Origin of the sequence: Phaeobacter cretensis, from assembly GCF_047372505.1 — a bacterium.
Taxonomy (GTDB): Bacteria; Pseudomonadota; Alphaproteobacteria; order Rhodobacterales; family Rhodobacteraceae; genus Phaeobacter; species Phaeobacter cretensis.
In genome coordinates this window covers 2,958,690-3,016,360 of record NZ_JBKBEU010000001.1, presented here as the reverse complement: position 1 = coordinate 3,016,360, position 57,671 = coordinate 2,958,690, and the positions used below count along the sequence as shown (strand labels likewise).

At 56.2% G+C, this 57,671-nt stretch carries 48 protein-coding genes, 2 tRNA genes and 1 riboswitch (2 of these 51 cut by a window edge); of the genes, 34 read left to right on the top strand and 16 right to left on the bottom strand.

Annotated elements, in window-relative coordinates:
• From cobW to cobJ, 6 genes are all read left to right on the top strand, one after another.
• A protein-coding gene (gene cobW, locus ACEWZM_RS14285) for a cobalamin biosynthesis protein CobW (RefSeq protein WP_414007072.1) crosses the window boundary here: on the top strand, positions 1-466 show its 3' end. The gene continues 569 nt to the left of window position 1, outside the view; only the last 466 of its 1,035 coding nucleotides appear in the window; its start codon lies off the left edge, out of view; the stop codon is at positions 464-466.
• Between the two features lie 120 nt (positions 467-586).
• Complete coding sequence (cobN, locus tag ACEWZM_RS14280) at positions 587-3,832, top strand: cobaltochelatase subunit CobN (RefSeq protein ID WP_414007071.1); 3,246 nt, start codon at positions 587-589, stop codon at positions 3,830-3,832.
• The gene (gene cobG, locus ACEWZM_RS14275) at positions 3,829-5,034 is read left to right on the top strand and encodes a precorrin-3B synthase (RefSeq protein ID WP_414007070.1); all 1,206 of its coding nucleotides are present in this window, start codon (positions 3,829-3,831) and stop codon (positions 5,032-5,034) included. The genes cobN and cobG overlap by 4 nt, the downstream gene beginning before the upstream one ends.
• 1 nt (position 5,035) lies before the next feature.
• On the top strand, positions 5,036-5,665 hold the full coding sequence (locus ACEWZM_RS14270) for a precorrin-8X methylmutase (protein ID WP_414007069.1): 630 nt from the start codon (positions 5,036-5,038) through the stop codon (positions 5,663-5,665).
• 2 nt (positions 5,666-5,667) lie between these two features.
• Positions 5,668-6,396 (top strand): precorrin-2 C(20)-methyltransferase, encoded by a 729-nt coding sequence (locus ACEWZM_RS14265; RefSeq protein WP_414007068.1) that lies wholly within the window; start codon positions 5,668-5,670, stop codon positions 6,394-6,396.
• A complete protein-coding gene (cobJ, locus tag ACEWZM_RS14260) occupies positions 6,393-7,157 on the top strand; it encodes a precorrin-3B C(17)-methyltransferase (protein WP_414007067.1) in 765 nt (254 codons plus the stop codon). Before ACEWZM_RS14265 ends, cobJ begins: the two co-directional genes overlap by 4 nt.
• Here the strand turns inward: cobJ and ACEWZM_RS14255 are convergent.
• Entirely contained in the window at positions 7,154-7,906 is a 753-nt protein-coding gene (locus tag ACEWZM_RS14255; RefSeq protein ID WP_414007066.1) for a cobalt-precorrin-6A reductase, read from the bottom strand. The two genes, cobJ and ACEWZM_RS14255, sit on opposite strands and share 4 nt — an antisense overlap.
• On the opposite strand from ACEWZM_RS14255, the gene cbiE reads away from it, so the two are divergent.
• The 7 genes from cbiE (at position 7,905) to cobF (ending at position 14,326) form a co-directional block, all read left to right on the top strand.
• On the top strand, positions 7,905-9,104 hold the full coding sequence (gene cbiE / locus ACEWZM_RS14250) for a precorrin-6y C5,15-methyltransferase (decarboxylating) subunit CbiE (RefSeq protein WP_414007065.1): 1,200 nt from the start codon (positions 7,905-7,907) through the stop codon (positions 9,102-9,104). The two genes, ACEWZM_RS14255 and cbiE, sit on opposite strands and share 2 nt — an antisense overlap.
• On the top strand, positions 9,101-9,478 hold the full coding sequence (locus ACEWZM_RS14245; RefSeq protein WP_414007064.1) for a cobalamin biosynthesis protein: 378 nt from the start codon (positions 9,101-9,103) through the stop codon (positions 9,476-9,478). The genes cbiE and ACEWZM_RS14245 overlap by 4 nt, the downstream gene beginning before the upstream one ends.
• On the top strand, positions 9,475-10,269 hold the full coding sequence (cobM, locus tag ACEWZM_RS14240; protein WP_414007063.1) for a precorrin-4 C(11)-methyltransferase: 795 nt from the start codon (positions 9,475-9,477) through the stop codon (positions 10,267-10,269). Before ACEWZM_RS14245 ends, cobM begins: the two co-directional genes overlap by 4 nt.
• A gap of 27 nt (positions 10,270-10,296) precedes the next feature.
• The gene (locus ACEWZM_RS14235) at positions 10,297-11,616 is read left to right on the top strand and encodes a cobyrinate a,c-diamide synthase (RefSeq protein ID WP_414007062.1); all 1,320 of its coding nucleotides are present in this window, start codon (positions 10,297-10,299) and stop codon (positions 11,614-11,616) included.
• Positions 11,613-12,377, top strand: a complete 765-nt coding sequence (cobA, locus tag ACEWZM_RS14230; protein ID WP_414007061.1) for a uroporphyrinogen-III C-methyltransferase — start codon at positions 11,613-11,615, stop codon at positions 12,375-12,377. Before ACEWZM_RS14235 ends, cobA begins: the two co-directional genes overlap by 4 nt.
• A 187-nt stretch (positions 12,378-12,564) precedes the next feature.
• Positions 12,565-12,781, top strand: a riboswitch (cobalamin riboswitch).
• 28 nt (positions 12,782-12,809) lie between these two features.
• A complete protein-coding gene (locus tag ACEWZM_RS14225; protein ID WP_414007060.1) occupies positions 12,810-13,487 on the top strand; it encodes an energy-coupling factor ABC transporter permease in 678 nt (225 codons plus the stop codon).
• A gap of 68 nt (positions 13,488-13,555) precedes the next feature.
• Positions 13,556-14,326: a precorrin-6A synthase (deacetylating) gene (gene cobF, locus ACEWZM_RS14220; RefSeq protein WP_414007059.1), complete on the top strand. Its 771-nt coding sequence runs from the start codon at positions 13,556-13,558 to the stop codon at positions 14,324-14,326.
• Positions 14,327-14,358: 32 nt separating this feature from the next.
• Here the strand turns inward: cobF and ACEWZM_RS14215 are convergent, their stop codons facing one another.
• Positions 14,359-15,246, bottom strand: coding sequence for a LysR family transcriptional regulator (locus ACEWZM_RS14215; RefSeq protein WP_414007058.1), 888 nt, complete (start codon positions 15,244-15,246; stop codon positions 14,359-14,361).
• Positions 15,247-15,359: 113 nt separating this feature from the next.
• Between ACEWZM_RS14215 and ACEWZM_RS14210 the strand changes: the two genes are divergently transcribed.
• The 5 genes from ACEWZM_RS14210 to ACEWZM_RS14190 all read left to right on the top strand — a co-directional run bounded on the left by ACEWZM_RS14210 (position 15,360) and on the right by ACEWZM_RS14190 (position 20,710).
• Entirely contained in the window at positions 15,360-16,517 is a 1,158-nt protein-coding gene (locus ACEWZM_RS14210) for an ABC transporter ATP-binding protein (RefSeq protein WP_414007057.1), read from the top strand.
• 1 nt (position 16,518) lies between these two features.
• Entirely contained in the window at positions 16,519-17,499 is a 981-nt protein-coding gene (locus ACEWZM_RS14205; protein ID WP_414007056.1) for a carbohydrate ABC transporter permease, read from the top strand.
• Positions 17,499-18,461, top strand: a complete 963-nt coding sequence (locus ACEWZM_RS14200; RefSeq protein ID WP_414007055.1) for a carbohydrate ABC transporter permease — start codon at positions 17,499-17,501, stop codon at positions 18,459-18,461. Before ACEWZM_RS14205 ends, ACEWZM_RS14200 begins: the two co-directional genes overlap by 1 nt.
• A 110-nt stretch (positions 18,462-18,571) precedes the next feature.
• Entirely contained in the window at positions 18,572-19,819 is a 1,248-nt protein-coding gene (locus ACEWZM_RS14195; RefSeq protein WP_414007054.1) for an ABC transporter substrate-binding protein, read from the top strand.
• Between the two features lie 60 nt (positions 19,820-19,879).
• A complete protein-coding gene (locus ACEWZM_RS14190; protein WP_414007053.1) occupies positions 19,880-20,710 on the top strand; it encodes a phosphodiesterase in 831 nt (276 codons plus the stop codon).
• 310 nt (positions 20,711-21,020) lie between these two features.
• Here ACEWZM_RS14190 and ACEWZM_RS14185 read toward each other — a convergent pair whose 3' ends face one another.
• The 4 genes from ACEWZM_RS14185 to ACEWZM_RS14170 form a co-directional block, all read right to left on the bottom strand.
• A complete protein-coding gene (locus ACEWZM_RS14185) occupies positions 21,021-21,527 on the bottom strand; it encodes a hypothetical protein (RefSeq protein WP_414007052.1) in 507 nt (168 codons plus the stop codon).
• A gap of 80 nt (positions 21,528-21,607) precedes the next feature.
• Positions 21,608-22,237 carry a sugar phosphate isomerase/epimerase family protein gene (locus tag ACEWZM_RS14180; protein ID WP_414007051.1) on the bottom strand — a complete coding sequence of 210 codons (630 nt, stop codon included), beginning with the start codon at positions 22,235-22,237 and terminating at the stop codon, positions 21,608-21,610.
• Between the two features lie 398 nt (positions 22,238-22,635).
• A complete protein-coding gene (locus ACEWZM_RS14175; protein WP_414007050.1) occupies positions 22,636-22,854 on the bottom strand; it encodes a hypothetical protein in 219 nt (72 codons plus the stop codon).
• Between the two features lie 220 nt (positions 22,855-23,074).
• Positions 23,075-23,824, bottom strand: coding sequence for a helix-turn-helix domain-containing protein (locus ACEWZM_RS14170; RefSeq protein ID WP_414007049.1), 750 nt, complete (start codon positions 23,822-23,824; stop codon positions 23,075-23,077).
• Positions 23,825-23,931: 107 nt separating this feature from the next.
• Here ACEWZM_RS14170 and ACEWZM_RS14165 point away from each other — a divergent pair, with 107 nt between their 5' ends.
• The 8 genes from ACEWZM_RS14165 (at position 23,932) to ACEWZM_RS14130 (ending at position 36,413) form a co-directional block, all read left to right on the top strand.
• Positions 23,932-24,354 (top strand): hypothetical protein, encoded by a 423-nt coding sequence (locus ACEWZM_RS14165; protein ID WP_414007048.1) that lies wholly within the window; start codon positions 23,932-23,934, stop codon positions 24,352-24,354.
• A 361-nt stretch (positions 24,355-24,715) separates the two neighbouring features.
• Positions 24,716-26,359: a GMC family oxidoreductase gene (locus tag ACEWZM_RS14160; RefSeq protein ID WP_414007047.1), complete on the top strand. Its 1,644-nt coding sequence runs from the start codon at positions 24,716-24,718 to the stop codon at positions 26,357-26,359.
• A gap of 31 nt (positions 26,360-26,390) precedes the next feature.
• Positions 26,391-28,160 carry a bifunctional helix-turn-helix transcriptional regulator/alpha/beta hydrolase gene (locus ACEWZM_RS14155; RefSeq protein ID WP_414007046.1) on the top strand — a complete coding sequence of 590 codons (1,770 nt, stop codon included), beginning with the start codon at positions 26,391-26,393 and terminating at the stop codon, positions 28,158-28,160.
• A gap of 86 nt (positions 28,161-28,246) precedes the next feature.
• On the top strand, positions 28,247-29,638 hold the full coding sequence (locus tag ACEWZM_RS14150) for a vWA domain-containing protein (protein WP_414007045.1): 1,392 nt from the start codon (positions 28,247-28,249) through the stop codon (positions 29,636-29,638).
• Positions 29,638-30,042, top strand: a complete 405-nt coding sequence (locus tag ACEWZM_RS14145) for an SH3 domain-containing protein (protein WP_414007044.1) — start codon at positions 29,638-29,640, stop codon at positions 30,040-30,042. Before ACEWZM_RS14150 ends, ACEWZM_RS14145 begins: the two co-directional genes overlap by 1 nt.
• A gap of 33 nt (positions 30,043-30,075) precedes the next feature.
• Positions 30,076-31,668 (top strand): hypothetical protein, encoded by a 1,593-nt coding sequence (locus ACEWZM_RS14140; RefSeq protein WP_414007043.1) that lies wholly within the window; start codon positions 30,076-30,078, stop codon positions 31,666-31,668.
• Positions 31,655-35,233, top strand: coding sequence for a hypothetical protein (locus ACEWZM_RS14135; RefSeq protein ID WP_414007042.1), 3,579 nt, complete (start codon positions 31,655-31,657; stop codon positions 35,231-35,233). The genes ACEWZM_RS14140 and ACEWZM_RS14135 overlap by 14 nt, the downstream gene beginning before the upstream one ends.
• Before the next feature lie 1,106 nt (positions 35,234-36,339).
• Positions 36,340-36,413: transfer RNA gene (locus ACEWZM_RS14130), tRNA-Cys, on the top strand.
• Positions 36,414-36,481: 68 nt separating this feature from the next.
• Here ACEWZM_RS14130 and ACEWZM_RS14125 read toward each other — a convergent pair.
• The 8 genes from ACEWZM_RS14125 to ACEWZM_RS14090 all read right to left on the bottom strand — a co-directional run bounded on the left by ACEWZM_RS14125 (position 36,482) and on the right by ACEWZM_RS14090 (position 45,731).
• Positions 36,482-37,348 (bottom strand): site-specific integrase, encoded by an 867-nt coding sequence (locus ACEWZM_RS14125; protein ID WP_414007041.1) that lies wholly within the window; start codon positions 37,346-37,348, stop codon positions 36,482-36,484.
• Positions 37,349-37,509: 161 nt separating this feature from the next.
• On the bottom strand, positions 37,510-37,743 hold the full coding sequence (locus ACEWZM_RS14120; RefSeq protein ID WP_414007040.1) for a hypothetical protein: 234 nt from the start codon (positions 37,741-37,743) through the stop codon (positions 37,510-37,512).
• Between the two features lie 145 nt (positions 37,744-37,888).
• Positions 37,889-39,181 carry a type II toxin-antitoxin system HipA family toxin gene (locus ACEWZM_RS14115; protein WP_414007039.1) on the bottom strand — a complete coding sequence of 431 codons (1,293 nt, stop codon included), beginning with the start codon at positions 39,179-39,181 and terminating at the stop codon, positions 37,889-37,891.
• Entirely contained in the window at positions 39,181-39,426 is a 246-nt protein-coding gene (locus ACEWZM_RS14110) for a helix-turn-helix domain-containing protein (RefSeq protein WP_036560649.1), read from the bottom strand. Before ACEWZM_RS14110 ends, ACEWZM_RS14115 begins: the two co-directional genes overlap by 1 nt.
• Before the next feature lie 97 nt (positions 39,427-39,523).
• Complete coding sequence (locus ACEWZM_RS14105) at positions 39,524-39,733, bottom strand: hypothetical protein (RefSeq protein WP_414007038.1); 210 nt, start codon at positions 39,731-39,733, stop codon at positions 39,524-39,526.
• A gap of 875 nt (positions 39,734-40,608) precedes the next feature.
• Positions 40,609-41,937 (bottom strand): HlyD family type I secretion periplasmic adaptor subunit, encoded by a 1,329-nt coding sequence (locus ACEWZM_RS14100; protein ID WP_414007037.1) that lies wholly within the window; start codon positions 41,935-41,937, stop codon positions 40,609-40,611.
• A 3-nt stretch (positions 41,938-41,940) separates the two neighbouring features.
• Positions 41,941-44,031 carry an ABC transporter transmembrane domain-containing protein gene (locus ACEWZM_RS14095; protein ID WP_414007036.1) on the bottom strand — a complete coding sequence of 697 codons (2,091 nt, stop codon included), beginning with the start codon at positions 44,029-44,031 and terminating at the stop codon, positions 41,941-41,943.
• Positions 44,028-45,731: an ABC transporter transmembrane domain-containing protein gene (locus ACEWZM_RS14090; protein WP_414007035.1), complete on the bottom strand. Its 1,704-nt coding sequence runs from the start codon at positions 45,729-45,731 to the stop codon at positions 44,028-44,030. Before ACEWZM_RS14090 ends, ACEWZM_RS14095 begins: the two co-directional genes overlap by 4 nt.
• A 273-nt stretch (positions 45,732-46,004) precedes the next feature.
• Between ACEWZM_RS14090 and ACEWZM_RS14085 the strand changes: the two genes are divergently transcribed.
• Entirely contained in the window at positions 46,005-49,772 is a 3,768-nt protein-coding gene (locus ACEWZM_RS14085; protein WP_414007034.1) for a PA14 domain-containing protein, read from the top strand.
• Between the two features lie 480 nt (positions 49,773-50,252).
• Here the strand turns inward: ACEWZM_RS14085 and ACEWZM_RS14080 are convergent.
• Positions 50,253-50,342, bottom strand: a tRNA-Ser gene (locus ACEWZM_RS14080).
• 316 nt (positions 50,343-50,658) lie between these two features.
• Here ACEWZM_RS14080 and ACEWZM_RS14075 point away from each other — a divergent pair.
• The 7 genes from ACEWZM_RS14075 to ACEWZM_RS14045 are packed head-to-tail and all read left to right on the top strand — an operon-like array spanning position 50,659 to position 57,247.
• Positions 50,659-51,579 (top strand): SPOR domain-containing protein, encoded by a 921-nt coding sequence (locus tag ACEWZM_RS14075; RefSeq protein ID WP_414007033.1) that lies wholly within the window; start codon positions 50,659-50,661, stop codon positions 51,577-51,579.
• A gap of 55 nt (positions 51,580-51,634) precedes the next feature.
• Positions 51,635-52,825 carry a D-alanyl-D-alanine carboxypeptidase family protein gene (locus ACEWZM_RS14070; RefSeq protein WP_414007032.1) on the top strand — a complete coding sequence of 397 codons (1,191 nt, stop codon included), beginning with the start codon at positions 51,635-51,637 and terminating at the stop codon, positions 52,823-52,825.
• Positions 52,822-53,511, top strand: a complete 690-nt coding sequence (gene tmk, locus ACEWZM_RS14065; protein WP_414007031.1) for a dTMP kinase — start codon at positions 52,822-52,824, stop codon at positions 53,509-53,511. The genes ACEWZM_RS14070 and tmk overlap by 4 nt, the downstream gene beginning before the upstream one ends.
• A complete protein-coding gene (locus ACEWZM_RS14060; RefSeq protein ID WP_414007030.1) occupies positions 53,508-54,629 on the top strand; it encodes a DNA polymerase III subunit delta' in 1,122 nt (373 codons plus the stop codon). The genes tmk and ACEWZM_RS14060 overlap by 4 nt, the downstream gene beginning before the upstream one ends.
• 44 nt (positions 54,630-54,673) lie before the next feature.
• Entirely contained in the window at positions 54,674-55,495 is an 822-nt protein-coding gene (locus ACEWZM_RS14055) for a TatD family hydrolase (protein WP_414007029.1), read from the top strand.
• Complete coding sequence (locus ACEWZM_RS14050; RefSeq protein WP_414007028.1) at positions 55,495-56,292, top strand: MBL fold metallo-hydrolase; 798 nt, start codon at positions 55,495-55,497, stop codon at positions 56,290-56,292. The genes ACEWZM_RS14055 and ACEWZM_RS14050 overlap by 1 nt, the downstream gene beginning before the upstream one ends.
• 22 nt (positions 56,293-56,314) lie before the next feature.
• Entirely contained in the window at positions 56,315-57,247 is a 933-nt protein-coding gene (locus ACEWZM_RS14045) for an AEC family transporter (protein ID WP_414007027.1), read from the top strand.
• Between the two features lie 62 nt (positions 57,248-57,309).
• Here ACEWZM_RS14045 and ACEWZM_RS14040 read toward each other — a convergent pair whose 3' ends face one another.
• A protein-coding gene (locus ACEWZM_RS14040; protein WP_414007026.1) for a tripartite tricarboxylate transporter permease crosses the window boundary here: on the bottom strand, positions 57,310-57,671 show its 3' portion. It continues 1,156 nt past the right edge of the window; only the last 362 of its 1,518 coding nucleotides appear in the window; its start codon lies off the right edge, out of view; its stop codon occupies positions 57,310-57,312.

The window sequence follows — 57,671 nt, the reverse complement described above, 5'->3', positions numbered from 1 at the left end:
TGAGGCTGGCATCGAGAAAGCCCGCACCGTGATCGAGGCCGAGACACCGCGCAAACTGCCGATCCTGCCGATGAGCGAAGGCGTGATTGATCCGCGTGTGATTCTGGGTCTGGCGGCCGCTGCAGAAGATGATCTGGATGCCCGCCCCAGCCATCACGATGGCCATCATGATCACGAGCATGACGATTTCGAAAGCATTGTAGTCGAAATGGGCGAAGTCTCTGACCCGCAAGCGTTGCAAGATGCTATTGTGAAACTCGCCCGTGACCGCAATATCCTGCGCGTCAAAGGCTATGTTGCCGTCGAAGGAAAACCAATGCGGATGCTGGTACAGGCCGTGGGCGAGCGCCTGCGCGCGCAATATGACAAACCCTGGGGTGATGCGCCGCGTCGCACCCAGCTGGTGGTCATTGCCGAACATGACGACATCAACGCCGAGGCCATCCGCGCCGAGCTGGGCGCGTAAGCAATGTGCCAAGGCGAAACCTCAAGTGTTTCGCCCGGCAGAAATGCCGGGCAGCGCCCCTCCCCCATCTGGGTAGGACGGGCGCTGCCTTTCGCTCTTCTTGTCAAAAGGGCCTGATCTATGCATGTCGTCTTCCGCGAAAGCCACGGACTTGATGAGAGTGATACCCCACAGGATCTCGGGCAGACGCCCGGCGATCTGGTGGTGTTGTCGTTCTCTGACAGTGACCTTGGGGCCTTTGCGGCGGGCTGGCATCGTGGCAAGGATCGGCTTCCAAGCCTGCGCCTCGCAAATCTGATCGCGCTAAAACACCCGCTCTCAGTCGATGTTTATGCCGAGCAAACACTGGAGGGCGCCAAGGGCGTCCTTGTTCGTCTCATTGGTGGCGAAAGCTATTGGTCCTATGGGCTTGCGACGCTGCAGGATCTGGCACGGCGCAAGGGAATTGCACTGGCAGTCCTGCCCGCAGATGGGCGCGAAGACGCACGTCTCGACGAACTATCGACCCTACCTGTATCCACCCTGCGCCGTCTCCAGCACCTCTGTGACACTGGTGGCGCGGTAGCTGCACAGGCTGCACTGGCCCAGTTATCCCTCGCCGCAGGCCTCTATGCCGGGCCGGTGGTCGGCCTGAAATCCGTGCCACAATATGGATATTACGACCCGGCTGCAGGTGTGCTTTCCGATTTGCCTGCGCGAGACAAACCGCTGGTTCTGGTCAGCTTTTACCGCTCTTACCTGACCGCGGCCGATACCGCGCCCGTAGATGCGCTGATCGCTGAGTTGCGCACGCGGGGCTATGCCGCGCACGGAGTCTTTGCCTCAAGTCTGAAAGCACCGGAAGCCGCGAAATGGCTACGCAGCTCTCTACCCGCCCTGGCCCCCTCTGCCATCATCAACGCAACAGCGTTTTCCGCACAAGGTATGGACGGCAGCGCCTCACCACTGTCGACAACAGGCTGCCCAGTGTTTCAGGTCGCATTGTCGACAGCACGCCGCAAGGACTGGGCGGAAGCTGATCGCGGATTGTCGCCCGCTGATCTTGCGATGCATGTCGTCCTTCCCGAGGTGGACGGGCGCATCTTTGCTGGGTTGATCAGTTTCAAGGCCCCCGGCAAGAAGGACCCCGACCTTCAGTATTCCCGATTCGCCCATCGTGCCGATATTGGCCGCGTCCAAGCTGCCGTAGACCGTGTCGAGGGCTGGCTGCGCCTGTCACGGTTGCCCAATGCCGACAAGAACCTGGCGCTGGTACTGTCCACTTATCCCGGACGCGATCATAATCTGGCCCATGCCGTAGGGCTCGATGCACTGGCGTCCTGCGATGAGATCTTACGCGAGCTGTGGGATCAGGGCTATGTGGTAGAGCCGCTCGAAAGCACCGGTTTAAGGCTGATGGATGAAACGCTGAGTTTCCCTTTGGAAGACTACAAGGCCGCGCTTGCCACCTTGCCGCAGGACCTGCAGAACACCCTGGCAGAAGCTTGGGGCCGCCCGGAAGATGATGTCGATTGTCGCGATGGGGCCTTTCACTTCAAAGCGTTACGGGCATGCAAAGCACTGATTGCGCTGCAACCGGAACGTGGTGAAGTCAAAACCCGTGTTGATGACTATCACGATCTGGACCGAACTCCGCGTCACGCCTATGTCGCCTTCTACCTATGGCTGCGCCCTCAGTCAGACGCCATTGTCCATATCGGTGCCCACGGTACGCTGGAATGGCTTCCCGGCAAATCCGTAGCGCTCTCTGCTGCGTGCTGGCCAGAGGTGCTCACCGGACCGCAGCCCGTGGCCTATCCCTTTATTGTAAACGACCCCGGTGAGGCCGCGCAGGCCAAACGACGCATTGGAGCCGTCACGCTGGGCCATCTGCCGCCACCCATGGCACAGACCAACCTTCCCGAGGGCATGGCCCGGCTGGAAAGCCTGCTCGATGAATACTCCACTGCCGATGGTCTGGACCCTGCGCGCCGCGACCGGCTGGTTGACAGCATCCGGCAAGAGGCCCAGGGCACCGGCGTCGAATCCGATCTGGGTCTTACGCCTGACAGCTGTGCTGCCGAGGCGATCACACGCATCGACGCCTTTGTCTGCGACATCAAGGAAAGCCAGTACGGCGAAGGGCTTCATATCTTTGGCACCGGCCAATGCGGCACAGAGGAACGCGCAGGGTTGATTGCGGCCCTGAACGGCCAGATGGTCTCTCCCGGCCCATCAGGATCGCCGTTTCGTGGTCGCGCCGATGTGATGCCCACGGGACGCAACCTCTTTACTACGGACCCCCGCGCGGTGCCTTCGCGCGCGGCGCAGGCACAAGGTGTCAAACTGGCGGAAGAGCTGTTGCGCCGCCACCTTCAGGACCACGGCGACTGGCCACGCGGATTGGTAATTGATCTTTGGGGGTCCGCCACGATGCGCACGGCCGGCGAGGAATTTGCCATGGCCCTGCATCTTGCGGGCCTTGCTCCCAAATGGGACGAAGGCTCCGAGCGTGTTTCCGGCTTTGAGGTGTTGCCTCTTTCGATGCTGAACCGCCCCCGTATCGACGTAACGCTCCGTGTCTCGGGCCTGTTCAGAGACGTCTTTCCAGGTCTGGCACAGATGTTCGAGGCTGCAGCAGGGGCTCTTGCATTGCGGGAAGAAAGCCAGACCGACAACCCATACCTGGCACGAACCCCGCGCGTCTTTGGACCTAAGCCCGGCCAATACGGCCTGTCGATGACCCCCCATCTGGATGACTACACCGAAGAGGCGCGGTTGGCTGCAGGCGAGGCCTGGCTCAGCGCCTCCTCCCATGCCATTGATGCAAAAGGAGAGATCCATGAGGCGCGTGACGCGCTTGAGGGCCGCCTGCAGACCGCGGATAGTTTTGTGCACCTGCAGGACCTGCCCGAAACCGATCTGTTGATCGCGTCAGATTATGCGGCCCATGAGGCCGGTTTTGCCGCCGCGATGGCGCGCATTGGCCAAGAGGCACCAGCGCTCTATCACATGGATGCGACGCGGCCGGACACACCAAAGGCGCGGTCGCTGGGTGAAGAGATCGCCCGCGTGACCCGCGCCCGTGCGGCAAACCCCGATTGGGCCACCTCGATGATGAACCACGGGTTTCGTGGTGCCGCCGAGGTCGCAGCGACGCTGGATCATATGGCAGCGTTTGCGCATCTGGCACAAGTGGTGCCGCCGCATCTGTTTGATCTCTATTTCGAGGCCACGCTGGGACGCGATGATCTGGTGGACTTTATGCAGCGCGAAAACCCGGAAGCCCTGCGGGCGATGCGTGATCGCTTTCACGCGCTACTGGATGCGGGCCTATGGAGCACGCGCCGCAATTCCATCATGGCAGAGCTGGAGGGCGCAGTGTGATCGCCCCGGCCGACAGGACCGACCCAAAAGTCTTTGGCTGGTGCCCCGGCGCACTACGTCCAATGATGTCCGGCGACGGGCTGGTGGTGCGCATCCGTGCACCGTTGGGGCGTTTGACGCAGGATCAGGCCCGCGGTCTGGCGCAACTATCACAGCGCTGCGGGTCCGGGGTGATCGACATTTCGGCCCGCGCCAATCTGCAGCTGCGCGGCATCCGCGAAGACGCCTATGAAGCACTGATCGCAGGCCTGCGTGATCTGGAGTTGGTCGATACTGACCCGACCGCTGAGGCCCGTCGCAATATCACGCTGACACCGTTCTGGCAGTCGGGTGATGACAGCCACCGGATCGCCAAAGATCTGACAACCGCCCTGACCAAAGCCACTGATCTGGCTCTGCCCGGCAAATTCGGCGTTGCCATTGATTGCGGTCCTGCCCCCGTTCTATGCCAAACAGCCGCCGATATTCGCATTGAACGCACAGCAGATGGGCTCCTGCTGCGCGCAGATGGTGCAACGCGCGGCATGCTAGTCAGCGCCGACAACGCCGCAACAGAGACACTGGCGCTTGCACGCTGGTTTCTTGACCAAGACGGCGCACCTGCGGGACGCGGCAGAATGCGTCAGCTGATTGAGCGTCGCGGCCCGCCCTCGGCACATGTCGCGTCCGGCGGCACCGCTGCGCAATACGCCCAACGCCCGACGCCTGGCCCAGTATCCAGCCTCATTCCAAGCCTCGAAGGTGGCGCACTGCTGATAGCGCTGGAATTTGGGCAGATGCCCGCAAGTAGTCTGGCCGAGCTGGCCGATCACGGCGCGCTGCGTCTGACACCCTGGCGGATGCTTCTTGTGGAAGGGGTAACATCAGTTCCAGCCTTGCCCGGCCTGATCCCGGATGCAACAGATTCCCGCCTGCGGGTCAGTGCCTGCACCGGAGCACCCGGTTGCCAGCAGGCGCGCGCGATCACGCGCGATCTGGCGCGCGATCTGGCGGCCGCCGTTCCTGTCGGCAAGCACTTGCATGTTTCCGGCTGCACAAAGGGCTGTGCGCACCCACATCCCGCCGATCTGGTGCTTACAGCAACAGACCACGACCGATTTGACCTTATCCATGATGGCACCGCCGCCGATCACCCGCTAAACACCTCCCTGAGTGCCCGCACCCTGCGGGCCACTCCCGACCTAATGACAGAGGGCAGCTGACATGCTCCACACCTATGAAACCAACGGCGCTGCCATCTACGCCGAGAGCTTTGCCACAATCCGCAGCGAAGCCGACCTTGGCCGCTTCAACAAAGATGAAGAGAGTGTTGTGGTCCGCATGATCCACGCCGCCGGAATGGTCGGCTTGGAAGAGCACGTGCGTTTTTCCGACGGAATGGCAGAGGCCGCTCGCGCCGCATTGGCGGACGGTGCGCCGATCCTGTGTGATGCGTATATGGTCAGCGAAGGCATCACCCGCCCCCGCCTGCCTGCCAACAACGAGGTGATCTGCACGCTGCGCGATCCCAAGGTGCCGGAGATGGCCAAGGAGATGTCCAATACTCGCTCCGCCGCGGCGCTTGAGCTTTGGCGTCCCAAGCTGGACGGTGCTGTTGTGGCCATCGGCAACGCCCCCACCGCGCTGTTTCATCTGCTCAATATACTGAAGGACCCCGCCTGCCCACGCCCTGCTGCCATCATCGGCTGCCCTGTGGGGTTTGTTGGCGCGATGGAATCCAAAGATGCGCTGATGCAGGATCTGCCAGTGCCCTCCATGATCGTAAAGGGCCGCCTGGGTGGCTCTGCGATCACCGTGGCGGCCGTCAATGCGCTGGCGAGCTGGAAAGAATAGCCATGACACTTGCAACAGGCAAAGTCATCTGTGCCGGGCTTGGCCCCGGCGATCCGGATCTGATGAGTATACGATCACACCGGAAGATTTCGGGCGCACGCCATATTGCTTACTTCCGCAAAGCAGGCCGCAAAGGGCAGGCCCGCGCCATCGTCGACGGTATGTTGGCCGAAGGCGTCACCGAACACGCGATGGAATACCCGGTTACCACCGAGATCCATTTCTCTGATCCTGAATACAACCGGGTCCTGTCCGAGTTCTACGACAGATGGGCCGATACCCTGGCCGAAATCGCAAAAACCGAGGAGGTTGTGGTGTTGTGTGAGGGCGACCCGTTTCTATACGGCTCCTACATGCATCTTTATACCCGGCTGCAGGGGCGTGCCGAGCAGGAGATCATCCCCGGCATCACCGGCATGTCTGGCTGTTGGACGGCCTCTGGCCAGCCAATCACCTGGGGAGACGATGTCCTGACTGTGGCGATGGCCACCCTCAATGAGGACGAGCTGGCAGAACGCGCCAAGACCACCGATGCGCTGGTGGTGATGAAAATCGGCCGCAACCTGCCCAAGTTGCGCCGCGCGCTAGACCGTGCGGGTCGCGCGGACGACGCCTTTCTGGTCGAACGCGGCACCATGCCCGGACAGACTGTGCAGAAGTTGTCCGAGGTGACCGGCGAGGTCCCCTATTTCTCCATTGTCTTGGTTCATGGACAGGGGCGCCGACCATGAGCAGCACAGAAAACGGCTGCGTGGTGATTGCGGGGCTTGGCCCCGGAAATGAGACGCTGGTGACCCAAGAAGTCCGCGACGCCATCGATGAAGCCACCGATATTGTTGGCTATATCCCCTATGTAAAGCGCATCGAATCCCGCGATGGGCTGACCCTGCATGCGACAGACAACCGGGTCGAGGTCGACCGTGCCACCCACGCGCTGGAGATGGCCGCCGCGGGCAAGCGCGTTGTTGTCGTTTCCTCTGGCGATCCGGGTGTGTTCGCCATGGCATCTGCAGTGTTTGAGGCACTGGAAACCAACGCCGTCACCAATCCCGACTGGCTCGAGCTGGAGATCCGCGTTTTGCCCGGCATCACGGCAATGCTTGCGGCTGCCGCTGCCATTGGTGCCCCATTGGGGCATGATTTTGCCGCCATCAACCTGAGCGACAATCTCAAACCCTGGAGCCTGATTGAAAAGCGACTGCAGCTGGTTGGCGAGGCCGGGTTAGCGATGGCCTTTTACAACCCGCGCTCAAAATCACGCCCACATCAGTTTGCCCGCGCGCTGGAGATCCTACGAGATGCCTGCGGGGCTGATACGCTGATTACATTTGCACGCGATGTGACCAAGCCCGGTCAGGAGCTGCTGACAGTCGCGTTGAAAGACGCAACGCCGGAGATGGCCGATATGCGCACCGTGGTCATTGTCGGCAATCGCGACACACGGCGCATAGGATCCTACGTTTACACTCCCCGCTACGCGGCTGAGAGCTAGTCACTTCGATGAGACAGCCAGGCCATAACCTCTTCCACGCTGCCCAGGACGGGCCGTTGTCCTGCTTTGGCGGACAGCTCCGGCCGTCCGATCATGATAACCGGCAGGTTGAGGTTGCGCGCCGCGGTGAGTTTGGCATGAGCTCCGGTGCCGCCTGCATTCTTGGCCACCACATGGGTGATGGCATGGCGCTGCATCAGCGATGTGTCGCCCGCCACGTCAAACGGACCACGGGCGATCTCAACCATGGTCTGTGGCAATGGCAACGGCGCATCGGGTTGATCGACCAGTCGCAACAGGTAGTGATGTTGAGGTTTCACGGCGAACTGGCTGAGGTTCTGCTTGCCGATGGCCAGAAACACTCGCGCAGGGCTATCGGGCAAAGCATCTACCGCAGCATCGATGCTGGTGGCGTGCAGCCATTCATCGCCTGCGCCGGCCTGCCAAGGGGGACGTTCATAACCGCAAAGCGCCACGCCGGCCGTGGTGCAGGCCTGAACGGCATTCGTGCTCATCTGCGCGGCAAACGGATGCGTGGCATCGACAACATGTGTGATGCCTTCGTCCCCCAAATAGGCTGCCAGCCCTTCGGCACCACCAAAACCGCCAACACGGGTGGGCAGCGGCTGGCTGACAGGTTTCGCCGTGCGGCCCGCATAGGAAAACACTGCGTCCGCATCCGCCTCGGCAAGCGTTCTGGCCAATGCCGAAGCCTCGGTGGTGCCGCCCAGCAGGAGGATGCGTGTCATGTCTGATGGCCTTTCAAAGCACTGGCTGACGATCATAGGTCTGGGCGAAAATGGACTGGAAGGTCTGACAGATGCAAGCCGGAAGGCGCTGGCGGAGGCTGAGATTGTTTTCGGCGGCCCCAGACATCTGGATCTGGTGGCGGCTGGTGCCAAGGGCCAGCCCTGGCCTGTGCCCTTTTCGGTTGAGCCGGTCCTGAAAATGCGTGGACGGCGCGTGGCTGTTCTGGCCTCAGGCGATCCGTTCTGGCATGGCGCTGGCGGGTCTCTGGCGCAACATCTGGAGGCCGGCGAGTGGATATCACATCCGGTGCCATCTACATTCGCTCTCGCTGCGAACCATCTGGCCTGGAAGCTGGAAGAGGTGCTTTGCCTCGGGCTGCATGCCGCGCCTTATGCCCGCCTACGGCCCCTGCTTGGGCGCAACACCCGCGTCATCTGCACGATGCGCGACGGCCACGCCCCTGCTGAGCTGGCTGAATGGCTGACCGCTGAAGGCTTTGGTGGCTCGCAGATCACGGTGATGGAATGCCTTGGCGGCCCACGGCAGCGAGGGCGCGTTACCACTGCTGAGGGATTTGAGCTGCAGGCGATTCAAGCGCCAGTCGCGGTCGCGGTAGACACTGCAGGCAGCAAGGGGCTGCCGCAGTCAACCGGTTTGGCGGATGATCTGTTTACCAGCGACGGGCAGATCACCAAGCGGCCGATCCGGGCGCTCACTCTCTCTGCTTTGGCACCACGCATCGGCGAGTTGTTGTGGGATATAGGCGGTGGCTCAGGATCTGTTTCGGTAGAATGGTGCCTTGCTGCATCCGGCGCACGGGCGATCACTTTTGAGTCTCGCGAAAGCCGTCTGGAAAACATCCGCAGCAATGCGGCAGCCTTTGGCATAGACCACCGGATGACAGCGGTGCTCGGCAAGGCCCCCGCTGTGCTGGAAGGCCAGCACCTGCCAGATTGCGTATTCATCGGCGGCGGAGGTTCGCAGACGCTTTTGGACCATCTCTGGCAAATCCTGCCCGCAGGCACGCGGCTTGTGGCCAATGGTGTGACGCTGGAAACTGAAACACTGCTGATGCAGGCCCATGGGATATACGGCGGGCATCTATTGAAAGCTGAGATTGCCGAAGCCGGCCCCTTGGGCAGTATGCGAGGTTGGGAGCGGGCGCGGCCTGTCATACAGTGGGTCGTGGTGCGATGAAGGTTGCAGGCATTGGGTTTCGCGACGCCGCTACAGCTGCGGACTTACAGGCGGCGCTGGCTTTGACTGGCGAACAGGTGGACGCTCTGGCCTCCGTTATTGGAAAGGCCGAGACCGCTGTCATGTTGGAGTTCGCACGCAAAGCCGGCCTGCCGGTGATTGCCCTGCAGGAACACGATATTGCCGGGGAGCAGACGTTGACCTGCTCACCGAGGATCAAAGCGCGCTTTGGCACCGGATCGCTCGCGGAAGCCGCGGCGCTGGTGGGGGCGCGCCAAGGGCAGGCAGGTGCGCGGGCGCGCCTTCTCGCCCCCAGAGTTGTTACCGCGGATGGGCTTGCCACCGCGGCTATTGCAGAAAGACTTGAGCTATGACCGTTCACTTTATTGGCGCCGGACCGGGCGCTGCCGATCTTCTGACCCTGCGTGGGCGCGATATCCTCGCAGCCTGCCCGGTGTGCCTTTATGCCGGATCCCTGGTGCCGGAGGAAATCCTGAGCCACTGCCCAGAAGATGCCAATGTGGTGAACACGGCCGCAATGGATCTGGAGGCTATCGTGGCAGAGATCAAAGCAGCGCATGAGGCAGGGCATGACGTGGCGCGACTGCATTCGGGCGATCTGTCTGTGTGGTCAGCCATGGGCGAGCAGATCCGTCGGCTTAAGGCAGAGGGTATTCCCGTGAGCGTGACACCCGGCGTGCCGTCTTTTGCCGCTGCCGCCGCCGCGTTGGGGACCGAGCTGACGCTTCCGGGGCTGGGCCAATCCGTGGTGCTGACCCGCACGCCAGGGCGCGCATCCTCGATGCCTGCGGGCGAGTCACTGGAGAATTTCGCCAAGACAGGGACAACATTGGCAATTCACCTGTCGATCGGCAATCTGGATCACGTGGTTGAAAGCCTTACGCCACATTACGGTGGGGACTGTCCGGTTGCGGTGGTGTACCGTGCCAGTTGGCCGGATCAGCAAATCATCCGCGCAACGCTGGACACGCTGAAGGTTTCGATGGATGAGAAAATATCGCGCACCGCGCTTATTCTGGTGGGGCCAGTGCTTAACGGCGAAGGCTTTGAAGAGAGCTGTCTTTACTCGACCGCGTATGACCGCCGCTACCGGCCGCAAAGCGCCGACAGCCCGTGGTCAAGCTGGAGTCACGGTGATGACTGATCGGATGACGGAGGGGAAACCGAACCCATGACGATAATGAACCCGCCCGGGCTGATGATCTCGGCCCCGTCCTCGGGCACCGGCAAGACAACCGTTATGCTGGGCCTTCTGCGGGCCTTGGCCGAAGATGGCCTGGTCGTCCAACCCTATAAGAGCGGCCCGGATTACATCGATCCAGCCTTTCACCTGGCGGCGGCGAAACGCCCCAGTTTCAATCTTGATACCTGGGCGATGGATGGCGGGCTGTTAGATGCGGTCACGGGGCAGGCTACGGGCGCGGAAATCTGCATCGGTGAAGGCTCCATGGGGCTGTACGATGGTGTGGCTACACGTGGCCAATCCGGTTTTGGTTCCTCTGGCGAGACCGCCAAACGCATGGGCTGGCCGGTAATCTTGGTCGTCGATGTAGGTGGTCAGGCGCAGTCGGCAGCAGCAACGGCACTGGGGTTCAAAAACTACGACCCGGACCTGCCCTTTGCCGGGGTCATCCTGAACCGGGTTGCCAGTCCACGCCATGAACGGCTGACCCGCCTTGGAATGGAAAAGGCTGGCATCAAAGTGCTGGGCTCGCTTCCGCGACGTGGCGATTTGACCCTGCCGGAGCGGCATCTTGGCCTGATCCAGGCGGTGGAACATCCCGATCTGGAAGCCGCAATTGCAGGCTATGCAACGTTTCTACGCGACAATGTTGATCTTGCAGCGATCAAAGCGGCGGCGCTGGCCGGTGCTGCCCCTGCGAAAGCCCAACTGCCCCTGCCCCCGGCACAACGGATAGCCTTGGCGCGGGATGCGGCATTTTCCTTTACCTATCCGCATCTGCTGGAAGGCTGGCGTGCGGCAGGCGCAGAAATCCTGCCGTTTTCCCCGCTTGCGGATGAAGCCCCGGCTCTTGACGCAGATCTGGTCTGGCTACCCGGCGGCTATCCCGAATTGCATGGCGGTACGCTGGCGGCGGCTGAAACGTTCCGAAGCGGTCTGCGTAAACATGCTGAAACCAAGCCCGTTCATGGCGAATGCGGCGGGTATATGGCTCTGGGTGAGGCGTTGATCGACAAGGCAGGCAATCGGCACCAGATGGCAGGGTTGTTGGGGCTTGTGACCTCGTATGAGAAACGTAAATTCCACCTTGGTTACCGGCGTGCAATCCTTCAGGCGGGAATGCCGGGGTTTGAGGCAGGACAGGCCTTGCGCGGACATGAGTTCCATTACTCCACCATTCTGGACGAACCTGACGCGCCGTTGGCGCAGGTCATGGACGCAGATGGCGGCCCTGTTCCGGAAACAGGTTCGATCAAAGGTCATGTCACTGGCACCTTCTTTCATCTGATCACCGGAGAGCCGGCATGACGGGCTTTGTCAGCTTTGTCTCCTCCGGCCCTGGTGATCCGGAATTGCTGACCGTGAAGGCGGTAAAACGGCTGGAAGCTGCGGATGCAGTCCTGTTTGACGATCTTTCTTCGGGTCCAATCCTGACCCATGCGCGCACCGATGCGGATCTGGTCGGTGTCGGGAAACGAGCTGGACGCCCCTCTCCGAAACAGGATCACGTCAGCCAGTTGCTGGTCGATTATGCTCAAAGCGGCCAGCATGTGGTGCGGCTTAAGTCCGGGGATTCCGGTGTTTTTGGTCGACTGGAAGAAGAAATCACCGCATTGCGGCAAGCCGGGATAGGGTTTGAGATCATACCCGGTGTCACTGCTGCTTCGGCGGCGGCGGCAGCGGCAAATATCCCACTGACGCGGCGTCTGACAGCACGGCGATTGCAATTCATAACCGGCCACGACGTAACCGGCGGATTGCCGGATCAGTTAAACCTTGCCGCACTTGCTGATCCGGATGCGACCACTGTGGTCTATATGGGCAAGCGGACGTTTGCAGCACTGGCAGAAAGGCTGCTGGAGGCCGGGTTACCGCCGCAAACGCATGCGCTGATCGCGCTGGGGGTATCGACGCCGGAACAATCGCTGCACTGTCACACCGTGGGCGAGTTACCAGAGGTGCTGCGCGCGATGGAGACCACCGCCCCTGTGCTGATCCTATATGGCCCGTTGGCGGATCATCCGGCGGATCCGGCCCATGCAAGTGTGAGCGCGCAGAACGTCGAATAAGAGACCGGCCCTTCCACAAAATTTGCGCCAAATTCAGACCTCGAGGCTTAATGCGCCCCGTTCGTCTGCCCGTCTTCACGGGTGGGCTCAATCTGTTGGTGCTGCGCAGACAATAGCTGACCCGAAGACGCGTCGTAATCTCCTCCTACGGGGCCGGATTCAAACTTGACCAAGGCAGACCGCAGCGGGCACTAAGGCGGCATATGGTGTTCCAACGGCGCTAAGCGTCAGGACTGAAACGGGAATGAGGAACGGCGGACCCAATAGCGGCGCCGAAGCCTCAACCGCCCCCGCGACTGTGAGCGGCGAGCAGCTTTCCATCATCCACTGGCCAACAGGCTGGGAAGGAGGAAAGCGAGCAGCGACCCGCGAGTCAGGAGACCGGCCATGCAACCAAAACATCCCGTCGGGTGAGACGGAGAGGAGATAGTTATGCATATTGAACCAGGCATCGTTGATGCCACCAAAATTGGCTTGTCCTACGCAACCGCAGCCGGTGCCGCGACCTATGCCGCCAAGGAAACCTTTTTGGATCTGAAAAAGACCAATATCGTATCCTACACGCTTCGTGCCATGATCGCGACCGTCGGCGTTTTCCTGTTCTTCGAGGTCCTGCCGCATTTCGCGGTTGGCGTCTCTGAAGTACATTTCATTCTGGGCTCAACGCTATTCCTGATCCTTGGTGCGGCGCCGGCTGCCTTTGGTCTGGCGGCAGGTCTGCTGATCCAGGGCGTGTTTTTTGCCCCCTTTGATCTGCCAATGTACTTTATCAATCTGACAACGCTTCTGGTGCCACTGTTTGCACTGCAGGCGCTGGCCAGCCGCATTATCGCGCCGGGCACAGCCTACATTGATCTCAAATACAGCCAGGCACTGGCGCTGAGCAGCGCCTATCAGGGCGGCGTTGTTGCCTGGGTGGCATTCTGGGCGTTTTACGGTCAGGGCTTTGGTGCAGAGACCGTTTCCTCGGTTCTGACGTTTGGCGCCGCCTATATGCTGGTTGTCCTGATCGAGCCAATCGCAGATCTGGCGGTGCTGGCCGCAGCCAAGGCAATGCGCGGCCTGAATGGCAGCGCTGCGGTCACACCGCGTCTTTACAACGAAGCCTGATCACTGGCACATGAGTAGACCGACACGGCTCCGGCTTCGGGGCCGTGTTTCTGTTTGAGAGACCTCGCATGATTGAATTGACCCTGATCGGTATCGGTACCGGCAACCCGCAACATCTGACCCTGCAGGCGGTAGGCGCGCTGAACGCGCAGGATCTGATCCTGATCCCAAACAAGGGTGCGGGCAAAGATGATCTGGCTGGGCTACGTCAATCGATCTGTACCGGGGCAATTCGTAGCGACGACCAAGGCGGCTCTGCCCCCAGCATCGTCGAATTTGACCTACCGGTGCGGGATGAGGCAACGCAGGATTATCGCCAGCGGGTCGATGACTGGCATGACGCAATTGCCGAGATCTGGTGGCAAAACATAACCACCCATCTACCGGACGGTGGCAAAGTAGGGTTTCTGGTCTGGGGCGACCCCTCGCTCTATGACAGTACCATGCGGATTGCTGACCGGCTGAAAGCGCGCGCAGATATCTCACTGCAGGTCATTCCGGGTATCACATCGATCCAGGCTTTGACGGCTGCTCATGCAATTCCCATCAACACCATCAATGGTCCCTTTACCATCACCACCGGACGGCAGTTGCGCGACGGAGGCTGGCCCGATGGCGCAGAGACTGCAGTGATCATGTTGGACGGGGCCTGCTCGTTCCAATCGATCGATCCCGAGGGCGTGCAAATCTGGTGGACCGCCTATGCCGGGATGGAAAACGAGATCTCGATCTCCGGTGCCTTGGCAGATGTGACGGATCAGATCATAGACACCCGGGCAAAGGCCCGTGCCGACCACGGCTGGATCATGGATATCTATCTGCTGCGCCGCCAAGGATAACTGTTATTCAGCAGGCTTGGGAGGGCTTGATATTACGAAATAGGCTCTGCGTAAGCTGAAGACGACGTCATATCGATGAAGGCCTTCACCAGGCGCAGCCTTGCCCGATCCTTTGGAGCCACCACCGCTGTTTCGTACGTTTTTGAGAGTTCCGCGATTGGCACTTCGACCAGACCTTTTGAAATCAATCCGCTGTTGCTGAGAAAGATGGCAGTTCCAGCACCCTGAAATACGGCTTCGCACATGAGTGGAAAAGTGGTCATCTTTATGGTGCGCTGCAGTTGGATGCCGTGTTTGGCCTGCGCTTCGCGAACCACCCGTTCGGTCAAGGAACCCGTTTCCGGCAAAATGACCGTCTCATGCTTTAGATCTTCAAAACTCAAAAGATCCCGGTTTGAAAGCGGAGACGTCGGCAGAAGATAGGCAACATAACGGGTTTTCTGCACCGGTATGCGGTCCCAATCACCAATGTTTGGCGGGTCCGTGATCAACCCAACATCTGCACGCCGTTCGCGCAAAAGCCGTGTCGCGATGGTCCAGCTATAAAGTCCAAAATCGACCTCGACATCTGGGTAGACTTTGCGAAACTGGCTGATGGCCCGCAGCGCCGGAAGCGGGGCATTGGCGATGATCTTGATATGCCCTCGCGCCATGGCCTCAAAGCCTTCCAGGCGCTCTTTGATCGACGAATCCAACGTAACCAGACGATCTGCCAGATCATACAACTCCTGTCCGGTTCGGGTCAGTGCGACGCCTTCGCGGCTGCGTAACAACAGTTGCGATCCGACCTGTTTTTCCAGCTTAGCCACATGCTGCGTTACTGCCGATTGCGTAACACCCAGACGGTCGGCCGCCGCTGAAAAGCTGCCCTCACGTACAACATAGGCAAAGGCTACAAACTGGTGATGATTGGCGCGCATGGGTTCTCTCTGTGATGTTGGCCTAGGCATAAGGGCCATTAGTTTCACTAATATGACGTCACAAAAGTGAGAGCTATATTTTCTAGAACCTCCGTGTCAGATGGAGGAATCAGATGGCTGGGCTATGCATCGAAAACATCCGAAAACGCTTTGGGGAAACCGAAGTTCTCAAGGATGTGTCTCTGGACATCGCTGATGGCGAATTCGTGTCACTTGTCGGGCCATCTGGCTGTGGCAAATCTACCTTGCTGCGGATCATCGCAGGCCTGGAAGAACAGACGTCAGGCGACATCCGCATTGATGGGAATTCTGTCGCAGGCCGGCGTGCAGCGGATCGCAATCTGTCGATGGTCTTTCAGTCATATGCGCTTTACCCGCACCTAAGCGTGGGTGAAAACATTGCAGTGCCCCTGAAGATGCGCCGCATGAGCACATTGCAGCGATTGCCGGTGATTGGCGGCCTCATGCCCGGCAAAACCGGTAGAGCCGCGGAAATTGGCGAAGAGGTCGCCCATGCTGCGCAGATGCTGGAAATCGCCCATCTATTGGATCGCAAACCCGGACAGCTTTCAGGCGGGCAGCGGCAGCGCGTGGCATTGGGGCGGGCTTTGGTCCGTGATCCAGCTGCATTCCTATTGGATGAACCTCTGTCAAATCTGGATGCAAAACTGCGGGTTCAGACCCGTGCTGAAATTGCCCAATTGCACCGCCGTCTTGAGGCGACCTTTGTTTATGTGACCCATGATCAGGTCGAAGCGATGACAATGTCGGATCGCATCGCCGTCATGATGGGAGGACGCATTCTTCAGTGTGCGGCACCCGAAACTGTCTATGACGATCCTGATCGTATCGAAGTGGCAGAGTTTATTGGCTCGCCGAAAATCAATCTCTTGCCAGTGGAACTCAGCGAGACCGGTCTGGTTCACCTATTTGGCCGCCCCCTCAAACTCATGGCGAATCGCCGCGCCAAAGGCGTCGCCTCGCTTGGGCTGCGCCCGGAAACACTGTTCCTGACCGGTGACAACGCGCCTGTTCGTGGCCGGGTGGTGCATAGCGAAAACCTGGGGTCTGAGATGTTCATCCAGATCGAGGTGACGGGGTTGGAGCCACGCATCACCTTCCGTGCGACATCCGACAAGCGCGCCTCCTTGACCCTTGGAACATCGGTTGGCTTGGATTTCGATGTCGACAAGGCGCTGATATTTGATGCGGAGGGGGCACGTATTCGCGATGTCAGCCCGGCACTGGCCTCAAAAACTGAGGTGGCGTGAGATGTCTGTGACCGACATCACACCGCCCGAGGTCGCCGTTTCGAAAGCAACCTCCCACAACACGAAAGAACGTCACGCGGCCTGGATCCTGACCGGCCCTGCCGTGATCCTGATGGTGATTATCTTACTGACCCCGATTGGTATCGCGGGGTTGCTCTCCTTTACCAACTACTCCCTTGGAAACAGCGGGTTTGATTGGGTTGGCACCCAGAACTACGAAAGACTGTTCACCCGTTCGACCTATGAGAAAATGTTTATCGCGACGTTGACCTATGTGGTGACAGTTGTGCCAATTTCCGTCGGGCTGGGACTTGGGGCCGCGCTGCTGATCAACTCGCTGGGTCGGTTCCGAGAGATCTACAAGACAGTGTATTTTCTGCCGGTCATGGCGACCCTACTGGCGATGGCCATTGCCTGGGAGTTCATGCTGCATCCCTCCATCGGCATGATCAATCACACGCTTGAGATGGGCTGTGGTACGTTTCTTGAGCGGATCTGGCCCTTTATGGCCCATGGCTGCGCCGAGCACTTTCCGGTCTGGCTGGGTGAGAAACGCTATGCGATCTGGGTCATCAGTTTCATCGGGATCTGGCAGGGCTTTGGGTTCAACATGGTGTTGTATCTGGCTGGTTTGACCGGCGTCCACCGCGAGCTGTATCACGCGGCTGAAATGGACGGAGCACGATCCGCCTGGGAGCGGTTTCGGCTGGTGACCTGGCCTGCCTTGGGGCCAACCACGGTCTTTGTTGTTACCATCTCCTGCATCCGGGCCTTTCAGGTTTTTGATACGATCGAAGCCTTTTGGCCCCAGGGTGGCGGCCCCAACAAATCTACCTATGTGATGATGTTCGCCATTTTTGAGAAAGGCGTGCAGCAGAATCTGATCGGCATCGGATCAGCCATAACGATGGTCTTTCTCGCATTTGTCATGTTCCTCACCCTGATCCAGCGCTGGCTGGTGGAACGAAAGGTTCACTACTGATGACCCGCGACTGGTGGAAGCATCTCATTCTGATCCTCGGTGTGATTGTCGTTATCGCTCCATTTTACATGATGGTCAGCTATTCCTTTAAATCGCCCGGAGAAATCGACCGGGGCGAAGGTGGCTTTTTCGGACGTCAGGAGATGATGGTTGATGAGCGCTGTGTCGTAAGGCGCGATCCAAGCCGCGACGATATCGTGACAGCGGCACATCGGTTTCCGGGACAAAGCGACCGAGACATTCGTGACGCATTGGTGGCCGAAGCCGAGGCCGACTGTTCCATGCGACCGGTTGTTTTCAACTATAGCATGGCCTTCACCGAAGCCCCCTTGCTGCGCTACCTGCTCAATGGTCTCATTGTGACCGCGTCGATCTTTCTGATCCAGGTTGTTGTGGCCCTGCCTGCGGCCTACGCTTTGGCCAAGCTGAAATTCTGGGGTCGTGATGCCGTGTTTGGGCTGGTGTTGTTCTGCCTATTGATCCCTGTTCACGCGATCGCCCTGCCCCTTTATATCCTTCTGGCCAAGCTCGGGTTGACCAACACCTATGCCGCACTTGTCGTGCCCTGGACGATTTCGGTCTTTGGCATCTTCCTGATGCGCCAGTTCTTTATGACGGTGCCTGATGACTTGATCGATGCGGCACGCATGGATGGAATGGGAGAGTTTGCCATCGTCTGGCGCGTGATGCTGCCCACAGCCATCCCCGCGCTGCTGGCCTTTGCCATCTTCTCAATCGTGGCCCACTGGAACGACTACTTCTGGCCGCGCATCGTTGTCACCGGCAATCGCGACTTGTTCACACCGCCATTGGGGCTACGCGAGTTTAAAGGCGGCGGTGATGGGTCGTTCTTTGGCCCGATGATGGCAACGGCAACCGTGATTGTCACACCGCTGATCGTGGCCTTCATGCTGGCGCAAAGGCGCTTCATCGAAGGCATCACACTGAGCGGCATGAAATGATTTTGGGGGCACCTCAACAAGATGCCCCCATCCGAAATCCCGCAAGGGAAAACCCCGGAGCCTCCGTCTGCAAACAACGGCTCCAAGACCCGGCAAGAGAGGACTATTCCATGAAACTGACTGCCACCGCAATGGCCTTGGCCCTAGGCGCCAGCGCCGTTTTCGCTGAAGACACTGTAACCATCGAATTTGCCTATCCCTACAGCCACCTGTTTGATGTTACCTATGAAGCCATGATGCCGGCCTTCAAGGAAGCACACCCAAATATCGACGTGAAGTTTCGCGCCACCTATGAATCCTATGAAGATGGCACCAACACCATCCTGCGCGAAGCGGTGGCGGGCAACCTGCCTGATGTGACCATGCAAGGCCTGAACCGCCAGCAGATCCTGGTCGACAAAGGTATCGCCAGGTCGCTGGAGCCTTTCATTGCCAAAGAAGCCGATTTCGCAAAAGACGGCTATCACGACGCGATGCTGTCTCTGTCGACGTTTGATGGTGGCGTACATGGCCTGCCATTCTCTGTCTCTTTGCCGGTTGGCTACTATAATATGGACGTGCTCAACGCCGGCGGCATTGAAGTCCTGCCGACAACTTGGGACGAGGTGATCGCCGCCTGTGAAACCATGAAAGCCAATGGCGTTGACAACCCGATCTTCTGGGGCTGGAACATAACCGGCAACTGGTTCATGCAGGCCCTGCTATGGTCCCAGGACAAGGCCATTGTGGACAATGGTCATGTGACCCTTGATAGCCCCGAAGCACTTGCTGCAATGGAGCAGATGCAGGAGATTTTCACCAAGTGTGAGATGCAGAACCTCGAATGGAAAGCCGCGCTGTCTTCCTTCTCGGCTGGTGAAATCGGCATGATGTTCTGGTCCACCTCAGCGCTGGGTGCTGTGGAACGGTCGCAGGGTGACTTTGAATTGGTCACAGGTCCTTTCCCCGGTATGGGCGAAACACCTAAGGGTCTGCCCGCAGGTGGCAATGCCGCACTGCTGACTTCGACCTCGGATGATCCCAAAGTGCAAGAGGCAGCCTGGACCTGGCTCAAGTTTATCACCTCGGGTGAGGGCGCTGCGGAAGTGGCAAAAACCACCGGATACATGCCACCGAACAAAGCGGCGAATGAGGTGATCCTTGCGGATTTCTATCAGCAGAACCCGAACAAACAGACCGCTGTGGATCAGCTGCCTTTGCTGCGCGATTGGCTGGCCTACCCTGGTGACAACGGCCTGGCAATCACGCAAGTGATCTACGATGGGATTGAGCGGATTGTTACGGGCGATGCCACTGACATGAAAGAGCTTCAGCAAGAGATGGTCGAAGAAGTCGCCGACCTGCTGCCGAACGGCTAAATCAAATTTTCGGCCGCGTGAATTTATTCGCGCGGCCGTCTACATTTTGGACAGATACTCATGAAAATCATCCACATTTCTGACATCCACCTGACAGTTCCTGGCGAAGAGATGGGCGGTTTGGATCCCCATGCGCGGTTTGCGCAGGCACTGGCAGACATCTCCGCACATCACCCGGATGCGGCACGAATCATCATTACCGGTGACTTGGCGCACTGGGGTGAACGAGCGGCCTATACCGAACTCCAGAAAGCGCTTTCGGATGTGCAGATTCCGGTGCGATTGATGATCGGAAATCACGACAACCGGAGCAATTTCCTCTCCATTTTCAACGATCACCCCACTGATGATGCCGGGTTTATCAACTACGCAGAACCGCTTGATGGTGTGCGTTTCATATACCTTGATAGTGTGGCAGAGCGCACCCACGCCGGCCATTTCTGTGAGACCCGTCGCGCCTGGCTGCAGAGCGAGCTTGCAAGCTGTGATCGCGCCCGGATCTTTCTTCACCACAACCCGATGCTGTTGGGCCTGCCTGCTGCAGATAAGATTGCATTGGTTGAGGCAGATCGCGGCCCATTTGCCGAGCTGATCCAGCATCACTCAGCCAAAATCGACTACATCCACTTTGGCCATGTGCATGCTTCGATCCATGGGTCTTTTGCGGGGGTGCAATTTGCCTGCGTGCCCTCAACCGGCAACCAGTCCATTCCGGATCTTGATGAAACGACGCTGCTGAAAGGTGCTCCGATGGAGCCTTCATATTCGGTGTTGTTGATCACAGGATCTGACACCATCATTCACCAAATCCCCTTTGCGTGGAGGGGGCACGTGTCGACCTCGGGCACTGGCTGGGAAGACTGGGAAAAGCCCTGCGACGCGGCAGAGTAATCGGTATTTCTACCAGCACTGTTCACTAAGTGCGTAGGTTCGCCGTCACCATTGAAGCTATGACACTGCGCCTAAAGTTTGCCCTCTCAGCATGCCTCAACGAGGCATGCTGACGCCTGTACCCCCATCAAAACAGGCAGCAGCATAGAACTCATGTCCACCCTCGCCAAGACATCCCCTGTGAGCAGCGATCCATCGTGGGCGAACCGTGCCCTTGGAGGCAAAACCCTTCAAAATGTATGCTGGGCGCAAATTTGCATGCTGGCTTGGGGCTGGTTACCAAGTCGCTTAGGGATTTTAGTGCGGAGGGTTATTTGCGCGGCATACCTTTGGGACGCATAAACCTTTTTTGCGCTGCAATTCGAAAAGGGGCATTCGGTGCGCCGTAGCCTTCATATCTATTCTTGCGTTGCGAAACTTCAAAGAACATCTCGCCTGCAAACGGCTTTGAATAGAAATGAAAGAACTCCCCGGAGGAGGAGGCGTCGTAGAGGATATTGTCGTGCTGCAAAACCGCCATCTGTCCAGTAGACAAATCGAAGCGCGATGCGAGATCTGCGCGGTAGTTTTCTGGAATTGAGAGTGGGTTGTAACTGTTCCGCTCTAACGCCTGAGCCGTTTCAATAGTGTCGTTGCAGGCAAAAGCAATATGTTGGACGGGGGCTCCAAAACTGTCGGCGAGAAAGGACCCTGCAAAGGTGCGATGTGTCTCTACACCATTGCGTGTGATCCGAAGCGCGTCCGAACCCGATCGCGGAGCCCGACTGCGCACCAAGGCTTCTGGGTCAGTGACACCAACCATCAGTGCTTTCTTCATGTCAAAAAGAGTCGTTTAAAAAAGGGATCAGCTGAGCATTTCGTCGTAGGACATGGTCTGCGAAATATGATCGACTTTGGTCAAACCGACGGTGTTATCTTCGACGGGATGCGGGTGAAACTCGACCGACCAAACCTCGGAGAGAGCTTCAGTGCTGTCGAAAAAATGGAGAACGCTGCCATGCAGGCCTCTGCGCCACGCGATACAAACTCCATGAAGGCGACGCCGTTTGGCTTCACACGCACAGGCAAAGCGGCATGGTCTGGCAGGCACTGCGGCTCTGCGTGTTTTACGTCGTCCACTAAGCCGAACAATGCGCGATAGCCGTTCCTTGCGACGACAGGTGCGCTGCCCGACGTGAACTGATCAGTGAAAATATCGAGACTGAGCGGGCCACGATAACCGGTCGCTAAAACCGCACGGGTGAAGGTGGCAATGTCAAAGTCGCCTTCTCCGGTCATGTTTCGAAAGTGCCGCAACCAATATAGCAAATCCATGTCGATCTTGGGAGCATCTGCCAGTTGCACGCAGAATATCTTCTCACCGGGAACGCAACGGATGGTGTCGTGGTCGATACCCCGCCCCATGGTATGGAAGCTGTCAAGGACGAGACCGATGTTGCGGTGATCCGCCCGGCGCACCACTTCCCACGCATCGCGGTGATCATCGACATGTCGCCCCCAGGCCAATGCCTCATAGCCAACACGCACATCCTGCGCTTTACATGAATGTCGACCTTACTGATCGTTGCATCCGTTGTGGCGTCGCCACACCATGGCATCGCTGCCGTTTGGGACAGACGCACCTGGGTTCGAAGCGTAGTCCCGTAGAACAATGTATTCAGCGACCGGATCTGTATCCAAGAGTTCCAGTGTCGCCAAATGGCGCGACAGGTGAACATATCTTAACTCCGCACGTGCCGCATCTGCGTCTTTAATGAGAGGTCTGAGCTGATCCGCTCCAAGCCGTTCGATCTGAAGCCTTCGTCGAGGCTGCGCTCTGCATTTATAAGCACATCGACCTTCTTAATCGCATCGGCGCGCATCCCATCGACGATTGACGAAACGCGCTGTTCCTGACTTTCAGAAAGACGGAGTTCGTCGGCGAGCTAAAGGACATGAGACGGGCCGGGAAAACCATTTAGTTCAGCAGGTAGTGCGAGGCTCCAGCCTGCCCCGTTGCGCAATGCATCGATGTCTTGTTCAGACAGACGGGCGATCTCACGCGCTTCAAAGCCCTTATTTGATTGTAGGGTATCTTCGGTATTCGCAACAGATGAGACAGAAACGGAAGCAGTCAGGAACGCGAGAATTCGTATTATTTGCAATTCCTCTCTTTCCTTCCCGTATGGCTCAATCCTGCCCAAAGTTATACGATCGCTATCATGTGGCAACGCCTAGCCTGCGAGTTGTCCGTCGGTCGCGAAGCCCTTTACCGCGAGTTGGCGCGGCGCCGCTGCTTCGAGCCGATCTCGCCGATGCTGCGCATTGGCTCAATGACTGCATTGGTCACGACACGGCGCCTCAGATTGCATCGGTCGGTTTCAGTCAATCTTGAAACATTGTCTTTAGAGCATTCTCAGTCTCGACATCAGATGGGAAGAACAGCTCGATCTTAAGTTCTTCCAATGCAGTGTCTTCGGGTGTTCCAAATTGGGCGATAGTGCCGAACATCGCAAGCCGTTGATCTCCGAACCGAAATACTGTTGGTACGGTGGGACCCACGTTAGCGCCAATACGCGCATGTTCAGCCAAATCACGCGCCGCAGCTTCCAGTTCCGGCACACCACCCTGTGTGGCGCTTTCTGTTCTGAGCCGCAGCATAGTATTATGAGCAACTTCAGGCCAGTTTTCGACCATTTCCCAAAGCAACGGATTGCTCAACACCTCGAGCATACTGTCGCCTTCGGACAGCCCCAAAGTCCCAAATATCTTTTGCGCCGACGTATTCATGCGCGTCAAACGCCAAAGCCGGTCAATGGCAATACCCGGATAAGGCGCGTGACGATCTAGCGTACGATCAATAGCACGTCGGATCGGAGCCATTTCCGCTTCGTCCCAACATCGGGCTTCGTACCGAGACGCAAACCCCATCGCGGCAAACATCTGGTTCCGCGCAGAGAGCGGAATGGCCAATGCATCTCCCAACTGGGTTATCATCTCACGGCTTGGGCGCGCACGCCCAGTTTCAAGAAAGGAAATGTGGCGCGCGCTAACGTTTGCTTCTAGAGCGAGGTCCAGTTGACTGAAGCGCCGCGTCTGGCGCCAGTGTCTTAGATGATTTGAAAATTCTGACATAGCCCAAGCCTAGGTGCGCAAATGACAAAGGTCACTTACCTGCGAGGTAATTGTTAAGCGTCGTGTCTTCATGTGAACAAAAGTCCTGTCATCATAGGAGACCTGACATGACAAAAGAGCAAAAGACATTGCGTATCAATGGGATCATCATCGTTGTCTTGGGAATTGCATTAGCCACCGCAACATGGACGCCACTCTATCCATTAGCAAAGCTGTTCTTGAACCTCGCTCATTGGCCTTTTTCCAGTGCTCCGGAAGTTGCAGACCCAACCGTTCGACTGTTGTTTGCCATTGGAGGCGGGCTAACAGCCGGGATGGGAGCAATGATGTGGACGATTGGTACCGAAGTCATGCCTGTCGCACCGCAAGCGGGGCGAAAAGTCATTTTGTATAGTGCACTGACCTGGTTCGCTGTCGATTCCAGCTTTTCCTTCGTTGCGGGATCACCATTAAACGCTGCACTGAACTTGATTTTTCTGGCACTGATGCTCGGCTCACTCATGTCCAAAGAGCGACACGTTGCTGTCTAGCAATGGATTGATTGACCTCAGAACAGCCACTTACCACTGCCAATCCGGACGGTTGCCTCTTCCACGCAGTAACCATTCAGGAGGATCTTCAGCCGCGGGTGATGCTACTCCAATCACCCCCGCGGTAATGCGTAGCTAGCGACATTTGCAAACGCGGCTTTCGTTGCTACTAATTGCAAGCAATCGATGAAAGACCGATTGCCATTGGCTAAGTTTGTTGAGGTCTGCCCCAAAGCCCCTACCCCCATCCATGACACATGCTCAAACAACCAGCGTGGACAAAATCTAAGTCGGCCCGAGCCAGCCTGCTCGCTATTTTGAGACCCTTCCCATTTGGCTAGCTGCTTGCCATGGTAGAACCATGGGAGCGGCTTCATCAGACATCCGCCAAGTCGATAGATGGTTTGACTATCTTGTCCTTGGCGCGGGATCAGCAGGTTGCGCGGTTGCTGGGCGGCTCGCCAGAGCGGGCCACAAGGTCGCGCTCGTTGAGGCCGGGAGTGCGTTTGCACGGCCATGGTCTCGCATGCCTTTGGGGAATGCGCTTCAGGTGCCCAAACAGCCTGGGTTGAACAATTGGAAATATGAGACTGCGCCCGAACCTGGCCTCAACTACAGGAGAGGATACCAACCGCGGGGTCGTGTCTTGGGCGGCAGCAGCGCCATCAACGGGATGATCTATTTGCGGGGGCGCCCGGATGACTATGACAGGTGGCTGTCAATGGGCAATCGAGGTTGGGGATGGAACGATGTCCGCCCTGTTTTTGAGAGCTTTGAACGCCCGGACGGAGACATCAATTCGGTAGATGCAGATGATAACTTTGGCGTTGCGGTTTCGATATGCCGTTCGCACTCGGGTGCTGATGAAATCTTCTTTTCGGGGGCTAAAGAAAGAGGCCTTCGCCGATTGAACCAAAGAGAAATTCCGAATTGCGAGGCCGTATTCCCATTTCGGTTTTCGCAGTACGGGAGTGGTCAATTTGCGGGTCGCAGATGTTCATCTGCCGATGCTTTCTTGCATTCCCTTCCTCGCGAGCAGCGCCCACATGTTTTTTGCAATACGCTTGTGGACTACCTCGCTATCGCGCAGGGCAAGGCGACACATGTCATGTGTCGCCGTGGACGGAACACACTACGTTTGGGCGCGAGACAAGAGATCATACTTTGCGCCGGTGCGTTTGGATCGCCCGCAATCCTGCAAAGGTCAGGTGTGGGGCCAGCCAAGCTCTTGAAAAAATGCGGCGTCGAGATCGTGCGTGATATGTCTGAAGTCGGGCAAAACCTGCAAGATCATCTACAATGCGGCCTGCACTACTCGTGCCGCGACAACCGGTTTATGGGGTTAACACCAGGCGGAGTGCTTGACCTAGCAAAGGCGATTTGGACCTGGCGGAAAATGGGTCGAGGTTGGGGGAGCAGCACATTCACCCAAAGCGGAGGCTATCTGAAATCCGATGAGAACCGCGCTCTGCCCGATCTGCAATGCCATTTCTTTAGCGGCATCGTTCGTGACCACGGAAACAGGCTACATGCCGCGCGTGGGTACAGTGCACATGTTTATGTTGTAGACCCCGATAGCCGTGGCTCAGTTGAGATCGCATCTTCGAACGTGCGGACCCCACCGCGCATTACCCCAAATTATCTTTCACACCTGAATGATCTGCGACGGACACGGGTGGGATTGAAACGCCTACAACACATTCTGGATGCACCCGCATTTAGAGCGCTGGATCCCGCCGCGATCGCCGATATTCGCGGATTTAATGACCCTGAGATTGATACTTTCATTCGTAGCAATGCCGATACAGCCTATCATCCTGTGGGAACCTGCCGGATGGGTTGCGATACAAATTCGGTGGTTGATAACAATCTGAGACTGCGCGGCATTGAAGGTGTGCGCATTGCTGATGCATCAATCATGCCGCGAATTGTCAGTAGCAATACAAATGCCGCGTCAATCATGATCGGCATCCAAGCTGCAGAATTCATATTGAAAAGGGGTTGATCTATGGTCACACTCATAGATCGATAGAGGTATGGTTGACTCATTGAACACCCGCCCAGACACCGTGATTGATCAACAATCGCGGCAGCCAAATGAGGCTGAACTTGTTCATATGTTGTACGATGCCGTAATCGATAACTCACTATGGCCGGAAATGATCTCGGAATTGATGGAGCATATCGAGCTTTCGCATCCCAACGACCTGTCAAAATCTCCCGATCGGTTTCATGGTTTAATTACCCATTTCGAACGCGCTATGCGATTGAGCGAAAACATCGTTGCCCTACAGGAAGAGAACGCCACACTGGGTGGTGTTTTGGACAGCTTGTCGGTTGGGCTGATGGTGTTTGATCACGGTGGGAACAAGATATTTTCGAACAGGGCGGCGCGTGACTATGGCGTCGACTACAACAGCATCGGAGAGCTCGAACATGAAGTCGAGCATTTGCACGTCTCATCCGAAACCCAGCTGCCGATCCTAGGCCATGCGGACTCGCGCGGAACAAGTATTGCTCTGGTGGATGCCTCCAAGATCAAGAGCGGAATACTGCCGCCAAATGCCGCGAAAATCGTCGTTGGGCTGCCTGCTTTGACAACCCAGTCTTTCGAGGATTTCCGTCTCAGATACTTCCTGTCAAAAGCTGAAGGCCGCTTGGTCAAGGCGCTGCACGCCAGCAACAATCTGCGGAAAGCTGCAACCGAATGCAGGATCACATACGAAAGCGCACGTACTTACCTAAAGCGCGTCTACCTAAAAACAGGTGTGAGCGAACAGTCCAGTTTGCTGCTTTTAGTCGATCGCAATCCGCTTTCGCTTTTGGATCGGGAACCTCAGAATACAGATCCGAGTCTGCCCGTCCGTCGCAATCTATTGCTGCGAGATGGCCGTAATCTTGAGTACTTTGAGATCGGTCCACCCGATGGGCATATTCTGCTCCATTTTGATGCGCTTACAGGGGTAGCGATTGACGCTATCGGCGCGCCGGAGCGCTACATTCCGCATCTCGAAGCGCTTGGTCTCAGGATCATTGTTCCATGCCGTCCCGGAACATTTGGCTCTCATTTCAAAACGATGGCGGGCCTGTCGGATTTTACCAATGATCTGAACCAGCTACTGGACCACTTGGATGCAAAAACGGTAACGGTGTTTTCGCAAGCATTTGGCTCATGTTCGGCGTTGGCTTTTGCTGCCACGACATCTCATAGAGTCGATAAATTGGTTTTGTGCGCCCCCAGCTATCCTCGGCATGAACCTATGGACTGGCGCAGTATGGATGTCTTTTACATTATCAGTGGGGTGATTGGTCGGCGGGCGCCCGCACTACTCAAGGCAATAGTGCCGTACTTGATGCGTTCGGTTATGCAGAACACAAAAAAATACTTGGAACGACATATCACCCGCTCAAAATGTCCTGCAGATATCGCTGTCTTGTCCAGTCCGGTTTTGCAGAAACGCATCCCAGAGATGTTGGCTCTGCGTACACTTCAGGGGTCCGACGGGCTGGTACAGGAGAATTATCTAAATACCCATGGATGGGATTTCGAATTGGGTTCGCTCACCATGCCCGTTCATATTCTACAGGGCGAGTTGGACAATGTTTCAGATCCGGAGGGCAGCCGTAAACTTCAGGCGGCACTGCCAAATGCGATGTACCATTCATTTCCGTCGCTGGGACAGTACCTACTTTTTACTGAGTGGCCATGGATCCTGGAGGCATGCAAATGTGACGGCAGCACGGCTGCAGTGATCGAGCGCGCCCGGGAAAGTATGTCAGATTCTAAGCAGATAACGGCTGCGTGACTGATACCGATAGGGTCCCCAATTGGGGATAGCGACGCGCTGACGACAAATCCTAGTGTGACTTGGAATCACATTAGGAGTTTTCCATGAAGTTTATTGTGCCAGTTTTGATCGCTGCTTCGACGAGCTTTTTTGCGACGGCCTCGGTCTCAGCGACATCTGACATTCTTTTCATTTTGGACGGGTCTGGCTCCATGTGGGGGCAAGTCGAAGGTGAAGCCAAGATAACAACCGCCCAGACCACGATGAGACAATTGATGGATGATGTCCCCGCTGAGGCACGTCTGGGGTTGATGACCTATGGCACGACATCAAAGGAAAGCTGCGAAGACGTCAAAGTGCTCAATTTCTTAGGCGCAGATCGTGAAGAGCTGAAGGCAAGCATCGGAGGGCTCAAACCTCTGGGGAAAACACCGATTGAGAGGTCCTTGCAAAAGGCGCTTGCCGTTTTGGTGGCCACCGAACCCACCGATGTTCCAAAGTCGATGGTTCTTGTGTCTGATGGGATCGAGACCTGTGATGGCGATCCTTGCCTCACGGCCCGAATTTCACAGACCATGGGCATTGATCTGAAAATTCATGTTGTGGGCTTCGATGTCGACGCCGAAGCGCGTGAACAACTTGAGTGCATCGCCAACGCAGGCAAAGGTCAGTATTTTGATGCGAGTAATACCCAAGGGCTTAAGTCAGCGCTGCAAGAGGCGGTTGTCCTTGCCCAAACCACCGCTGAACCCGAGCCTGAAGTGGCACCGGAGCCTACTGGCCCAGTCATTACTGAGTTTTTTCGGGATGATTTCGACGGCGACGATCTCGGTGATCAATGGATTCTCACAAACCCGGATCCTGAAAGTTACATTGTCGAGGATGGCGCGCTGCTGATGCTGTCGACCTCTGTCAGCCCGTTCTACGACGAAACCGGCAGCAACTTGATCACCTATACCGGCGAGATGCCTGACGGAGATTGGGACGCGACCATTACCTTTACTGGTGAAATGTCAGCCACAGGCAACGTCCTGAATTTTGGCGTTCGGAAAGATACAAAAAACGCCATGGCGTCCGCCTTTCACGCTGCTAACTACACATCGTGCTTTGCGACCTATGCCTATATGGAAAAGATGTCCAAAGGCAAAATTGAGCTCGAGCGAGCTGCACACCGAAACAGCAGCAATGCCCATTGTTGGCGCAGCCCATTTGGTAACGAAACGCGCGATACAATCGTTGCAGGACATGAGGACATGCCGTCCAAACTCACCTTGTCAAAGCGTGGACGCAGCTATTTCACCACCTTTGAGATGGAGGGGCTGTCGCTTGAGGACGGATCACCTTACGTGGTTGAGACAGATCAGTTTACTGCCCTGCGTATGTCTGGCGATCTGAGCTTTTCCATCGGTCGTTTCCACCCTCGAAAACATTCCAAACCCGGTGGTGAAGCACTGTTCCTTATCGACTCCGTTGTCATAAACGCGGTCGAAGAGTGATGCTCAGAGTCCTGCTGTTGGCCGCAACTTGGCTTGCGGCCACACAGTCCAGCGGACAAGAGATCGATCCCAAAGAAATTCCGCCTGAGTTGGCGCAGCCGATCTTTGAAAAATCTGATGCCGATCTCGACACCTGCGGTTTGGGCGCGGTCTCTGGTCTCGATCCCGATGGCGATGGCTTTCTTTCTGTTCGAACCGGACCGGGCACCGAATATGCCCGTCTGGCAAAGCTGGCGAACGGCGACCGCGTATGGATTTTTGACACCGTCGGAGAGTGGCACGGCGTTATCTACGGCGCTGAGGCCGTCGATTGTTCGCCGATCACTGAAACCCGCGTCTTGAACCGCGACGGTGCCAATCACGGCTGGATACATAGCAATTGGCTTACCCCGCTGGCCGGTTAGTGGCGGACCGCGCCTTAACTTTGGAAAATTGTCATGATGCGATATATTTCGGCTTCGCTTGTTGGGCTTGCCCACTTTGGAGCGCCCGTATTTGCGGACACACCTAGCAAGGCTATCCCAACACCGCTGGAGCGGGCGTTACTTCAAAGCACCACAACTGCAGCCGCTTTGAAACGCGCGACGGATGCCACAGGTAAGCCAGAAGAGATCGCGCGCAGTAAAGAGATTATCGACACGCTTCTGACGCGCACCAAAACCCAAAACGCACCAGTAACAGACGATTTCTCAACACCTTTGTATGACATTCGTCGAGCCTATAACCTGCGCCTAACAGATGACAGGATGGAGGAACTTCTTGTCACCCGCAGCAAAGAAGAACGGTTCGCCGCCTATCAAAACGCTACTGGGGCCCAGATAAGTGCAGAAGATCTTCAGCGCCTTGACGATGATATCTTCTGGTCAACCTTTGATCTGGACAAAGGCGCGCCGCATCAGGAGTTTGAAAACGAAGACGGAAGCGGCATTCGGATCGACATCGACCCCGAAACGCGTGACACAACGATCAGTGTCTACAATCCAGATAGTGTTGATGGTCTGCCCTTTAATCTAGCCCTGCCAACACGCTGGGTTGTTGCAAAGGAGACCGCCGAACCGACCTCAAATTCGGACGGCAACGCAGCTTCAGGCAGCTCTGACGAATACAGCGAGGATGCCACACCGCAGACAGCGATTGACGATCTGGATGATGATATTTTCACCGACGATCTCCCGTCACCCCAGCCCGTTGCCGATACTGATTTCGAACCCGAGATCCTAACCCCGGACTTTTGGGATGATCATCCTTCAATGTTGAACGGGCTGTGGTCCATGGACGGCTTCAAATACTTTGGTGCAACAACGTGGTTCATCACATCGGACAACGATACCACAATCCTGCCTTCATCGCGTGATGCCAAGGAAGTGGCAGACGAACTCCAACACGCCTTGGACGCCTCGACCGAAACGACGGAGCTGCATATTTGGCGCAACATCGAAACCGGAGAGGTTGTGCGGCAAACCAAGTACAAGCGGCTCGATATCGAAAAGTGGACTTACTCGCGCGAAATGGTCGAAACCCCAACTCCAGATACGGATGGTATTGCGAGAGCGCTAGAGAAAAGTGAACACCGTGTGCAAGACGGCGTTGAAGATGCGGCGCAAGCGCCAGGCGGCTTCAATTCCGTGTCGCAGGTGGGTGTCGGGGTTCAGGTACGGCTTCTGGGTGCCTGCGGTGGCGTTATGGATGAGGCTTATTTTGATGGCCTCAATTTGGCCGTTCGCGACAGTATAGACAAATGGTGCGACTTTAATCCGACTTTGCCGGATGCGATCAAATCGCAGCTGCTGGGACGAGGCACACAGCCGTGGGGAGCGGTGTTTCGCGTCACACCGGATCCCAGATCCGACAATCTGGTCATGCGCGGGACGAGTTGGGGCGGGCAGGTTCACTACAGGCCCGAGAGCTACGAAGTAATCCGGCAAAGCGGGCCGCATTTTTATTCTAATCCCTTTGGAGCGCGACCTAGCGACGAGGACGCTTTGCTAAGCGGCACTGCTATGGGGGCCGAAGACAATGAAAACCTTTAAACTGATCACCGCGACCCTCCTTGCGGCGTGTCTCGGCGTTACGGCCGCTGCGCAATCCATTGAAGATCACCTGGCCACCCAACCGGATACTTTTTCACGAGATCAAATTATTGGGCGCTGGAAACAGGTCGCGCATAGAACAGGTGACGCCAATTTTGAGGTCGGAGATGGTTCGTATATCTTCTTTGTGGCTCCGGCCGATGCGCGCTCTGACGAAATCGAACTGCATACGAAAGCGCGTAAGTGGATAACAGATGCCACACGAGCACCCAGCGGCGGACGTTTCTCAGCGACGTTTGAATACTATCCAAAAGCCAACGAGATTTCTTCTGCCATCCCCAAAGAGATCCACGCAGATCTGGAAGGTGTGCTGAAGTGGACTGCAAAGCTGGATGTGCATCACAACAATCATTCTCCAGCACTCAAACTTACGTTCCTGCCAGGTGAGGTGCGGTGGGAATACGATCCGGACTCCGGAGAGGTTACATCGCACGAAGTTGTTGGCGAAGGCGAACCGCGCGAGTTGATTTATGCTCTGGATCCTATTCTGGGCGTTGGCCGGGCACCGACCCAGCGTCTGGAGGTTGTTAGTTTTTCCGGTCCAGAAGCCAAACGCCGTGAGGGTGAGAGCGTCACGCCACAGGTTTTGACTACGATGCCCGGTCAAAAAATGTACCCGCAAGCCTATCTGGATGAAACGATCGCCGAGGACCGTGGCCGACGTATCGAGCTAACCATTACAGGTGACGAAAGTGGTGAAACAGCATCTGTCATGCTGGAATCCAGAGGCGTCGTTCATGAAAGGGAAATGCGGTATGGCATTGGCCTGTCACGTGCCGCGCATCCCTTAGGACACCCTATGACGTTGGCTCCGAACTGTGGGGCAAACGATCCTTATCTCTATCCTCCGGTCCTGTCCTGGCAGTGGGTGAACGAATACTTCGCAACCGAAGAGCTGGCAGCGACCCGTGAGAAAGGCAGTTGCGTCGACTTCGATGGCACATCAGGCGAAACAGTCACCTTCTCCATCGGTGACGATGTCGTCTATCGCGTCCAGTGGTACGCAAACTTCGAAGACATCATGCTTGCCCAGTATAACACGATGTCCGACCGCTTTGAGGCGACGATCAAAAACGCATCCGGACCCAATGCCGGGCATGCCTTGGCGATGTTGGGACGTTTCGATGAATTGATGTTGTCGGACGCACTGACCGCACGTCAGAAAATCGCGGTAGCCGCCGTCTACTTCGCAGGCCCCGGAGCCGAAACGTTTCCAACCGGTCTAGTGCGCACAAGCCGGGAACAGGCCGCTCAAAATATACAATGGCGCAGAGAAAACTGGAGTTCAGCTTCAACAAACCTGGCGATTTACTACGGGTTTTCAAGAACCTATCGCCCCTCCGAGCTTGCGGATTTTGGGCGATCGGCGCGTGACTTAGTCAAGACGATCTTCGCCGGTGAAGACATGGACGATCCGAGAGTGTTTTGGGAACGCATGGTGCTAGACGAAGCGTTGATGGTGGCCTCAGCGCGTCAGCTTGAAGCGGTGTTCGACACCTTCACGCGTGACGGATTCCGCCTGATGGTGAATAGCTTCTCGGCAATCAATCTCGGCGGAAAAGTCTTCTCGATTTTTCACGGCGTCGACGCGTTTGGCAATAAAATGTCGGATGAAGCCTATTGGCTGAACATCGTCGACGTCGCGGCAGAGTTTACGATGCTAGGCGCAACAGTATACGAGATTTCGGCCCCATTGCGCTTTCATACGTCAGGCACAAACGGCAAGGTGGCGCGGTTCACCGATGGGTTGGGCGGCTCCCGCGGGCAAAGCTTCAAAGCGCGTATGCAAGGCAATCGTACCGCCAACATCAGACACTATACCGCCCGTGACCCGTCGGGGTTAAGCCAAGTGATCGACGTGTTTGAAACTATTTCCGACAGTTTTCCAAGCAGCATTCGTCAGGCGCAACGCCGACAGATCGTGGTCAATGCCGAACCGCCGACACGCCTTCTGCCGCTGCCTGAATCACCGAACATCTCGGTGCGTGTCACGCCCCGATCAACTCCGCGACGTGCCACTAAAATCGCGGCGCCGGCGGATCCAATCACAGCCTTCGGAGACACCGCTCGCGTGGCCTACGAAGCGCCGCCGGTCTTCCGCGCAGCATCGCCCGACGCTCCCGATGCCGTCGCCGGAAACTTCATCGTATATCGCCAGACCGGTCGCACGATCACCGAAGCGCAGGGCAACGCCCATTTGACGATGGCCATAGAGAGCCTGTCTGAAGGCCAGCCTTCAGTCTCATCTGGTATTTTGTCCTTTGGCCGGACCGAGCCTGTTCCAAATGCCGTGTTCGCGCATCGGATGGAGTTGCAAGGCATCGAAGTCGCCAGTTTTGTACCTGACAATCTGAACATGGTTACGACCAAAGCCGCTGTTGATGGTGGCTGGACCGTAGAGGTTCAGCTGCAATCTAACGGAGGGACGCAACGCCGGGTATACGTGACCAACGTCGAGCATGACCGTTGGGGCATAGGGGCAGACGTCGATTTCTTCGATCCCTCTCGCGGTCAGGTGGTCCGCATGGATGTGGATGAGTTTGCCGATTTGGTGGTTGTCGATACCGACAATCCGGTCACAACCTATCGTGCACGCGATCCCTCGAAGGACCCGCGCCGCAGGACGCCGGTTGAATTTGAAACGGTGGAGGTTGCTGCTCCAATTACGCCCACCGATGTGTCACTGCCCACATCCGCGACGCCTCAAGCCAACACCTATTTTCGCTTTCAAACAGATGCCGGCGAACAGGTCATCGCCTTGGGTGAGAAAATGGGAAATGGTGCCATAAACGGGGTCTATCGAGCGGTTGGACGCGATGGACAAGTCGTACGCATCAGTCTCGACAAAGCTGGCAACGTCAATCAGGTTCTAAATGATTGGTGGGCCCGTTCATTCTTAGGTGATGATGCAATTGATCCGGACGTTATTGCACCAATACATGTCCATGAGAGACGCTTGATTGCAGAGGGTCTTGATCAGATACAGGTGCTCGAACTTGTCGATGAGTTTTCCGGCACGCTTGCCGACACGCTGGTCAAGCAGCAAGGCGGGCAAATGACAGAAGGCCAAGCCGCCGCTTACGTCGCTGCCGCACGACAAATCAACGATAAAGGCGGTATTTGGGTGGACGGCCATCTCAACAACTTCACTTTCATCCAGACCGGTGAAGATAGTTGGAAAGTACAGATTTTCGATCCAGGAGGCGTTTATCCGATCAAAGGAGAAACGGCCTCCGCCAGAGCGGTGCTCGCTCGCCAAATCCAAACCGAAGCCTGGTCACCAGACGACATCTATCAAAGGCGTTTTCAGGGACAGCGTGTCAAAATCGAAAAAGGCTTCAAGGCGGATTTCATAAACAAATATGCCGAAGATATTGCCGCGCAGGAGATGAACGTTCCAGGCGCTGAATTTGCGGAATTCGATATGACCCGAGAACTGCCTGCAAATTTCTTTGTTCCATTTCAACAGGAAAGGGTCAGACGGCTGATAACTGCAACGCGGTGAAGGTCGCGCTTGCGGCAACTCAGCATTCTCCAGCCGTCTATCCCGACCGTGAGATTTGCCGTGTCTTGGCTCACGTTCCCCAAGTACTTGTTTTTACGAAACGTGAAGAATCCCAAACTACCGATACCCACCGGTGTTTCCGTGATCTGTGCACTCGTCACTTCGGATCTGCTGCAGCCCGCATAAAAGGCGGACCTCTAAGCTCAGGGCTCATTGATCACCATTGCAACGAGGCCGTCGGGCACGGAAAACCTTCGGCAGCCGTTGTATAGGTTACGACATGCCACCAGCCCTTTAGCCGTTCGGATCCGGTTTCGCCGTTTGTAACACCGCTCGTCGAACCGGACCCCTGTTCTGCGTTGCTTTTGGACAGAGATGCAGGAGCATATCTCTTTGTCTTTCAATGACCTTCTAAACCAATCAACATGATAGCCCCGGTCTTCAAGTCGCCAGACGGAATAGGGCTGGCTGCTGAGCAGCCCCCTTGCGTCGATGTAGCAGCCGATGCTCGCGATGGTCACGAACAAGTCCAGCATGCGGCCTAATCTGTCAAAGATGACCTATTTGTCTCCCATTCTTGTGCCCAATCATGCGCCCTCGTCCTGCTTTTTGGGCGCCCTGCGGTAGGCTTTGACGACAAATGATGCCGATAAAAGCACGCTCGGCGTCAACGCGTGATTTACCATGAGACTTAGGGAAATAGAACTGAGGGAAATAGAACTGAAGACGCACCATCTGTAGATGGCTTTACCCGAATAGATCAGACATATCACCGCGCGCGTTCACATACTGCGTCAAGGCGGTCAACGGGCATCAACGGGCCCTCTGGCTGGCAAGAACAATGCGATCTATGGTATCTTAGGACACCCCATAAATTCTGTATTGATCAACTCCGCTATAGTCTGCCTGACCGAATGTAAGCGCGTGTTTAGCGCTTGATCTCTCAGGAACTTTGTCAAGCGCGCTGATCAGCGGTAGCCCGTGCAACAAGGGTGCCAGGTCCGCACGAACGAAACAACCAGATAGTAGCCGTTTAGACTTGTGCTTAGAGGTGAATCACGATAGCTGCTTCGGCACATCACAAAGACCTTAGAATTAAGGGAAAAGGCGAGTTGGCGGAGTGGTGACGCAGCGGATTGCAAATCCGTGTACACCGGTTCGATTCCGGTACTCGCCTCCAATAAAATCAATGACTTGCGTCATCCCTTCTATCCTTCACTGCCATTTTTGAAACAATCGTTGAAACTTTCACGTTTCGGTCTTGCTTCGTTCCATTTGATTTCTTGCCTCTTGAGCGCGCTTCGCGAGCTCTCTTTGCCGGATCGGCCCACCGTACTTTTTGAGCATCTCAACGCCTGAATGGCCGGTAACAGCCTTGACCATCTCGTCATCACATCCAGCCAGATAAAGCTCGATCGTCGCGTTTTTCCTGAGTCCGTGCGTTTTGTAGTAACTCGCCTTTTCGTGCTTCATCTTCTTTTTGATGGAGCGCATTTCCTCAGCGACGATGCGATAGCTGACCGACCTGCCCTTGGCGTCAGTCACGACCGTGCCGTCCGTTCGCTCGAGCCCGTCCAGGTGGGCCTTTAGGCGATCAGTGAGCGGGATCCACAGCGGCTTGTCGGTTTTGCCCTGAGTGAAATCGAATCCTTCGCCGGAAAAGTGTGCCCACTTCATCTTTACGACGTCGCCAATTCGCTGGCCTGTGCCAACGCAAAGCTCGTAGACCAGTCGCGCACGCTCAGAAGACAGCGCTTCGAACTCTGCGCGAACATCGTCTGGCCAAGGCTCCCACCCGTCGCTCTGCTGCTTGAAGAGCGGAATGCCCTTCGCCGGATTCCCATGCTCTTTCTTGATAAAGCCAATCAGACGGGCGTGGTTCATCAAGACGACCATGACCTGGACGAGATAGTTGGCTTGCCGCCAGTGATCCGCATTGGCGCGGTGCAATTCGTAAATGTGATGGGTTTCGATCCTGGCCGGGTCTTTCTCCGTCCAGATTTCACGAATGTGGCTGATGTACCGCCGATAGTCGGATCTCGTCGGGGGCTTTGGCTTTTTGTAGGCGTCGCTCTCGTAGTAGCTCAGGATTAACGCCTCAAAGTTACGCTCCACCGGCGCAGGCGCTGGCTTTCCCTTCAGCAGGCGATTGTAGTGATCCCAAAATTCGGGCGTGCCCGCTTCCTCTTACATCATGACCGAGATGCCACGCGAACGCCGAATGAACCGAAGATATCCCCTGTCATTGTAGACGTATTTTGGCAGGCCCTTGCGGGTCATTCGCCCATTCTCAAGTCACTATTCAAGAAATCATCAGCTGCCTCGGCCGCCACCATGTTGGCATCAACGATGACGCTGCCATCAGGTTTGATCCCGAACTTCGCGCGTTGCCAACCTGATGGCAGCGCCTCGGGGATAGGCGCCGACGTCAGACAGGAATTTTCTTGTTGAAGCGGTGTTTGCAACGCGTCTGGCACAGCTGCCCGCTTATGTTCAACAATCAGAAACACGGCGTTGTGGATCTGAGTTTGGCCGTCAATCTCTAGGGTTGCTCGTCAAAGCTGGCCTGGAACGCTGCAACTACTTTACTGGGCCTGCAGATTGCTCGCAGTAGATATGATCTACCGACCATAAACCGGAAATATGATCTGCGGATCATACGGCATGAAAGGCTATCGCCCGACGTCGCACGCCAGCGGCAATGGCTTCCGCCAATGGCTGTGGAAACCCATCCGGCAGTTCTTCTAGTGTCTTGTCCAAGGCGGGTTCAAGCTCAGACGCAATGCCCGACAAGACCTCTTCCGCCAGCGCCACACCAAAACCTGCCGCCTTCGCAGCCAGCAGGAAATGGCGCGGCACCACCTCGTTGATCCGGTAATGACCGTCGACCGCCATTGCGAGGCGCATCCGGTTTTGACGTATTTGACCGTCATCCACGGCTTTCTGTGCGCTCAGCACGTCATAAAGCGGGGTCATGCGGAAACCGCCAGGGCGCAATGCAATGCTGAAATTCTTCGCATGCCCGTCCGTCGCCCCTAAAAGCCAGAACAGCACCTGCGCGCGGAAGAACACCCGCTGATCCGCCTCGGGATCGTCACTGCCCGTCAGCAGCCCGATCCCTCCGGTTATCCCAGGCCCACCATCCATTTGATATTTCTGGCTGGGAGGGACCGAGAGCGCCTGACAAAAATCTTCCTGTGGGAGGCGGATCAACCGGCCATCTTTGGTCCAGCGCCGATCGAACCGGGTCACAACAAGGCTGCGCACATCTTCGAAATTGACAATCTCGACCTCCGCGACATCCATGCCCATGACACGGCAAAAACTCATGCAGAAAAACTCGTTCTCGACGCTGTCGGACAAATCGATCCCGGCAGGCAGAACGCCAAGCTGGGTCTTGAGGATATGGGTTGTGGGGGTGAGTCCCGATGGGCGGATCCACACGCCCTCGTGGCGTAGCAGCGCCGTTTTCTCCTGCGCCCCAGCGATCGAAATGCGGAAGTCGTCTTCCTCATCCAAGCCAAGGGGTGCGCTTGCGAGGTTGCGTAACATATCCGCAATCTGTGCCTCAGATACGGGCTCTCCCTCGAGTGCGCCAACCTCGGGGATATCACCCGAAACGAACTGCAAGGCCCCCACGCAATCGCGTCCAATCTTCTCCAGCATGTGCCACGCGTCCGTGCCGCCTGCACGCACCCGAGCGGCAACGCGCTCGCGTATCGCCTGATTGTCCGGTAGCAGGTTTTCTAGGTAGGCAATAACAGGGCCACCCTGGTGTGCCTCTTCACGCAAAGGCAGTGACTGCGAGATGGGCATGGCGTGTTCCCAGGACAGCCAGTCGTGATCGTAGGTAAAGCTGATCGCGCCTGAACCAGCGAGACGCAAAGCCCCCACCAGCCTTCTATTCAGAAGCACCTGCATCGTGCCACTACGCCCGTGTTTGGCCATCAGAAGATATCCTCTATCTCAAGCGAGCCACCACGCTCCACCAATCGGAACTCAAGCCCAAGTGCCGCCATGACGGCGAGTACCGTGGCGAGCTTGGTTCCTGCGTCGCCATTCTCCAGTGACGAAATCGTCGCGACGCGCAAATTCGTGCGCGCACTGATATCGCTTTGGGTCCAGCCGCGCGCTTTGCGCGTCCGGCGAAGTGCCTCCCCGATCTGCTCGGCCGTTCGTGCTGTGAGGTCCATGATGTGGCTCCTTTTACGACACAGCGTAAATCAAACCGAATTACGCTGCAACGTAAATATCTAATTTTTACGCTACCGCGTAATATTTCAACCGCAATCACGCCTGCGGCCCAGTAGCTCGAACTTGCTCAGACGTGACCAGCTTTGACGCGATCAAGTCCTCGATCTGCCGGTTTGTAATGTGGCGGCACAGGGGAAGGCGTTCGTGGATCCACTCGGTGAGGCTGGCACGACCTTTGGCTTCGGCCTCTCGTGCCTTCTCGCGGTCCGCTTGTATCTGGGCAAGCCCTTTCTCCCATCGGCGCATCTTGAGCCAGTTGTCCGAGAAACAGACCTTGCTCCGCGTGTACGATCAGCGTCGATAGAGAAGTGAACGCGGATCGTGCTTTACCCTCTCGGTTTCACTAGCAGACGACAATAGTGCAGCAATTTCATTGGAGGCTTTTGACTTCCACGGTGAGAGTATCCTACTTGCTCCGCGGCCACCGTTCTTGAAGGAGGTTGGTCGGCTTATTTGGCCGACACCGGAGTAGACGTTTCGGTCGTAGGCAGCACTAGTGAAGTGCAGGCTATCTATAGTGTCCGGTACCAAATTGAAGATCCGTTCAGTGTTTACTTTAGGCAGCCTGGTGATGATTTACAAAGCACCTGTTTCATGCACTGCACTGAGAAGGGTGAAATATCGTTGGCTACACCCGTTTTGCTAGAAGTGCGCCCGGGCCGGGGTGACGCACTCAACTCCGCTATTGCAGCTCAAAGCCTCCCCTTCTCTCTTTGTAGGAGTCTCTCTTTGTAGGAGTTTTTTCTGAATGGGATTGCTGGACTGCTTGGCCAAACCGTTTCAATGCGGAAAGGCCTGAATCAGCACTCAGACTCGAAAGACGCCCTAATAGCACCGAAGCTTCCCCTGAATTGCAACAAAACTGACTGTTGCCAATGCGTCTCCCGCACCGGGATCGCCCTTTGGCAGTGCGAAATCCTGCCTAAGGCGTCTGCGTTGGCTATGACGCGACCGAAAAATCTTGGCACTTTGATGTACGGGCGCCCCACCAAGTCAGAAGGAAACAGCTATACTTGTACAGTTTGCCACTACCATACAACAGAAACGGACAGACTCCGGGTTTCAAAGTCAGATGACCCAATCTCAAAAAACTTCCGAACTGCAGCGAAGAAAACCCGGCATCAACGCTCATTAAAAGCGCTGTTCATGGTCTGATGCAAGGGCTTCAGCATGTAAGCAAGGAGCGGCTTTTCGCCAGTCGTCATTTCCGCAATTACCGTCATACCCGCTTGCAGAGGACGCTTAAACACACCGCTGCCAACTGATCGGTCATCCATTTTGATCGACGCGCGAAAATAGGTCTCGCCCGTTTGCTCATCAATTAGTGGAACCGGCGATAATGCTGCGATCCGGCCGTGCACTTTGCCAAAACGCCGCACATCATAGGTATCGACAGTTAAATTTACCGGCTGTTGTAGCCCTACATGGCCGATTTCTTTGTTGGGAATGCGCGCCTCGACCATCAGATCCAATCGCGTTGGCAGCAATTCAAAGATCGTTTCACCTGGGGCAATCACTTCGCCTTCGTTAGGGAAGGCTACGGATTGTACGATCCCTTTGCCTGGCGCGACGATCTGAAGATCATCTATTTTGAGCTCAACAGTGCGCAGTAAAACCCGCAGCTCGTTGCGCATGTCGACGAGCTCTTCCACTTCGTTGAGCATGTCTTCGCGCAAGGTTAGGGTTTGCTCCGCCATTTCTGCCCGCGTCAGCGTCAGGGTGCTGCGCGTCTGCGCGAGGCGCACCTCTCCGTCGGAAGCCGTTGTTCGCAGTGCATCCAGTTGGTCTTCCTCCCGTGCGAGGTCGCGCAATGTCGTCAGCCCCTGCGCGTGCAGGTGGCGAGCACGTGTCACCTCGTCAATCTTACGCTCGACGCGTTCCAGCGTGAACTTGTGCGAGGCTTGCAATATATCCAGTGTCTGTTGCTGTTGCTCGATCGAAACGCTCTTAACACGCTGGCTCTCAGCATAAATCTCCAAGGTTGCGGCTGCGCGATGCTGGTTCTGGTTGCGCAAAGCCATCAGTGCACCATCTGTTATTTTTGCACCACGTTCCAATGTTCGAGAAACGGTCGTGGCGCGCGACAGTTTTCGATCTAGCGTTGCGATTTGCTCGCGTAACCTCCGCTGTTCTTTGCTCAAATCTGGGTGATGCAGTTCGATCAAGACATCGCCAACTTCTACGCGATCGCCGTCCTGCACATACACATGGTCCACAATGCCGCCTTCCATCACCTCAATCTGGGTATAGTCGCCTATGGGCATAATTATCCCTGGCGCGCGGGTGATCTGAGGAACATCTGTTTGCCCGGCCAAGACGACCAACGCCACCACCATGCCGGAAAAGATCATTGCAATCAGCGCTGCCAATCGTGTCTGACGGCCTTTTTCTTTCCGCTTGGCTTTTGCGCTTGGCCCAAGCCTCGTGTCGTTATCTGAAGGTGGTCGCATTGTTCAGATTCCCATTGCTTTCATTACCGCCTGCACTTTTTTGATAGCCGCAGGCCCGGTATCATTTACGATCACACGATCCCCGTTCAGGTAAATCAAACGATCAGCCAATTGCATGAACGAACGGTCTGCCGTGGCGATCAGTACAGTTTTGTCACCGCGTTGATTTTCCAGCCAGTTTTTGAACCTGACACGGCGTGGACGCGACAATCCGTTGGTCGGTTCAGAGAACAGGTAAATTGATGATTGACGCGCCATGCTCCGCGCTAGCGTAAGTGATTTAATCAACTCACTCGGCAGGGTAGACATAAGCGGGCTATTCAGGCGCGTCTTGCAACCTTCCGGCAGAGCTTCAATTTCTCGGCGGATCCCAATCCTCTCCAAGGCGGTATAGATTTCGTTTTCATCAAGCGCGGGTGCCGCCAATCGAAAGTTTTGGACAACGGTTCCGTGGAAGAGTTGCGGAGCGTAGGTGGAATAAGTGACAGATTTTCGCAACTCATCCCGTGCGATCTGGCGTATGTCGATGCCATCGTGCTCGATGACACCGGCGACGGGAGATGCAAGCCCACTGATCAAGTCCAGCACTGCGGTTCGGCTGGCAATATCACGTCCCATGATTACAACCACCTCCCCCGGTTTGCAGTCGAAACCAGCTGCGGTAAGCAATGCGGGATTTAGTGGATCAGGACGATAGCTCACCCCCTGGAACGAGATCGCACCACCTAGGGTTTTCTGGTGAGATTGGCTCAGGCCCAATTCCATTTCTTCGGCGAGCGATAGAACCTGATCGGCTTGTTTCTGGCTCTTGCGAAACCCGGCAATCTGCCCGAGTGAAGATTGAAATGCTTGTATGGGGGCTAAGACCTTGGAAACGAGAGCGATAGAGGCGATCAGCGCACCAAAGCTCATGCTGCCCTCAACCGCGCCATGTGCACTGAGAATGATCGCCCCGACTGAACCAAGTGCGACTATGCTCTGCGATAAGGTCTGTACCAGATTGCGCAGCTGACGTGCACGGGCGGTCGCAGCCTCCGACGCCTCCGCTAGTGGCATGCAACGGCGCAGCCATTGCTGCTGCATCCCGAGATTGGCCAATGTTTTCTGATGTTCCACGGCATCCTGCATAACCATCGAGCTCGCGTTGCTGGCCTCGGCCGCGACCCGGTCGAGGCGCTGCTGGAAAGGCATAGCGAGGATCCCAATGCCCATTAGCAATACGGCAAGCCCAAGTGTCAAAAGCCCAACCGAGGGCGCCAGATACGTCAACACCGTAAAGAACATAAGCGCAAATGGCAGGTCGATCATTGTGGTCATGACCTGACCAGTAAATAGCTCTCGCAGGGACTCGAATTGCCGGAACCGGGCGATCTGCTGGCTAACATTCGATTTCTGTAGTTGGGAAAGTGGCAGGCGCATCAGCTTTCCAAACAACGCCACCGCCAGGGCACGTTCCCCCTGTTGACCGACATAGGCCAAGGTCCTGGTTCGGACACTGCGGAAAAGAAAATCCGACGTTGCAAGAATAACAACCCCGGCAACAAGCGCTATCAAGAGGTCTACCGAACCGGACGGGATCACCCGATCATAGATGGCCATAATCAATAGCGGCGCCAGCAAGCCTAAGACGTTGGTCAGAAACCCTGCCAGCAGCAGTCCCGGTATCATCCGGCGCAACGCAACAAAGGAGGCTCCAACGGTGCGATTTTCGTGCCGGGTGGGTTGGTAGCGAAACTTTTCTATCCGGATCACCGTACACGGATCTCGCTGCGGCTCCAGCCGGTCTGGGGTCCCCCCTTCCAGACCCGAGACCAGCAACGAAGACCCTTTGCGGTCGAGAGCGACATAGCAACTCCTTCGTTCAGGAATAACCAATGCAGGGCACTCGGCTTCGGTTATCTCGCTCTCAAGGCAGGTCGTCTGGACATAGGGCACTTCCAGATTTTCAAGAGTTTGGATTAAATCACTGGGGTCCAATGTTTCGGAGAGATAAGGAAAAGCTTCTGCGATAGTCTCTTCGTTGTTTTGCCAGCCGCCGACAAGTAGCAGTTCCTGCAGCAGCGTATTGGCATCCTTGGTATTGACCAGGCTCATGCCACATCCTCTTTCGGCGCAACGGAGATTTGTTCAGCACGTGCGTCTGCATCCCAATCCGAGACGCCATCCCCCGCTATGGGCCTTAGATTGCACTCGACGTCTGCAAGGCGTTGCATTCGGGGGTCCGGGCTATCCAATAGGATTGTAGGTTTGGGCACTAGTGAGGCTAAACAATCCGACAAAGCCTCTCTTTCGTCAGTATCCAACACAGCAGTCGGTTCGCTCATCAACAGTATGCGTGGGCGCAGCGCCAAAACACGCACCAGTGCAATTAGTTGGCGATTGGCGGGGTCATTTTCGAATACACTGCCTGAACCGAGCTTGGTATTGTATCCAGCGGGCAGATGATGAATTCGCTTCTCCAACCCCAGCTTAGCGGCGAAGCCTTTTGCACGAGAGATCTGCATCTCATCACCAAAAGCACTGAGGTTCTCCAATAAAGTGCCTGACAGGATGGCTGGATCTTTCTCAAGTACCACCATGGCATCTTTACCGCGTGCGGATACCTGTGACAGTGCCGAATTTTCGTCAATCAAAACCTCGCCAGAAGCTGGGCTATTGTGTCCGGTAACCGCATCGTATAGCGCTTGAGTTTGCCAATTTTCATCACTTTTGATCAAAGCGACCTGGCCCTTTGCCACCGTCATGGTATCGAGAATTGCATGTTCAGAATTGACGCTATCCCGCTGAAATCTGAGATTGCTTAAATTGATGGTCCCGGTGAGCAAACTAGCGTCGTTCGGTAGAGCGGGCTCAACCTTCAACACATCGATCTCGCGCAGTTTTCTCCACGACATCGCCACACTCTCAGATTGCACCCATAGTGTCATAAGCTTGCTCAATGGCTGTACAATCCGCCCATTCAACAACATGCAGGCAGCGATTTCAGCGATTCCGATCTGTTGACGGATCACGAGAAAAGCTCCAAGCAACCCCATTGCAGCGACTGACACCTGTCCAAATACCGAGCCAAAATTTTGGGCCAGCCCGGCAAACCGGATCAGACGATGGCTAAGATCAACGGCTTGATCCTCCAGCAGTTCAAACCGCCGGGTCATCTGACGCTCCATCCGGTTGGCTTTTACTGTGAGGCTGCTCGATAACACCTCGGATAGGAAAGCATATCGGCGATTGTCCAATGATTTGCGCCTGTCGAACAATGCCCATTGTGCACGCTTCATCAGAAGTGAGAACACCAGCACCGCGGCTAAACCTGCGATCGGTACCAGCACTAACCAGCCGCCAATCAACGCTATCATCACCGCAAAAAGCAAGGTGAACGGCAGGTCAATAATCAATGCACTGTTCTGGCCCGCATGGTGATCTCGCAACTGAGAAATGGCTAAGAACCGGTCTAGGTAAACTGAGGGCGTTTCCTTCGAAAACTCCGCGGTGTTAGCGTGGAGGACACGATCCGCGAAGCGGCGGTAGTTTGATACTGCTGCCCTTCCGGCGGCTACGTTCAGCAGCGTGGAGCGGCTCCATCGCAAAGCCATTTCGATCCCAGCGCCGAACAGCAACAGAAGCGTCAGCATTCGCAGTGTGTCGATCGACTGAAACGGGATCACTCGATCAAAGATCAACAGAATAACAATCGGGACAATCAAGGCGACAATATTCAGGGCAAGTGAAGCGGCCATAATGGGTACTTTCACAGCGATAGAACTATCACGCCCTTTGAAGGTCTCTTCGTCCATATCAGCCCCATGCCAAGTCATTCACGCGCAAGAGACGCTCAAATACCTTTCTTCACAATGACCCTGGGTCGGGAATTTGGATAAAAATCGAGTAAATTGAATGAATTAAATGGGGTCACGCTCTACCTTTTATCGATTATTTTACGCCTCAAATGTGTTTGAGTCGGGAATTTTCTAATGGTCGAGAAATTCGATGGCAGGCTAAATCAATCCTCAAATCTTCTTAAAGAGCAGAGAGAGAGAGATAATTTTGCCGAGGAGTACTCAAAAGGGGTGCAAGCCACACCCAGCGATCACAGCCGTAGTACACTCCACACAGGTGAAATGGTGGAAAGAAATGCCGTCGAAAGAGACGTTTTTGATGGTGGAATTACGTTTTCGGGGAAAGATTCCGAAACTCGGCGGAACGAGGGAGCATCGGAAGATGGTGATCAACAATCTGTTCAGATTCCGCCGGAAATCACACCACAGGCCGTCTTTGATGCAGCAGTCCCCCAAGATGTAGAAGAAAGATCTGATGTTGGCGGTCAGGATTTGACTACGTCGGGTCAAAACTCTACAGAAACCGCCATATCCAACATAGATGTCACTAGCGATCATATCCCCTCAGCGCGCCAAGCAGTTTCGCCTGCAAAAATCAGTGCTGTTGATGATTCGCCTGCGGCATCCAAGGGAAATCACGCACCTGAAAACCTTTCGCTCTCTGACAACACTGTCAGCGAAAATAGTGATGGTGGTGTGGTCGGTGCCCTGTCTGCGGATGATCGGGACGAAGGTGACAGCCACAGCTATACCGTCTCCGATGATCGCTTTGAAATCGTGGATGGTCAGCTGAAGCTGAAGGACGGCGTTACTCTGGATCATGAAGCGGAGGATCAGATTGATGTCCAGATCACCGTTACTGACGGCTCGGGTGGATCCCATACCGAGGCGTTCACGATCGAGGTCAGTGATGGCAACGATGCGCTCAGTCGCGTTGAGTTGGCCGACCACTCGGTCAGTGAGAATATCGAAGGCGCTGTGGTCGGCACCCTAACAGCGGATGATCGGGACGAAGGTGACAGCCACAGCGATGCCGTCTCCGATGATCGCTTTGAAATCGTGGATGGTCAGCTGAAGCTGAAGGACGGCGTTACTCTGGATCATGAAGCGGAGGATCAGATTGATGTCCAGATCACCGTTACTGACGGCTCGGGTGGATCCCATACCGAGGGCATCACGATCGAAGTTAGTGATAGTAACGATGCCGTAAACGGTCTGGAGTTGGCAGGCAGCTCGGTTACCGAGAATGTTGAAGGTGCCTTGATCGGCAGCCTCTCTGCTGATGATCAGGATACAGGTGACAGCAATACCTATGCTGTCTCCGATGATCGCTTCGAAGTCGTGGATGAACAGCTGAAGCTGAAGGATGGTGTGACACTCAATCATGAAGCCGAAGATCAGATTGATCTTCAGGTCACAGTCACCGATGGTTCTGGCGCCTCCCTTACTGAAGATTTCAAAATCGAGGTCAATGACCAGAACGAGGCACCAAGCAATTTGACCCTTGGCGGAGAAAGCGAAAATCTCGTTCAGAACGGTAGTTTTGAGAACTTCAGCCTGGAAACGGGACAGTGGGCTGCTTTAACCGAGGATGGGTCCGGCGGTTGGAATACCGACACAAGTATGGAGGTTTGGGACAGTTTAGACCGGACCGGTGCCTCCGATGGCGAGCAGCATCTGGAGATGGACTCAGGTTACGGTGTCGATAGCATCAGCCAGACGATCCAGACAAATGAAGGTCAAGTTTATGATCTCGGCGTAGATTTACGCGAACGCTTAGCCAATGGTAGCGACGCCGTAGAAGTCTATTGGAATAACGATCTTGTGGCTGAGCTGGATCCCGGCAGTTCAGAGTGGACCAGCTTTGATATGCAAGTGATCGGCACCGGCGAGGACAAGCTGGAATTGCGTGAAGCAGCCGATCAGAATGACAGTTATGGTGCGCTCGTCGACAATATCACCGTGACATCCGTCCAGAACGTTGTCGCTGAAAATGTTCGTGGGGCGATTATCAATCGGGTGAATTTCGAAGACCCCGATCAAGATGACAGCCATATGTTCGAAGTTTCGGATGACCGCTTTGAAGTTGCCAATGGTTTTTTGCGCTTGAAAGATAATCAAGCACTCGATTTTGAAGAAACCAGTGAATTGGACGTCGCTGTCACAGTTACAGACTCCGGCGGGCTTAGCACCTCCGAAACATTTACTGTTGGTGTGGCCGATACCGCGGACCTGACAGTTTCAACGGGATTTCATGCACGATACTTCGATGTCGATCAACGTCTCAGTTCGTTGGATGATATCGACTGGGAGGTGGAGCCAACCCATCAGGAATTGGTTTCAGATATCAACTACGAAAACGGGAGTGGTTCTTTCTGGGAAGACGGCAGCAGGGACACGTTTGGCGTTGAAATCAGCGGGGCAGTTCAGGTGGACGAAGGCGGAACTTACCGGTTCGACCTTGGTGGCGACGATGGTGCCCAGTTGATGGTCAACGGAGAGCCAGTGGTCGAAAATGATGGCCTCCATGCCTATCAGACCAAATCCGGCGAAGTGCAACTGGATCCCGGTACACATCATATTGAAGTGCGCTACTTCGAGAACTACGGTCACGCCGGGCTGAAACTCGAATGGGAAGGCCCCGGAATGGATGCGCCGGAACTCGTGACTGCCCCAGATATCTCCGAGGCGCAAACCGTATCGGGTATGCCGATTGCAATAAACGTTGGCCACCCAGAATCCGAACTGACTGAGTCGACGAACCTTGCGCTGGATGGGTTGCCGACAGGTACGGTTGTGGAGGCGGCGGGCAAGACGTTAGTGGTTGAAGAAAACGGCAGCGCTGACATTACAGGCTTTGATACGGAAATGCTCACGATCACACCGCCGTATGACTTTGTCGGACAAGTAGATGCCTTTCTAAGCATGACTGACGGTAGCGACCAGGGAAGCGGACCAAGCATCAGTCAGCCAATCGCCATCGATGTGAACGAAGCACAAATAACTGAACCCACTGCTGAATTAGTGAAAGGGTTTCGTGCTGACTACCTTGATATCGATCATCGCATCGGCAAGCTTGATGACGTGAACTGGGATGCGGATCCGACCTATCAAGACCATCAGACCGAAGTTAACTACAAAAACAGCAGTGAATCCTTCTGGGAGGATGGCTCCAAAGATACCTTCGCGACCCGAATTCAGGGGCAAATAACGGTTGAGGAGGGCGGTTCCTATTCCTTCTTCACTTCGGCTGACGATGGCGTGGCGGTTTATGCTAACGGGCAAGAAGTGGTCAATGATGATGGGAACCATAGCTACCGAGAAGATTCTGGAAAAATCGATTTAGAACCTGGCACCCATGATATCGAAGTGCGGTATTTTGAGAACTATGGCCACGCGGGGCTTAAATTGGAATGGGAAGGCCCGGATTCCAACGGCCGCGAAACGGTACAAGCAGATCAGAACCTTGCAGTTGATGTGAACGGAACGCTGGATGTGGGTATTGGCCTTGAAAGTGCCAGCGAAAGCGCAACTGTTGGGGTCGAGGGGCTACCTCGCGATACGATTCTGACCAGCGGTGACAATGCCATCGTTACAGATGGAGGGCCGGTTGATCTTTCGGGCTGGAATATCAAAGCACTCGAAGTGTCTCCGCCACCCGGTTACGAAGGTGAAATCAATGGCGAGATTGTTGTCAACGACACTGCTTTTAACGGTGCACCTTTGGTCTCCAGCAGTGACTTCACTATTCCAGTCGGTGATACAGACACTGCACCTGATCAGATCAATGCTGATGAGGCGCAAGGCGCATATGGTAGTGGCGCTACTTCTGAGATCGCCATGGATGCCGCATGGGATACCGTGCCAGAACTCGACGATACGAGCATTGAGACATCCGATGCTCAGCAGTCGGATGTATTGGCCGAGCCTGTGGTTGTGCAAGATGTACCAGAGGTCACCCAGATCGGTACCGAGACCTATGAACGCATGGATTGGTAGACATGCCAAAATATGCTCGGCCTCTCTACGAAATAGCACTGTATGGTGTCTGATGTGGTCGCGGCGAATTCATGTCTGACCTCCCTTGATAGCGCACGGTGCGGATTTTGGACCAAGAGCTGCCCCGGAGATCAGATGCAGATACGGCAACAACGTCAACGCCGACAAGACAGTTGTCGAAAACATCACTGTATAATCATGAACCCCTCAACAGGAATCGTTTCAGCATGAATGACCGCTCCGGCGAGCTTGCAGAAGCTGGTTGCACCGATCAACAAATCGCCGAAACTACCGGACACAAAAGCCTATCAACGGTTCAGTAATACCCGAATGGCGCAAGGCGAATGAAATTGGTCAAAGATGCACAGAACCTCCCAGGCCCAACTAACCCGGGTCATGAACGTGGGGAACTTTTTGGGAAACCTAACAATCGCCCCATCGGGGTTGTCGATCATGGTGGCAGCTAACTAGTTGATTTAGTGGCGGGGAGACAGGGATTCGAACCCTGGGAACGCTCTCACGTTCAACGGTTTTCAAGACCGCCGCATTCGACCACTCTGCCACCTCCCCGGTCGGCGCTGGGTTTAGGCGTTGCTAACGCTTCTGGCAAGAGGGAATTGTCGTCACCGTGATTTCACCTTGTCGGCTAGCATCTGCGCGCAAGTTTCATCTTACCTTCGCAAGCGATACGTCAATGTGATGCTCATATAGAGGGAAGATACCCGAAAACTTGCCGAGCAAGTGGTGGCAGGGTTTTCATGCCATTGTGCGGAAGCTATGCTTCGGCCAGCATAAGGGTACCGGAACAACCGGTGCAGCAAAGGCTGGCACAGCAACAACTGGCTCAGTGCGAAAGCGCTGCCAGATACGGGCAAGGAAACATCACATGGTTCACGCTATGTCGACACGGAAACACAGCGCGCCACGCCACAGTGCGCGGCTGGCGGCAGCATTGGCCGGGTTGATGATCCTTAGCGCCTGTGAAGATGGCCCCGGATTGGCATTTTTGAAACCCAAAGCCCAGGAAGCGGGAGCAGTCACCCCCTCCAGCAGCACCCGCTTGGTAGAGCGTGAGGTCGAGGCACCAGAAGTATTTCAGGTGACCGAAGCTGGGCTATGGGACGGCCGCCCATCGCTGGGCGGTGTCTGGGTGGCGCATCCGGACGCCGAAGACCCCGAGCAAGTCATCATCCGCAACAAAGCCAATGGCAAATTTGTAATCGGTGCGCTGTTTCGACGTGAACGTGAGATCCCCGGCCCGCGTTTGCAGGTCTCATCCGATGCGGCGGATGCTCTTGGCATGCTTGCAGGCGCACCGGTTGAGTTGAATGTAACGGCTTTGCGCAGTGAGACTGTTGCAAACCCCGATCAACCTGCCGCCGTGACGCTTGAGGATGCCGATGTCACCGTAGCGGATGCCAGCGATATCGACACCCAACCGTTGGACCCGATCGCGGGTGCTGCTGCGGCCATTGACGCCGCTGCCCCGACCGCTACGGCCCCGGCTGTGATTGAGAGTGCGCCTTCAACCGTGACATCAGCGGCAACGAAAGCGGCAGCTGCCAGCTCCAGCCTTTCTAAACCCTTCATTCAGATCGGCATTTTCAGTGTTGAAGCCAATGCCAAACGCACGGCCGATCAAATGCGCAACGCCGGGCTAGTGCCATCTGTCCTGGCCCAGTCCAGCAATGGGAAACCGTTCTGGAGGGTCCTTGTTGGCCCGGCCCAATCAAAATCCGAACGCAGTCAGCTGCTAAACAGCGTCAAGGCCGTTGGCTTCTCCGACGCCTATGCGGTCAGCAATTGACCACCGCCCTTGCGCAGCACTGCCTGACGTTACCAACCGGAAAGACGACCCAGCCATGACCTACCTCCCCTCCCCGCTTCGCTCTGGTTTGAAACTAACATGTGCCGCCGGTCTGCTGGTCAGCCTGTCGGCGCTATCGGCAGCGGCCTTTGATACCCGTGCACGCGCCGCCTATGTGCTGGATCAGGAAACCGATACCGTGTTGCTGTCAAAGAATGCAGATCTGGCTTTGCCACCGGCGTCAATGTCAAAACTAATGACGCTTTATGTGGCGTTTGAGGCGATCCGGGATGGTCGACTAACACTAGATGAACGGCTGCCTGTCAGCCAACATGCGATGAGCTACAAAGGCTCGACCATGTTTCTTAATACGCAGGACCGGGTCCGGGTCGAGGACCTGCTGCGCGGTATTATCGTTCTCTCCGGCAATGATGCCTGCGTCGTGCTGGCCGAAGCACTAAGCCCGGATGGCACCGAGGCTGGGTTTGCCCGCTACATGACCAAACGCGCCAAAGAGATGGGCATGGAGAACTCCACCTTTGCAAATTCCAACGGCTGGCCTGCCGTTGGCCATCTTATGTCAGTCGAAGATCTGGCCATCCTGGCAGAAAAGCTGATCGAAGATTTCCCACAGTATTATCCGCTATTCGCCGAGCGGAGATTTGAATTTGACGGGCGCGCGCCCTCCAATGTCCGCAACCGAAACCCGCTCTTGGGGCTCGGCATCGGGGCGGATGGTTTGAAGACAGGCCATACCTCCGAAGCGGGTTATGGGCTGGTCGGGTCTGCCGCGCAGGGCGACCGCCGGGTCATTTTTGTAGTTACAGGTCTGGAAAGCACAAAAATCCGCGCAGAGGAGGCCGAGGCCCTTGTTAACTGGTCGTTTCGCCAATTTGCCAAAAAAACGGTGGCTAAAGCGGGTGTTCCGGTCGCGCAAGCCGAAGTCTGGCGTGGCGCAGAGCCGACCGTAGGACTGGTACCGGCTGACGATCTGAATGTGCTGCTCCCCGCCCTTTCGGGCCGCGAAATTAGCGGCGAAGTCGTTTATATCGGACCTATTGATGCCCCAATCGAGAAAGGGCAACAACTGGCGGAACTGGTACTGCAACCTGATGATTTACCGGAGATGCGTCTACCGCTTGTTGCTGAAAAAGATATCCCAACGGGCGGCTTTCCAGTGCGGATAAAGACTGCAGCGCAGGTCTTGATGAAACAGTTCCTAAGCGGACCCGAGGCCAGCCAGTGAGGCCCGACGGATCAACCGGCGCTGTAGATTGTGCCGCTGCCTACCCCGGTCTATTTGTCACTTTCGAGGGTATCGACGGGTCCGGCAAATCAACGCAATGCCGTTTGCTGGCCGAAGCATTGCAGGCGCGTCGATTTGAGGTCGTTCTAACCCGTGAGCCCGGTGGATCTGACGGGGCCGAGGAAATCCGCCGTCTGGTGCTTGAGGGCGATCCTGACCGCTGGTCTGCAGAGACAGAACTGTTGCTGTTCACTGCGGCGCGGCGTGACCATATGGAACGGCGTATCATACCCGCTCTCGCAGAGGGCCAAATTGTCATCTGTGATCGGTTTGCCGATAGCACACGGATGTATCAGGGCCTGTCGCGCGGCAATCTGCGTGACAGTGTCGACCAACTGCATGCGCTGATGATCGGTCAGGAACCGGATCTAACAGTGCTGATCGATATGGACCCGGCCAAGGGGCTGGCGCGTGCCAAAGGACGGCAGGGCAGCGAAGAGCGGTTCGAAGATTTCGGGTTGAATCTGCAACAGCAGATGCGGGCTGGGTTCCTCGCGCTAGCGGCTGAGTTTCCTGACCGTTTTCGAGTGATCGATGGCGACCGCCCGATTGAGGTAGTGGCTGAGGAGGTATTGGCGACGGTCAGCGCGTCGATGCCAACTGCGCCAGATAGATCTGCCCCATGAGCAAGGATGATGCCCCGCTCCGCGCCGATCAGACGCCCGGCGCACCGCATCCGCGTGAAACGGAGCGCCTGTTCGGCCAAGAACGGGCAGAACAAGACTTCCTGACGGCTTTCAACTCTGATCGGCTGCACCACGGCTGGCTGCTGACCGGCCCGCAGGGCGTGGGCAAGGCAACATTGGCCTGGCGTATCGCCGCCTTTTTGCTATCCCAGCCCCCAGCCGAAGATGCTGGTCTGTTTGGCGCGCCGCCACCCGCCACCTCGCTGGAGATTGGCGAGGATCATCCTGTGATGCACCGCATTCAGGCATTGGCGGAGCCGGGTCTTGCCTCGATCACTCGCAGCGTCAATGACAAGGGCAAACTGCGTGACCAGATCGTTGTTGATGATGTCCGTGCGCTGAACAAGTTCTTTGGCCTGTCTGCAACCGACGGCGGACGCCGGGTGGTGATCGTGGATGCGGCCGATGATATGAACACCAGCGCGGCCAATGCGCTGCTGAAAATGCTGGAAGAGCCGCCAGCCCGTACCACGCTGTTATTGATCACACATCAGCCCTCTCGGTTGTTGCCAACGATCCGGTCGCGCTGCAGGCTGTTACGGCTCTCGCCGCTCGCCGCTGACGCCATGCAGGCCGCACTCGGCCAAGCGGGTGCAGAATTACCTCGGCAGGCCGACCATTTAGCGGCGCTGGCAAATGGATCAGTTGGGGCGGCACTGCGGCTGCTGAACCTTGGCGGATTGCAGACCTATAGCGATGTCGTGCGACTGCTGGACAGCATGCCCCGGCTAGATCGCCAGCGCGCGATGGGGCTGGCCGAACAGGCTGCCGCGCGTGGCGGCGCCGAGAAATTCGAGCTGTTGCTAACGTTGATCGATACCGCACTTGCAAGACTAGCACGTACCGGGGCCACCGGCATGGCCCCACAGCCGGAGGCGGCACCACAGGAAGCGGCGGTGTTAAACCGGCTGTCTCCGACACCACAAAAAGCCCGTGCCTGGGCGGATTTAGCGGCTCAAGTCACTGGACGAATGCGCCATGGTCAAGCGGTGAACCTTGACCCCGCATCACTTGTTCTAGATACGGTTTTCAAGATGCAGGACACTGCGGCGCGCTGATCCAAACGACCAGATCCCTCCGCAGGACGCGACAGAGAGCAGACATGACCAAGAGCATTTCCCAGACCCCACCCTCCATCACAGACAGCCATTGCCATCTGGATTTTCCGGATTTCGAGGGAGAACTGGACGCGTTGATTGCGCGCGCAGCCGAGGCTGGTGTGACCCGTATGGTCACCATCTGTACAAAACTGCGCAATGAGCCCAGCGTGCGATCGATCGCTGAAGCACATGCGCCCGTGTTTTATGCCGCAGGTACCCATCCGATGAGCGCAGCAGACGAACCGCTGGTATCGGTTGATGAGCTGGTGGCACTGGCAGATCACCCGAAGTTTGTTGGGATTGGCGAAACTGGTCTGGACTATCATTATACCGCCGACAGCGCAGAGGTTCAAAAGACCTCGCTGCGCAACCATATTACAGCCGCTCGGGAGACCGGTCTGCCATTGATTATCCACGCCCGTGCCGCGGATGATGATATGGCCGCCATACTGCGCGATGAAATGGCCAAGGGCGCCTATAGCTGCGTCATGCATTGCTTCTCCTCATCGTCCGAACTGGCCCGCGCGGCTTTGGATCTGGGGTTTTACCTTTCGATGTCCGGCATTGCCGCCTTCCCCAAGAGCCAAGAACTGCGCGATATCTTTGCTGCGGCACCATTGGAACGCATTTTGGTGGAAACAGACGCGCCTTATCTGGCACCGCCGCCCTATCGCGGGAAACGCAATGAACCGGCCTATACCGCCCATACCGCCCGCATCGGTGCTGAGGTTTTTAGGGTGGACTATGACGATTTCGCCGTCCGGACGCAGGAAAATTTTGATCGCCTGTTTTGGAAAGCCGCGAAATATGAGGCCGCCGCCTGATGGGCATCCTGCGCTTTACCATTCTGGGCTGTGGCTCATCCGGTGGGGTGCCGCGCCTTGGCGGCCATTGGGGCGACTGCGATCCCAATAATCCGCGCAATATACGGCGGCGCTGTTCGCTGCTCGTTGAACGTGAAGACCAAAACGGCACCACAACGGTCCTGATCGACACCTCTCCTGATATGCGCAGTCAGCTGTTAGACAGCGATACCGGGCGTCTGGATGGAGTGGTCTACACCCACTCGCATGCCGATCATGTCCATGGCATCGATGATCTGCGCATGATCGTCTTTAACATGCGCGATCGCATTCCGGTCTATGCCGATGGTGACACGCAGAACGCGCTTTTGTCGCGTTTTGGCTATGCGTTTGTGCAACCCGAAGGGTCACCCTATCCGCCCATTCTGGACCTGCGCGGGATCGACGGACCGTTGACGATTAGCGGACCTGGGGGAGATATCACCCTGCGCCCGTTTGAGGTTAATCACGGATCGATCGACGCATTGGGATTTCGCATTGGCGATCTGGCCTACCTGCCGGATGTGGCCAAGATACCCGAGAGTGCCTTATCGGAATTGCAGAATTTGGATTGCTGGATACTGGACGCGCTGCGCCGTAAACCGCACCCCACCCATCTGTCGTTGGATGAGGCTCTGGATTGGATCAAGCGTATGGCACCGCGCCGCGCCGTGCTGACCAATATGCACATTGATCTGGACTATGCACAGATCGCCGCAGAAACCCCCGACCATATTGACCCCGCCTATGACGGGATGGTGATCGAATACACAATCTGACGCGCCCACAGGAAGGCACATCATGTTTCAGAGCCTGATCGATGTCATCCTGCCAGTGTTTCTGGTTATTGGTGCCGGCTATGTCGCGACCTCACGTGGGTATTTTCAAACAAGCCACGTTGATGGGCTAATGAAATTCACGCAAAACTTTGCCATTCCCTGCCTGTTGTTTCGCGCCATTGCTACGCTTGATCTGTCCGCCAGTTTTGACCCGCGCCTGCTGATCAGCTTTTACACCGGGGCGGCGATTTGCTTCACCCTTGGCCTGATTGGCGCTCGGCTGATTTTTCGCCGCAACTGGGAAGACTGTGTGGCGATTGGATTTTGTTGCCTGTTCTCGAATTCCGTCCTGCTGGGTCTGCCAATCACCGAGCGCGCCTACGGGGCCGACAACCTGACTGGCAACTATGCGATTATCGCCTTTCACTCGCCGTTTTGCTACGGGCTGGGTATTACGGTGATGGAAATCGTACGCAGCAAAGGCGCGGGTGGCATCCAGACAGCGAAATCGGTGCTGAACGCGATGTTCAAGAATGTGCTGATCCTGGGGATCGCCTTGGGCTTCATCGTGAACCTGACTGGGCTGTGGATCCCTGAGGCGGTAGATGAGGCACTGTCGCTGGTTATTCGTGCCGCCCTACCTGCAGCGCTATTTGCGCTTGGGGGGGTGCTAGTACAATACCGACCCGAGGGAGATCTGCGAGCAATTGGATTTGTCTGCGCCATCGCGTTGATGGTGCACCCGGCGATTGTCTGGAGCATGGGCGCGGCGCTGAAGGTGCAGCCGGACCTGTTCCGCTCCGGCGTACTGACCGCCGCAATGGCACCGGGGTTCAACGCCTATATATTCGCCAATATGTACGGCCGCGCAAAACGGGTCGCCGCGTCTTCCGTGTTGATCGCAACCGGATCCTGCGTCCTGACCGTGTGGTTCTGGCTGTTGATCCTTGGCTGACCACAAAACTGAAATAGGGGCACCGCAGCGCCCCTATCTATTTGTTCGCTAGAACGGAAACATTAGTCGCCGTCTGCCACTCCGGCTTGCCGCAACCGGGCACGGCGCGCACGGTAGCCTGGAAGGATCACCAGAATGGCTGCCACCCCCAAGAGACCAATCGTTATCGGCCGCTCCATTAGGAAACCAAGCCCATCGTAGAGCTGCATCGAGCGGGAGAAGTTGTCCTCCAGCATGGAGCCGAGGATAAAGCCGATTAGCAACGGTGCCAGCGGATAGTCAGCAAACCGCAGTATCGTGGCACAGATCCCAAGCCCAACGAGTATCAGCAGCTCTGTCGCGTTGTTCTGCCCGATATACGCCCCCATCAACGTGAAGAAAAAGATAAAAGGGATCAAATAGTTACGCGGAACTGCCAATATTT

What these genes read in the sequence shown, in the direction of transcription:
- ACEWZM_RS14255 (WP_414007066.1), bottom strand. Translation starts at nt 7,906, where the DNA reads ATGACACGCATCCTCCTGCTGGGCGGCACCACCGAGGCTTCGGCATTG.
- cobM (WP_414007063.1), top strand. Translation starts at nt 9,475, where the DNA reads ATGACCGTTCACTTTATTGGCGCCGGACCGGGCGCTGCCGATCTTCTG.
- ACEWZM_RS14075 (WP_414007033.1), top strand. Translation starts at nt 50,659, where the DNA reads ATGGTTCACGCTATGTCGACACGGAAACACAGCGCGCCACGCCACAGT.
- ACEWZM_RS14045 (WP_414007027.1), top strand. Translation starts at nt 56,315, where the DNA reads ATGTTTCAGAGCCTGATCGATGTCATCCTGCCAGTGTTTCTGGTTATT.
- cobJ (WP_414007067.1), top strand. Translation starts at nt 6,393, where the DNA reads ATGAGCAGCACAGAAAACGGCTGCGTGGTGATTGCGGGGCTTGGCCCC.
- ACEWZM_RS14270 (WP_414007069.1), top strand. Translation starts at nt 5,036, where the DNA reads ATGCTCCACACCTATGAAACCAACGGCGCTGCCATCTACGCCGAGAGC.
- ACEWZM_RS14235 (WP_414007062.1), top strand. Translation starts at nt 10,297, where the DNA reads ATGACGATAATGAACCCGCCCGGGCTGATGATCTCGGCCCCGTCCTCG.
- ACEWZM_RS14155 (WP_414007046.1), top strand. Translation starts at nt 26,391, where the DNA reads ATGGTTGACTCATTGAACACCCGCCCAGACACCGTGATTGATCAACAA.
- cbiE (WP_414007065.1), top strand. Translation starts at nt 7,905, where the DNA reads ATGTCTGATGGCCTTTCAAAGCACTGGCTGACGATCATAGGTCTGGGC.
- ACEWZM_RS14210 (WP_414007057.1), top strand. Translation starts at nt 15,360, where the DNA reads ATGGCTGGGCTATGCATCGAAAACATCCGAAAACGCTTTGGGGAAACC.
- ACEWZM_RS14070 (WP_414007032.1), top strand. Translation starts at nt 51,635, where the DNA reads ATGACCTACCTCCCCTCCCCGCTTCGCTCTGGTTTGAAACTAACATGT.
- ACEWZM_RS14160 (WP_414007047.1), top strand. Translation starts at nt 24,716, where the DNA reads ATGGGAGCGGCTTCATCAGACATCCGCCAAGTCGATAGATGGTTTGAC.
- ACEWZM_RS14190 (WP_414007053.1), top strand. Translation starts at nt 19,880, where the DNA reads ATGAAAATCATCCACATTTCTGACATCCACCTGACAGTTCCTGGCGAA.
- ACEWZM_RS14195 (WP_414007054.1), top strand. Translation starts at nt 18,572, where the DNA reads ATGAAACTGACTGCCACCGCAATGGCCTTGGCCCTAGGCGCCAGCGCC.
- ACEWZM_RS14115 (WP_414007039.1), bottom strand. Translation starts at nt 39,181, where the DNA reads ATGGCCAAACACGGGCGTAGTGGCACGATGCAGGTGCTTCTGAATAGA.
- cobF (WP_414007059.1), top strand. Translation starts at nt 13,556, where the DNA reads ATGATTGAATTGACCCTGATCGGTATCGGTACCGGCAACCCGCAACAT.
- ACEWZM_RS14055 (WP_414007029.1), top strand. Translation starts at nt 54,674, where the DNA reads ATGACCAAGAGCATTTCCCAGACCCCACCCTCCATCACAGACAGCCAT.
- ACEWZM_RS14215 (WP_414007058.1), bottom strand. Translation starts at nt 15,246, where the DNA reads ATGCGCGCCAATCATCACCAGTTTGTAGCCTTTGCCTATGTTGTACGT.
- ACEWZM_RS14245 (WP_414007064.1), top strand. Translation starts at nt 9,101, where the DNA reads ATGAAGGTTGCAGGCATTGGGTTTCGCGACGCCGCTACAGCTGCGGAC.
- ACEWZM_RS14200 (WP_414007055.1), top strand. Translation starts at nt 17,499, where the DNA reads ATGACCCGCGACTGGTGGAAGCATCTCATTCTGATCCTCGGTGTGATT.
- ACEWZM_RS14145 (WP_414007044.1), top strand. Translation starts at nt 29,638, where the DNA reads ATGCTCAGAGTCCTGCTGTTGGCCGCAACTTGGCTTGCGGCCACACAG.
- ACEWZM_RS14095 (WP_414007036.1), bottom strand. Translation starts at nt 44,031, where the DNA reads ATGAGCCTGGTCAATACCAAGGATGCCAATACGCTGCTGCAGGAACTG.
- cobA (WP_414007061.1), top strand. Translation starts at nt 11,613, where the DNA reads ATGACGGGCTTTGTCAGCTTTGTCTCCTCCGGCCCTGGTGATCCGGAA.
- ACEWZM_RS14140 (WP_414007043.1), top strand. Translation starts at nt 30,076, where the DNA reads ATGATGCGATATATTTCGGCTTCGCTTGTTGGGCTTGCCCACTTTGGA.
- ACEWZM_RS14165 (WP_414007048.1), top strand. Translation starts at nt 23,932, where the DNA reads ATGACAAAAGAGCAAAAGACATTGCGTATCAATGGGATCATCATCGTT.
- ACEWZM_RS14110 (WP_036560649.1), bottom strand. Translation starts at nt 39,426, where the DNA reads ATGGACCTCACAGCACGAACGGCCGAGCAGATCGGGGAGGCACTTCGC.
- ACEWZM_RS14185 (WP_414007052.1), bottom strand. Translation starts at nt 21,527, where the DNA reads ATGAAGAAAGCACTGATGGTTGGTGTCACTGACCCAGAAGCCTTGGTG.
- ACEWZM_RS14170 (WP_414007049.1), bottom strand. Translation starts at nt 23,824, where the DNA reads ATGTCAGAATTTTCAAATCATCTAAGACACTGGCGCCAGACGCGGCGC.
- ACEWZM_RS14105 (WP_414007038.1), bottom strand. Translation starts at nt 39,733, where the DNA reads ATGCGCCGATGGGAGAAAGGGCTTGCCCAGATACAAGCGGACCGCGAG.
- ACEWZM_RS14050 (WP_414007028.1), top strand. Translation starts at nt 55,495, where the DNA reads ATGGGCATCCTGCGCTTTACCATTCTGGGCTGTGGCTCATCCGGTGGG.
- ACEWZM_RS14150 (WP_414007045.1), top strand. Translation starts at nt 28,247, where the DNA reads ATGAAGTTTATTGTGCCAGTTTTGATCGCTGCTTCGACGAGCTTTTTT.
- ACEWZM_RS14135 (WP_414007042.1), top strand. Translation starts at nt 31,655, where the DNA reads ATGAAAACCTTTAAACTGATCACCGCGACCCTCCTTGCGGCGTGTCTC.
- ACEWZM_RS14205 (WP_414007056.1), top strand. Translation starts at nt 16,519, where the DNA reads ATGTCTGTGACCGACATCACACCGCCCGAGGTCGCCGTTTCGAAAGCA.
- cobN (WP_414007071.1), top strand. Translation starts at nt 587, where the DNA reads ATGCATGTCGTCTTCCGCGAAAGCCACGGACTTGATGAGAGTGATACC.
- ACEWZM_RS14090 (WP_414007035.1), bottom strand. Translation starts at nt 45,731, where the DNA reads ATGGACGAAGAGACCTTCAAAGGGCGTGATAGTTCTATCGCTGTGAAA.
- ACEWZM_RS14225 (WP_414007060.1), top strand. Translation starts at nt 12,810, where the DNA reads ATGCATATTGAACCAGGCATCGTTGATGCCACCAAAATTGGCTTGTCC.
- ACEWZM_RS14100 (WP_414007037.1), bottom strand. Translation starts at nt 41,937, where the DNA reads ATGCGACCACCTTCAGATAACGACACGAGGCTTGGGCCAAGCGCAAAA.
- ACEWZM_RS14265 (WP_414007068.1), top strand. Translation starts at nt 5,668, where the DNA reads ATGACACTTGCAACAGGCAAAGTCATCTGTGCCGGGCTTGGCCCCGGC.
- ACEWZM_RS14060 (WP_414007030.1), top strand. Translation starts at nt 53,508, where the DNA reads ATGAGCAAGGATGATGCCCCGCTCCGCGCCGATCAGACGCCCGGCGCA.